The 57671-nt window shown below is 69.8% G+C and carries 51 protein-coding genes (2 of these 51 only partly in view); 32 read left to right on the forward strand and 19 right to left on the reverse strand.

Annotated features, from left to right (window positions below; all coding sequences use genetic code 11):
• Window positions 1-72 carry the 5' end (the start) of a DUF4282 domain-containing protein gene (locus WFI52_RS05220; protein WP_336625785.1) on the reverse strand. It extends 420 nt beyond the left edge of the window, so only the first 72 of its 492 coding nucleotides appear in the window; it begins with the start codon at window positions 70-72; the stop codon falls past the left edge of the window.
• Between the two features lie 167 nt (window positions 73-239).
• Here WFI52_RS05220 and WFI52_RS05225 point away from each other — a divergent pair, with 167 nt between their 5' ends.
• From WFI52_RS05225 to WFI52_RS05245, 5 genes are all read left to right on the forward strand, one after another.
• Window positions 240-956 carry a large exoprotein gene (locus WFI52_RS05225; RefSeq protein ID WP_336625784.1) on the forward strand — a complete coding sequence of 239 codons (717 nt, stop codon included), beginning with the start codon at window positions 240-242 and terminating at the stop codon, window positions 954-956.
• A gap of 148 nt (window positions 957-1104) precedes the next feature.
• Window positions 1105-2838 carry an ABC transporter ATP-binding protein gene (locus WFI52_RS05230; protein WP_336625783.1) on the forward strand — a complete coding sequence of 578 codons (1734 nt, stop codon included), beginning with the start codon at window positions 1105-1107 and terminating at the stop codon, window positions 2836-2838.
• Window positions 2835-4817: an ABC transporter ATP-binding protein gene (locus WFI52_RS05235; protein WP_336625782.1), complete on the forward strand. Its 1983-nt coding sequence runs from the start codon at window positions 2835-2837 to the stop codon at window positions 4815-4817. The genes WFI52_RS05230 and WFI52_RS05235 overlap by 4 nt, the downstream gene beginning before the upstream one ends.
• Window positions 4818-4819: 2 nt before the next feature.
• The gene (locus WFI52_RS05240; protein ID WP_336625781.1) at window positions 4820-5647 is read left to right on the forward strand and encodes a PP2C family protein-serine/threonine phosphatase; all 828 of its coding nucleotides are present in this window, start codon (window positions 4820-4822) and stop codon (window positions 5645-5647) included.
• Window positions 5648-5714: 67 nt separating this feature from the next.
• Window positions 5715-8507 carry an FtsK/SpoIIIE domain-containing protein gene (locus WFI52_RS05245; protein ID WP_336625780.1) on the forward strand — a complete coding sequence of 931 codons (2793 nt, stop codon included), beginning with the start codon at window positions 5715-5717 and terminating at the stop codon, window positions 8505-8507.
• A gap of 12 nt (window positions 8508-8519) precedes the next feature.
• Here the strand turns inward: WFI52_RS05245 and WFI52_RS05250 are convergent, their stop codons facing one another.
• Window positions 8520-9509, reverse strand: a complete 990-nt coding sequence (locus tag WFI52_RS05250) for an asparaginase (protein ID WP_336625779.1) — start codon at window positions 9507-9509, stop codon at window positions 8520-8522.
• A 39-nt stretch (window positions 9510-9548) separates the two neighbouring features.
• Between WFI52_RS05250 and WFI52_RS05255 the strand changes: the two genes are divergently transcribed.
• On the forward strand, window positions 9549-10049 hold the full coding sequence (locus WFI52_RS05255) for an OsmC family protein (protein ID WP_336625778.1): 501 nt from the start codon (window positions 9549-9551) through the stop codon (window positions 10047-10049).
• On the opposite strand, the gene WFI52_RS05260 is transcribed toward WFI52_RS05255, so the two are convergent.
• The gene (locus tag WFI52_RS05260; protein WP_336625777.1) at window positions 10018-10809 is read right to left on the reverse strand and encodes a lysophospholipid acyltransferase family protein; all 792 of its coding nucleotides are present in this window, start codon (window positions 10807-10809) and stop codon (window positions 10018-10020) included. The genes WFI52_RS05255 and WFI52_RS05260 overlap by 32 nt on opposite strands.
• A gap of 126 nt (window positions 10810-10935) precedes the next feature.
• Between WFI52_RS05260 and WFI52_RS05265 the strand changes: the two genes are divergently transcribed.
• Both WFI52_RS05265 and dxr read left to right on the forward strand, forming a co-directional pair.
• On the forward strand, window positions 10936-11901 hold the full coding sequence (locus WFI52_RS05265; protein ID WP_336625776.1) for an FKBP-type peptidyl-prolyl cis-trans isomerase: 966 nt from the start codon (window positions 10936-10938) through the stop codon (window positions 11899-11901).
• Window positions 11902-11927: 26 nt separating this feature from the next.
• Window positions 11928-13016, forward strand: a complete 1089-nt coding sequence (gene dxr / locus WFI52_RS05270; protein ID WP_336625775.1) for a 1-deoxy-D-xylulose-5-phosphate reductoisomerase — start codon at window positions 11928-11930, stop codon at window positions 13014-13016.
• A 5-nt stretch (window positions 13017-13021) separates the two neighbouring features.
• Here the strand turns inward: dxr and pflA are convergent, their stop codons facing one another.
• From pflA to WFI52_RS05290, 4 genes are all read right to left on the reverse strand, one after another.
• The gene (gene pflA, locus WFI52_RS05275; RefSeq protein WP_336625774.1) at window positions 13022-13870 is read right to left on the reverse strand and encodes a pyruvate formate-lyase-activating protein; all 849 of its coding nucleotides are present in this window, start codon (window positions 13868-13870) and stop codon (window positions 13022-13024) included.
• A 48-nt stretch (window positions 13871-13918) separates the two neighbouring features.
• Window positions 13919-16180, reverse strand: a complete 2262-nt coding sequence (gene pflB, locus WFI52_RS05280) for a formate C-acetyltransferase (RefSeq protein ID WP_336625773.1) — start codon at window positions 16178-16180, stop codon at window positions 13919-13921.
• Between the two features lie 218 nt (window positions 16181-16398).
• Window positions 16399-17103: a DUF1775 domain-containing protein gene (locus WFI52_RS05285; RefSeq protein WP_336625772.1), complete on the reverse strand. Its 705-nt coding sequence runs from the start codon at window positions 17101-17103 to the stop codon at window positions 16399-16401.
• Window positions 17104-17178: 75 nt separating this feature from the next.
• A complete protein-coding gene (locus tag WFI52_RS05290; protein ID WP_336625771.1) occupies window positions 17179-17793 on the reverse strand; it encodes a hypothetical protein in 615 nt (204 codons plus the stop codon).
• A gap of 51 nt (window positions 17794-17844) precedes the next feature.
• On the opposite strand from WFI52_RS05290, the gene WFI52_RS05295 reads away from it, so the two are divergent.
• Entirely contained in the window at window positions 17845-19155 is a 1311-nt protein-coding gene (locus WFI52_RS05295) for a M50 family metallopeptidase (RefSeq protein WP_336625770.1), read from the forward strand.
• A gap of 16 nt (window positions 19156-19171) precedes the next feature.
• Here the strand turns inward: WFI52_RS05295 and WFI52_RS05300 are convergent, their stop codons facing one another.
• Window positions 19172-21082: an anthranilate synthase family protein gene (locus tag WFI52_RS05300; protein WP_336625769.1), complete on the reverse strand. Its 1911-nt coding sequence runs from the start codon at window positions 21080-21082 to the stop codon at window positions 19172-19174.
• Window positions 21083-21307: 225 nt separating this feature from the next.
• Here WFI52_RS05300 and ispG point away from each other — a divergent pair, with 225 nt between their 5' ends.
• Window positions 21308-22459, forward strand: coding sequence for a flavodoxin-dependent (E)-4-hydroxy-3-methylbut-2-enyl-diphosphate synthase (gene ispG / locus WFI52_RS05305; RefSeq protein ID WP_336625768.1), 1152 nt, complete (start codon window positions 21308-21310; stop codon window positions 22457-22459).
• Window positions 22460-22492: 33 nt separating this feature from the next.
• Here the strand turns inward: ispG and WFI52_RS05310 are convergent, their stop codons facing one another.
• The 4 genes from WFI52_RS05310 to WFI52_RS05325 all read right to left on the reverse strand — a co-directional run bounded on the left by WFI52_RS05310 (window position 22493) and on the right by WFI52_RS05325 (window position 27489).
• Window positions 22493-23521, reverse strand: coding sequence for a 1-aminocyclopropane-1-carboxylate deaminase (locus WFI52_RS05310; protein WP_336625767.1), 1029 nt, complete (start codon window positions 23519-23521; stop codon window positions 22493-22495).
• The gene (locus tag WFI52_RS05315; protein ID WP_336625766.1) at window positions 23518-24204 is read right to left on the reverse strand and encodes a GntR family transcriptional regulator; all 687 of its coding nucleotides are present in this window, start codon (window positions 24202-24204) and stop codon (window positions 23518-23520) included. The genes WFI52_RS05310 and WFI52_RS05315 overlap by 4 nt, the downstream gene beginning before the upstream one ends.
• A gap of 99 nt (window positions 24205-24303) precedes the next feature.
• Window positions 24304-25896 (reverse strand): isocitrate lyase, encoded by a 1593-nt coding sequence (locus tag WFI52_RS05320; RefSeq protein ID WP_336625765.1) that lies wholly within the window; start codon window positions 25894-25896, stop codon window positions 24304-24306.
• A 111-nt stretch (window positions 25897-26007) separates the two neighbouring features.
• Complete coding sequence (locus tag WFI52_RS05325; RefSeq protein WP_336625764.1) at window positions 26008-27489, reverse strand: RNB domain-containing ribonuclease; 1482 nt, start codon at window positions 27487-27489, stop codon at window positions 26008-26010.
• Window positions 27490-27573: 84 nt separating this feature from the next.
• On the opposite strand from WFI52_RS05325, the gene WFI52_RS05330 reads away from it, so the two are divergent.
• From WFI52_RS05330 to WFI52_RS05340, 3 genes are read left to right on the forward strand one after another with little or no spacing between them, the layout of a single operon-like run.
• Window positions 27574-28620 (forward strand): hypothetical protein, encoded by a 1047-nt coding sequence (locus tag WFI52_RS05330; RefSeq protein WP_336625763.1) that lies wholly within the window; start codon window positions 27574-27576, stop codon window positions 28618-28620.
• An 11-nt stretch (window positions 28621-28631) separates the two neighbouring features.
• Window positions 28632-30398 (forward strand): proline--tRNA ligase, encoded by a 1767-nt coding sequence (locus WFI52_RS05335; protein ID WP_336625762.1) that lies wholly within the window; start codon window positions 28632-28634, stop codon window positions 30396-30398.
• Window positions 30399-30458: 60 nt separating this feature from the next.
• Window positions 30459-30872, forward strand: coding sequence for a DUF1622 domain-containing protein (locus tag WFI52_RS05340; RefSeq protein WP_336625761.1), 414 nt, complete (start codon window positions 30459-30461; stop codon window positions 30870-30872).
• A 35-nt stretch (window positions 30873-30907) separates the two neighbouring features.
• On the opposite strand, the gene WFI52_RS05345 is transcribed toward WFI52_RS05340, so the two are convergent.
• Window positions 30908-31411, reverse strand: coding sequence for a pyridoxamine 5'-phosphate oxidase family protein (locus WFI52_RS05345; RefSeq protein WP_336625760.1), 504 nt, complete (start codon window positions 31409-31411; stop codon window positions 30908-30910).
• A 100-nt stretch (window positions 31412-31511) separates the two neighbouring features.
• On the opposite strand from WFI52_RS05345, the gene WFI52_RS05350 reads away from it, so the two are divergent.
• Window positions 31512-32594 carry a TIGR00730 family Rossman fold protein gene (locus WFI52_RS05350; protein WP_336625759.1) on the forward strand — a complete coding sequence of 361 codons (1083 nt, stop codon included), beginning with the start codon at window positions 31512-31514 and terminating at the stop codon, window positions 32592-32594.
• Between the two features lie 17 nt (window positions 32595-32611).
• On the opposite strand, the gene WFI52_RS05355 is transcribed toward WFI52_RS05350, so the two are convergent.
• On the reverse strand, window positions 32612-33430 hold the full coding sequence (locus tag WFI52_RS05355) for a DUF1206 domain-containing protein (protein WP_336626080.1): 819 nt from the start codon (window positions 33428-33430) through the stop codon (window positions 32612-32614).
• Window positions 33430-34047: an acetate uptake transporter family protein gene (locus tag WFI52_RS05360; protein WP_336625758.1), complete on the reverse strand. Its 618-nt coding sequence runs from the start codon at window positions 34045-34047 to the stop codon at window positions 33430-33432. The genes WFI52_RS05355 and WFI52_RS05360 overlap by 1 nt, the downstream gene beginning before the upstream one ends.
• A 136-nt stretch (window positions 34048-34183) precedes the next feature.
• Here WFI52_RS05360 and nusA point away from each other — a divergent pair, with 136 nt between their 5' ends.
• The 4 genes from nusA (at window position 34184) to rbfA (ending at window position 38794) form a co-directional block, all read left to right on the forward strand.
• Window positions 34184-35173, forward strand: coding sequence for a transcription termination factor NusA (gene nusA, locus WFI52_RS05365; RefSeq protein WP_336625757.1), 990 nt, complete (start codon window positions 34184-34186; stop codon window positions 35171-35173).
• Window positions 35174-35217: 44 nt separating this feature from the next.
• Window positions 35218-35451 (forward strand): YlxR family protein, encoded by a 234-nt coding sequence (locus tag WFI52_RS05370; RefSeq protein WP_442927697.1) that lies wholly within the window; start codon window positions 35218-35220, stop codon window positions 35449-35451.
• A gap of 91 nt (window positions 35452-35542) precedes the next feature.
• Window positions 35543-38287 (forward strand): translation initiation factor IF-2, encoded by a 2745-nt coding sequence (infB, locus tag WFI52_RS05375; protein ID WP_336625755.1) that lies wholly within the window; start codon window positions 35543-35545, stop codon window positions 38285-38287.
• Between the two features lie 72 nt (window positions 38288-38359).
• Window positions 38360-38794 carry a 30S ribosome-binding factor RbfA gene (rbfA, locus tag WFI52_RS05380; RefSeq protein ID WP_336625754.1) on the forward strand — a complete coding sequence of 145 codons (435 nt, stop codon included), beginning with the start codon at window positions 38360-38362 and terminating at the stop codon, window positions 38792-38794.
• Here the strand turns inward: rbfA and WFI52_RS05385 are convergent.
• Window positions 38758-39675: an A/G-specific adenine glycosylase gene (locus WFI52_RS05385; protein WP_336625753.1), complete on the reverse strand. Its 918-nt coding sequence runs from the start codon at window positions 39673-39675 to the stop codon at window positions 38758-38760. The genes rbfA and WFI52_RS05385 overlap by 37 nt on opposite strands.
• A gap of 69 nt (window positions 39676-39744) precedes the next feature.
• On the opposite strand from WFI52_RS05385, the gene truB reads away from it, so the two are divergent.
• From truB to WFI52_RS05405, 4 genes are read left to right on the forward strand one after another with little or no spacing between them, the layout of a single operon-like run.
• Entirely contained in the window at window positions 39745-40662 is a 918-nt protein-coding gene (truB, locus tag WFI52_RS05390) for a tRNA pseudouridine(55) synthase TruB (RefSeq protein ID WP_336625752.1), read from the forward strand.
• Window positions 40659-41027 carry a hypothetical protein gene (locus WFI52_RS05395; protein ID WP_336625751.1) on the forward strand — a complete coding sequence of 123 codons (369 nt, stop codon included), beginning with the start codon at window positions 40659-40661 and terminating at the stop codon, window positions 41025-41027. The genes truB and WFI52_RS05395 overlap by 4 nt, the downstream gene beginning before the upstream one ends.
• A 24-nt stretch (window positions 41028-41051) precedes the next feature.
• Window positions 41052-41507 carry a hypothetical protein gene (locus WFI52_RS05400; protein WP_336625750.1) on the forward strand — a complete coding sequence of 152 codons (456 nt, stop codon included), beginning with the start codon at window positions 41052-41054 and terminating at the stop codon, window positions 41505-41507.
• A complete protein-coding gene (locus WFI52_RS05405; protein ID WP_336625749.1) occupies window positions 41504-42472 on the forward strand; it encodes a bifunctional riboflavin kinase/FAD synthetase in 969 nt (322 codons plus the stop codon). Before WFI52_RS05400 ends, WFI52_RS05405 begins: the two co-directional genes overlap by 4 nt.
• A 24-nt stretch (window positions 42473-42496) precedes the next feature.
• Here WFI52_RS05405 and deoC read toward each other — a convergent pair whose 3' ends face one another.
• Window positions 42497-43213, reverse strand: coding sequence for a deoxyribose-phosphate aldolase (deoC, locus tag WFI52_RS05410; RefSeq protein ID WP_336625748.1), 717 nt, complete (start codon window positions 43211-43213; stop codon window positions 42497-42499).
• A 95-nt stretch (window positions 43214-43308) separates the two neighbouring features.
• Here deoC and WFI52_RS05415 point away from each other — a divergent pair, with 95 nt between their 5' ends.
• The 4 genes from WFI52_RS05415 (at window position 43309) to WFI52_RS05430 (ending at window position 49287) form a co-directional block, all read left to right on the forward strand.
• A complete protein-coding gene (locus tag WFI52_RS05415; protein WP_336625747.1) occupies window positions 43309-43521 on the forward strand; it encodes a heavy-metal-associated domain-containing protein in 213 nt (70 codons plus the stop codon).
• Window positions 43518-45773 carry a heavy metal translocating P-type ATPase gene (locus tag WFI52_RS05420; protein ID WP_336625746.1) on the forward strand — a complete coding sequence of 752 codons (2256 nt, stop codon included), beginning with the start codon at window positions 43518-43520 and terminating at the stop codon, window positions 45771-45773. The genes WFI52_RS05415 and WFI52_RS05420 overlap by 4 nt, the downstream gene beginning before the upstream one ends.
• Before the next feature lie 202 nt (window positions 45774-45975).
• The gene (locus WFI52_RS05425; protein WP_336625745.1) at window positions 45976-48147 is read left to right on the forward strand and encodes a DEAD/DEAH box helicase; all 2172 of its coding nucleotides are present in this window, start codon (window positions 45976-45978) and stop codon (window positions 48145-48147) included.
• A gap of 111 nt (window positions 48148-48258) precedes the next feature.
• A complete protein-coding gene (locus WFI52_RS05430; protein ID WP_336625744.1) occupies window positions 48259-49287 on the forward strand; it encodes a 6-phosphofructokinase in 1029 nt (342 codons plus the stop codon).
• A gap of 91 nt (window positions 49288-49378) precedes the next feature.
• Here the strand turns inward: WFI52_RS05430 and WFI52_RS05435 are convergent, their stop codons facing one another.
• Both WFI52_RS05435 and WFI52_RS05440 read right to left on the reverse strand, forming a co-directional pair.
• Window positions 49379-50230 carry a DUF559 domain-containing protein gene (locus WFI52_RS05435; RefSeq protein ID WP_336625743.1) on the reverse strand — a complete coding sequence of 284 codons (852 nt, stop codon included), beginning with the start codon at window positions 50228-50230 and terminating at the stop codon, window positions 49379-49381.
• Between the two features lie 222 nt (window positions 50231-50452).
• Window positions 50453-52567: a S9 family peptidase gene (locus WFI52_RS05440; protein WP_336637398.1), complete on the reverse strand. Its 2115-nt coding sequence runs from the start codon at window positions 52565-52567 to the stop codon at window positions 50453-50455.
• Between the two features lie 151 nt (window positions 52568-52718).
• Here WFI52_RS05440 and WFI52_RS05445 point away from each other — a divergent pair, with 151 nt between their 5' ends.
• From WFI52_RS05445 to WFI52_RS05470, 6 genes are all read left to right on the forward strand, one after another.
• The gene (locus WFI52_RS05445) at window positions 52719-54062 is read left to right on the forward strand and encodes an inorganic phosphate transporter (protein WP_336625742.1); all 1344 of its coding nucleotides are present in this window, start codon (window positions 52719-52721) and stop codon (window positions 54060-54062) included.
• Window positions 54059-54391, forward strand: a complete 333-nt coding sequence (locus WFI52_RS05450) for a peptidase (RefSeq protein ID WP_336625741.1) — start codon at window positions 54059-54061, stop codon at window positions 54389-54391. The genes WFI52_RS05445 and WFI52_RS05450 overlap by 4 nt, the downstream gene beginning before the upstream one ends.
• Before the next feature lie 32 nt (window positions 54392-54423).
• Complete coding sequence (locus WFI52_RS05455) at window positions 54424-55323, forward strand: phosphodiesterase (protein ID WP_336625740.1); 900 nt, start codon at window positions 54424-54426, stop codon at window positions 55321-55323.
• Window positions 55324-55379: 56 nt separating this feature from the next.
• Window positions 55380-55763 carry a MerR family transcriptional regulator gene (locus tag WFI52_RS05460; protein ID WP_336625739.1) on the forward strand — a complete coding sequence of 128 codons (384 nt, stop codon included), beginning with the start codon at window positions 55380-55382 and terminating at the stop codon, window positions 55761-55763.
• Complete coding sequence (locus WFI52_RS05465; protein ID WP_336625738.1) at window positions 55760-56743, forward strand: aldo/keto reductase; 984 nt, start codon at window positions 55760-55762, stop codon at window positions 56741-56743. The genes WFI52_RS05460 and WFI52_RS05465 overlap by 4 nt, the downstream gene beginning before the upstream one ends.
• A 123-nt stretch (window positions 56744-56866) precedes the next feature.
• Window positions 56867-57671, forward strand: the 5' portion of a protein-coding gene (locus tag WFI52_RS05470) for an aspartate ammonia-lyase (protein ID WP_336625737.1). Its footprint extends 653 nt past the window's final position; only the first 805 of its 1458 coding nucleotides appear in the window; its start codon is at window positions 56867-56869; its stop codon lies beyond the right edge, outside the window.

Raw genomic sequence — 57671 nt, forward strand, 5'->3', positions numbered from 1 at the left:
GGCATCCGCTGCAGCGTCGGCGGCGGTGCGGTCCGGCAGCGGCGGGGGCGTGGGCGTCGACGGGTCGGTCATGGCGGTCCTCTCGGCGGATGTTTCTCGCCAGGCTAGCGACAGGGCCGCCCGACACGCGAGTGTCGCAGTCTGGTCGTCGGGCACGGCGCACCCCTACGATGTGTCCTGACGGGACCGTGTGCCCGTGCGCCGCAACGGCGCAGCTCCTTCAGACTGGAAGGCAAACGATGGACAGTTCCTATTCCGACACCGGATCCCTCGCCATTCTCGCCGCTCTCGGGTTCTTCTTCTTCCTCATCGCCGTCGCGTTCTACGTCATCGGCTCGTGGTTCCTGATGAAGGTCTTCGACAAGGCGGGGGTACAGGGCCGCTGGCGTGCGTGGGTGCCGGTGTACAACCTGCTCGTGTTCGCCAAGCTCGGCGACTTGAGCCCGTGGGTCATGCTGATCGCGATCGCCGCTGGCGCTCTGCTGAGCGGCATCCCCGTGCTCGGGGTCATCATCGGCCTCGTGCCGCTGGCCGCGGGCGCGATGGCCGCCTGGCGCGTGGGCCAGAAGCTGCAGAAGGAGACCCCGTGGGTCATCCTCTACATCTTCCTGTCGCTCATCTGGCTCGGCATCAACGCCTTCGATAAGTCGCGCTGGAACCCGAACATCGCTCCCGCCCCGTGGGCGTCGAACGGATTCTTCGCCGACCGCACCGTGTGGCAGGGCATCCCGGTGCAGCCGACCGCGGCCGCGGCCCCGCCCGCCGGTTATCAGCCTCCGGCCGGCTACCAGCCTCCGGCCGGCTACCAGCCGCCTGCTGCGCCCACGGGCTACGCGCCGCCTGCCGCCCCACCCACCTATCAGCCTCCGGCGGCCCCGCCCGCGCCGCCCGTGGCTCCGGCGACGACCGAACCGCCGGCGCCGCCGGCGGCAGACGGCGACACGCCGAAGGCCTGAGAAGCGCTGACGAGGCGGGAGGGGTGGCGATCACCCCTCCCGCCTCGTCGTTCGCCGACAGCGCACGACCGGGCTTGCCGGGGGTGCGCGCGCGGGCGTAGCGTCGATGCGCGCCCGGGCCGGGAACCGTGCGCGGAGAGGCGGGCGCATGCTCGGCAAGATCCTCGTACGCTATCTGACGCCCGCCTGGCCGCTCCTCGTGCTCGTCGTGGTGTTCCAGCTCGGCGGGTCGATCGCCTCGCTCGCCCTGCCGACTCTCAACGCCGACATCATCGACAACGGTGTCATCACCGGCGACATCGGTTACATCTGGCGCACGGGCGCCGTGATGCTCGGCGTGAGTCTCCTCCAGGTGGTCTGCTCGCTCATCGCCGTGTACTTCGGGTCGCGACTGGCGATGGACGCGGGCAAGCGGCTGCGCGGTGACATCTTCCATCGGGTCGTCGCGTTCTCGCAGCGCGAAGTGGGCCAGTTCGGTGCGCCCTCGTTGATCACGCGCAACACCAACGACGTCCAGCAGGTGCAGATGCTCGTTCAGATGTCGGCGACCGTCATGGTGTCGGCGCCGATCCTGGCGATCGGCGGCATCATCATGGCGGTGCGTCAGGATGCCGGGCTGTCCTGGCTCATGCTCGTGGCGATCCCCGTCCTCCTCGTCGCGGTCTCGCTGATCGTCGTGCGCATGGTGCCGGCGTTCACCCGCATGCAGGCCCGCATCGACCGACTCAACCAGATCCTGCGCGAGCAGCTCACCGGCATCCGGGTCATCCGGGCCTTCGTGCGAGAGCGCGAGGAGCGCGCGCGCTTCGCGGTTGCCAGCGCAGACGTCATGGACACGGCGCTGCGCGCGGGCAACCTCATGGCGCTGATGTTCCCCGTCGTGATGCTCGTGATGAATCTCTCCTCCGCCGCGGTGATCTGGTTCGGCGCCGATCAGGTGCAGAACCACGGCGTGCAGATCGGCACCCTGTTCGCCTTCCTCAACTACCTCATGCAGATCCTCATGGGCGTCATGATGGCGACCTTCATGTTCGTCATGATCCCGCGCGCCGCGGTGTGCGCCGATCGCATCGGCGCGGTCCTGGACACCGAGCCCTCGGTCGACGCGCCGAGCGACGCGGCGAACGTCCCGCGCGGCGCGGGACGCGTGGAGTTCGATCACGTGTCCTTCACCTACCCGGGCGCCGACGACGCCGTGCTCCAGGACATCACCTTCACGGCGGAGCCCGGCACGACGACCGCGATCATCGGATCGACCGGGTCGGGCAAGACGACGCTCGTCGGTCTCGTCGCGCGCCTGTTCGACGTCACAGGCGGGGCGGTCCGCGTCGACGGCGTGGATGTGCGCCGGATGGATCCGGACGATCTCTGGGCTCGGGTGGGTCTCGTGCCGCAGCGCGCCTTCCTGTTCGCCGGCACCGTGGCATCCAACCTCCGCTACGGCGATCGCGATGCGAGCGATGAAGACCTCTGGCGCGCGCTCGAGCTCGCCCAGGCGAAGGACTTCGTCGAGAGCCTCGACGGCGGCCTCGAGGCGGCGATCGCGCAGGGCGGCACGAACGTGTCGGGCGGCCAGCGACAACGCCTCGCGATCGCGCGCGCCCTCGTGAAGAAACCCGAGATCTACGTCTTCGACGACTCGTTCTCCGCGCTGGATCTGAAGACGGATGCCGCGCTCCGCCGCGCCCTCGACCGGAACATCCCCGATGCGACGCGGATCGTCGTGGCGCAGCGGGTCTCGACGATCCAGCACGCCGACCAGATCATCGTGGTCGACCATGGACGCATGGTCGGCATCGGCACGCACGACGCACTGCTGGAGACGTCGGAGACGTACCGAGAGATCGTCGATTCCCAGCTCTCCGCGAAGGAAGCGGCATGAGCGGCGGGCACGGACCCGGCGGCGGTCGTGGCCCGGGAGGGGCGGGTGGGCCCTTCGGCCGCGGCATGGCGCCCGCAGGAAAGGCGCAGAACTTCGGCCCGAGCGCGAAGCGTCTGCTCGGAACGCTGCGCGTGGACACGCCGAAGCTCGCCGGGGTCCTCGTTCTCGGCATCCTGTCCGTCGCGCTGAGCGTCGCAGGGCCGAAGATCCTCGGAGAGGGCACCAACATCATCTTCGCGGGCTTCATCTCGATGCAGGTGCCGGCGGGGACGACCAAGCAGCAGGTCATCGACCAGCTCGTCGCGAGCGGCAACCAGCAGCAGGCCGACATGCTCTCGGCGATGGACTTCACCCCGGGAGCCGGAATCGACTTCGCGCATCTCGGTGCGGTCATCGTCGCCGTCATCGCCGTGTACGTGCTCGCTGCCGTCTTCGGCTGGCTGCAGGCGCGGCTGCTGAACGGCATCGTGCAGCGTGCGATGAACCGACTGCGCGTGCGGGTCGAGGACAAGATCCACCGCCTGCCGCTGTCCTACTTCGACCGGGTCCAGCGGGGCGAATTGCTCAGCCGCGTGACGAACGACGTCGACAACATCGGCCAGTCCATGCAGCAGACGCTGTCGCAGGTCGTCGTGTCGCTCCTCACCGTCGTCGGCGTGCTCGTCATGATGTTCCTCATCTCGCCGCTCCTCGCCGTCATCGCCCTCGTCACGATTCCGCTCACGATCGCCATCACGATGCTCGTCGCGAAGCGGTCGCAGAAGCTGTTCGTCCTGCAGTGGAAAGCCACCGGCATCCTCAACGCTCGCGTCGAGGAGACCTTCTCGGGCCACAACGTGGTCAAGGTGTTCGGACACCAGCGCGAGGTCGAGACCGACTTCGCCGCGGAGAACGAGGAGGTGTACCGGGCAAGCTTCGGCGCCCAGTTCCTCTCCGGCATCATCATGCCGGCCATGATGTTCATCGGGAACCTCGTGTACGTCGCGATCGCGGTCGTCGGCGGGCTGCAGGTCGCCGGCGGACTGATGTCGATCGGTGATGTCCAGGCGTTCATCCAGTACTCGCGGCAGTTCACCCAGCCGCTCAGCCAGCTCGGATCGATGGCGAATCTTCTGCAGTCGGGCGTTGCGAGCGCGGAGCGCGTGTTCGAACTGCTGGACGAGGAGGAGCAGACGCCCGACGCCGACCCCGCCGAGACAGTGCCCGGGAGCGCCGCCGACCTCGCATTCCGGGAGGTCGGGTTCCGCTACGCGCCCGAGAACCCGCTCATCGAGAACCTCTCGCTGCATGCCGACCCCGGGTCCACCGTCGCGATCGTCGGCCCGACGGGTGCGGGCAAGACGACGCTCGTGAACCTCATCATGAGGTTCTACGACGTGGATGCCGGTGTCATCTCCCTCGGGGGCCTCGATACGCGTCTCATGACGCGCGACGACCTGCGTGGGCGTACGGGCATGGTGCTGCAGGATACCTGGCTGTTCGCGGGCACGATCCGTGAGAACATCGCCTACGGCCGCCCCGACGCGAGCGAGGAGGAGATCGTCGCCGCCGCGACCGCCGCGTACGTCGACCGATTCGTGCACGCGCTGCCGGACGGCTACGACACCGTTCTGGACGACGAGGCCACCAACCTGTCCGTGGGTGAGCGTCAGCTCGTGACGATCGCCCGGGCGTTCCTGTCCGATCCGCGGATCCTCATCCTCGACGAAGCGACCAGCTCGGTCGACACGCGGACCGAGCTGCTCATCCAGCGCGCGATGTCGCGGCTGCGCCGCGACCGCACCTCGTTCGTCATCGCGCATCGGCTCTCGACCATCCGCGACGCCGACCTCATTCTCGTCATGGAGGCGGGTGCGATCGTGGAACAGGGCAGCCACGATGAGCTCTTGCGTGCGCGCGGGGCGTACTGGCGTCTGTACAACGCGCAGTTCGATGAGCCCGTCGCCCAGGAGGCGGGGGAGGCGTCTACTAGAGTGTGAGCGTGACCGAAGCCGCGACCCAGTCGCGCACCGTCCCCCTCGAAGACGGTGCGCTCGAGCTGACCTGGTCCGCGCTGACCCATCGGGGACGCCGGCGCGACGCCAATCAAGACGCCGTTCTGGCGGAGTACCCGCTCTTCGTCGTCGCCGACGGCATGGGGGGGCACATCGGTGGGGAGATCGCGAGTGCCTCGACCGTCGATCGGCTGCGAGCCGTCGCGGCGAAGGGCGACGTCGCTCCCAAAACCATCGAGAAGGCTCTCGCGCGCGCCGTGAACGACATCGCGGCGCACCCCGAGACGACCGACGAGGGCACCGGGACGACCGTCACGGGCGTCTACCTCGACCTCACCGGAGATGAGCCGACGTGGGTGACTCTGAACGTCGGTGACTCGCGCGTGTATCTCTTCCGTGACGGCGGTCTCGCCCAGGTGACGACCGACCACTCCGTCGTGCAGGAGCTCATCGCGGCGGGTCGCCTCACCCCCGAAGAAGCCGAGAACCACCCGTACGGCAATGTCATCACGCGCGCGATCGGGCCTTCTGACGGCGTCGCGCCCGACTACGTGCGTCTCGAGGTCGTCGACGGTGACCGCTTCGTCATCTGCAGCGACGGACTCACGAAGGAACTCACCGACTACGGCATCCTGCACTTCCTCCTGCAGCACGACGATCCTACCGAGGCCGCCGACGACATGCTCGAGGCGGCACTCGAGAACGGCGGCCGTGACAACGTGACGATCATCGTGCTCAACGCGCACCGCACGACCTCGGCTGCCACCCGGTCGGATGCCTCGGCATCCATCGACTCCTCCACAACCGGACTCTGACGCAATCCCTCCACCGATCCGGGCCTGCGCGCCCGGCGCGCCCCCGCGGCCCGCTTGACTGTCGCGCATGCACGACGTCATTGATGAGCCGCTGCGACTCCCGCCCGCGCCGGCCCCTGCCGTGCGGCCGTCGATTCCGGTCGCGGCCGCCCTCGTCCCCGTCATCGGCGCCGTCGTGCTGTGGCAGGTGACGGGCTCGACGTTCGCGCTGTGGTTCGCCGCGCTCGGGCCGCTCATGGCCGTCGCGGGATTCGCGGACGGGGTGCGCACGGCACGCCGCGCCCGTCGGCGTGCGCACCGGGAGGGCGCAGCGGTTCTCGTCGCGCTCGCCGCCGAGGTCGAGGCCCGGCACGACATCGAACGTGCGCGCGCGTGGCGCCGCACCCCCGACGTCGCAGGCTACGCGTCCGACACCGACGAGATCTGGCGGGTGGTTCCCGGTCGAGGAGACGTGGTGGTCGTCGGTCGGGGGCTCGGGGCGAGCGCGGTCCGCGTCGAGGGCGCCACCGGGTCTGACGCCGGGGACGACGGCCGACATGCGAGCGCAGTGCGAGATCTGCGTCGACGGGCCCAGCGCATCGACGGCGTACCGGTCACGGTGCCGTTCGCGGCGGGCATCGCGGTCTGCGGGCCGCCCGTCGCATCGGCGGCGGTCGTGCGTGCACTCGCGCTGCAAGTGTGCCTCGCGCATCCACCGGGGAGCGTGCGCCTCGTCGGCGACGAGGCGTGCGCCGTGGAGATGCCGCACCGTGAGGCGACGCGCGGCCTCGTCGTCTTCGTCGGCACAGCGGATCAGCCGGTCCCCGAAGACGCCGACCTTCCGATCGTCCGCGTCGCCGAGGGTGCTCCGCCGCCGCCCCGTTGCGCCGCTGTCCTGACCATCGAGCCCGCGGGGCGAGCGCGTCTCGATCACGACGGATCCTCACGCGATGTGGTCGTCGAGGCGGTGTCGCGTGCGCAGGCTCAGCGCGCCGCAGCCCTACTCGCAGCACGCGCGGCGACGCTCGGGCAGCGGGTCGACGGGACCACTCTCCTCGACGACCTCACGCCGCGCGTGGGCGGACGCACGACCCTTGCCGCCGCGATCGGGGTGAGTGCCGGTGAGCCGGTCGTCGTAGACCTCGTTGCGGACGGGCCGCACGCCGTCGTCGTGGGCGTGACCGGGTCGGGCAAGAGCGAGCTGCTGACGACGTGGATGGTCGCGATGTGCCGTACGCGCACGCCACAGGAGCTCGCTCTGCTTCTCGTCGACTTCAAAGGCGGGCGCACGTTCGACGCGCTCGCCGGGCTGCCGCACGTGACGGGCGTCCTCACCGACCTCGACGAGACACGGGCGCTCCGGGCCGTCGAGAGCCTGCGCGCAGAGATCCGCCATCGCGAACGTGTGCTCGCCCGGGAAGGAGCGCGCGACATCGATGAGGCCGGCGCGGATCTCGCGCGGCTCGTGATCGTCGTCGACGAGTACGCCGCCCTCGTCGCCGCACGACCCGAACTGCACGACCTCTTCGCCGACATCGCTGCCCGCGGGCGCGCGCTCGGCATGCACCTCGTCCTGGCCTCGCAGCGCGCCGCGGGCGCATTCCGCGACGGTGTGCTCGCCAACGCTCCGCTGCGCATCGCCTTCCGGGTGACGGATGCCGCCGACTCGCGGGCGGTCCTTGGGCACGACGACGCCGTACGTCTGGCGGGGACGGCGGCGGCGCGAGGCATCGCGCTCATCCGCCGCGCGGCGGACACCGAGCCGCGACGCCTGCGCGTCGCGCTGTGCCCGCCCGAAACCATCGGCGCCGTGCGTGCCGAGACGTCGGGTCTGCAGCCCGCGCGGCAGCCGTGGCTTCCGCCGCTGCCGGATGTGATCGATCTCGCGGCCGCGCGTGCGCTGACGGCGGCATCCGCTGCGGAGATCCTCGTCGGCGTGGGCGACGAACCCGAGCAACAGCGGCAGTCCGCGGTGATTCTTCCCGCTGGTGCGGTGGGGCTCGTCGTCGTCGGCGGCCCGGGCAGCGGGCGCACGACCGTGCTTCGGACGATCGGCGCCCAGGCCCGAGCCGCGATCCGGGTGCCGGCCGATCCGGAGGGAGCATGGGACACCGTCATGAACCTCGAGAGTGCGCCGCGTGGATCCGTCGTGCTGATCGATAACGCCGACAGCCTGGTGGCCCGTCTGGGCGCCGAACACGGCGTCGCATGGCTCGCTGCACTCGAACGCGCGTGCCGCGAGGCGCGGGCGCGCGAGGTGAGGATCGTCATTGCGGTGTCCAGACTCGCGGGCGCACTCGGGCGCGTGCTCGACCTGGTGCCGCAGCGGCTGATACTGCCCCTCGCTACGCGCGCGGATCACGTCGCCGCCGGCGGTGAGGCCGCCGACTTCGCGCCGGATGCCCGCGCTGGGCGGGGCCGATGGGGGCGAACGCTGGTCCAGGTCGCCGTGGTCGAGGATGGTACGGGTGCGGATGCCGGCGCGACGCAGCGGGTCGAGGCTCCGTGGGCCGCGCACGCACCGGGTCGGCTGCTCGCCCTCGTCCTGCCGCCGGGGGCGCACGCCGAGGCCGTTCGCGCCGCGTGGGCCCGGAACGGCGTGCGCGTGCGCGAGATCTCGGACATCGTGGACGGTCGCGTCACAGGCGATGACAGCGCCGACATCGTCGTCGGGACCCCCGAGGCGTGGCTCGCGCAGTGGCGGCTGCTCGCCCTCGCGCGCGAGCGTGGAACGATCGTCGTCGATGCGGCGTGCGCGGCGGAGTTCCGAGCCGTCACTGGGTCGCGCGAGCTCCCTCCGTTCGCCGCCTCCGGAGCCGGCCGCGCGTGGCTGGTCGAGCCGGGGACCCCCGCTCGTCGCGTACGGTTGCCCGGTGCCTGAGCGCGGCGCGGATCAGACGGTCGCCCTGATCGTGCCGACGTCGCGTCCGCCGCCGAGGACCTCGAGCGGAAGGTGCGCGAGCGTCTGCGCGACATCGCCGGCCGCGAGCGCGCCCACGCGCTCGAGCAGGGCGATCGCGATCGCCGTAGCCGCGCGGCCCGACCCGTCGAGCACCTTGAGGGCGACCGTCGTGCCGTTCGGCGCGACCATGATCATGATCCCCTCGGCGCCGCCCTTCGCGAACACCCCCAGGCGCTCGATCGCGATCGTGTCCTGTCGGCCAGGGCCGTCGATCGCCCACGGATTCTCGCGCACCGCGCGCACCAGGGCGCCCGCGGTGCGATGCAGGGCGAAGGGCGACCGCTCCGACGACGTACCGATGCGGTGCGTCGCGCGAGCGAGCGCCGAAAGACTCATCGCGTGCACGGGTGCCCCGCAGCCGTCGATCGCCGTCACGGAGATCTTCGCGCCCGTCAGGCGCTCGATCACCTCGCGGATGTGCAGCTGGAGCGGATGCGCCGGATCGAGATAGGTCTCCGTGTCCCAGCCGCTCGCACGGCAGGCGAGGAGCATCGCCGCATGCTTTCCGGAGCAGTTCATGCGGATGCGCTCGGGCTGCCCCAGTTCGCGCACGAGCTCGTCACGGGTCGCGGTGTCGCTCGGCCACGCCGCGGGGCAGCCGAGGTCCGACTCGGAGAGCCCGCCCGCCGTGAGCATCTCCCGCACGACGGCGACGTGGCGGTCGGTGCCGGTGTGGCTCGCCGTGGCAAGGGCCAGGCGCTCGCCGTCCAGGACGGCGCCCGCCGTCAGTGAGCCGAGCGCCTGCAGCGGCTTCAGGCTCGAGCGCGGCAGGATCGGCGTCTCGACGTCGCCGAGCGTCAGAAGCGGCACGCCCTCCGCGTCCAGCACGATGGCAGAGCCTGCGTGTCGGGACTCGACGAAGCCGCTGCGTTCGACGACGGCGAGCTCGACGGATGCGGGAACGGTGATGGTCTCGGGCACCGGGACAGCCTACCGCCGGGGTGGTGGCAGACTGGCGCCATGACCGGTTCCACGTTCGGCGAGCACCGCTACCTCCTGCGCAGCGAGTGGACCGGCAATCGCGGTTCCGGAACGAGCGGATATCGCGACTACGACCGCTCGGTGTCGCTCCTCGTCGACGGAAAGGATCCGATCGTGGCATCCGCCGACCGACCCTTCCGCGGCGACCGTGCGAAATGGAACCCCGAAGACCTTCTGCTGGGTGCGCTTTCGGAGTGCCACCTACTGTCGTACCTCCACGCGTGCGTCGTGGCGGGCGTGACCGTCCTCGAGTACACGGATGAGGCCACGGGGGTCATGGTCGAGGACGGCCGCGGTGGGGGAGCGTTCCACGAGGTCGTGCTCCATCCCCGCGTCGTCGTGGCCGAGGCCGGCATGATCTCCGCCGCCGAAGCCGCGCACGCGCAGGCGCACGAGTGGTGCTTCATCGCGAACTCGGTGAACTTCCCGGTCCGCCACGAGGCAACCGTCAGCGCCGCTCGTGCGGAAGGACCTGCTTGAGGCGTTCGACCGGGTTGGAAGCGGGCGCCTCGTTATAGGTTCCCGCGAGCTCTTGACCGGAGAGGGCGTGAATGGCCGCCATGATCTCGTCGGTCGCCTGCCGCCGCGCGCGCCCGCTGTTGGCCGCCCCGAGATGGGACAGGTCGATCGGCTCGCCGTAGCGCACCGTCACGCGAGGATGCCGCTTGGGGAATTTCGCTCCGACGGGCATCGCTTCGTTCGTGCCGATGAGTCCGACGGGCACGACTTGCGCACCCTCTTCCAACGCGAGGAATGCCACGCCGGTGCGTCCCTTGTAGAGTCGGCCATCGAGCGAGCGTGTGCCCTCGGGGTAGAGCGCGATCGCCCGCCCCGAGTGCAGGATGCGCCGCTGCTGATCGAGTGCGTCGAGCGCCGCCTGTCCGGCGCCGCGTTGGACGGGCGTGGCACCGATGGCCGTGAAGAATTGACGGCTCACCCATCCCTTGAAGCCCTTGCCGTCGAAGTACGACGACTTCGCGAGAAAATACACCGGGCGCGGGGAGAACATGGGGATGATGAGCGAGTCGATGAACGACAGGTGGTTGCTCGCGAAGATCACCTTGCCGGTGCGCGGGATGTTGCCGCGCCCTTCGATGCGCGGCCGGTAGAGCAGCCGTGCGAGGGGGACGAGTACGCCGCGTCCGACGTAGTACGTGAACCCGACCGGGGCGACGTCGGCGTCCGCCTGCGGGGCATGGGGCTGTTGCGCGTCCGGTGCGCCGGCCTGCTCTTCTGCCACCCGTCGAGGGTACTCCCGATTCCATGCCGCTTCGCGTATGGCCTCGTGCTGCACGTTCCATGCCGCGGTTCTCAGCGGGCGCAGAACAAAGTGCGACATGATGGGGCGTCCCTTCATCCCATCTCTGTGAGGTTCTCCGTGCGCCTGCGCCCGATCGCCGCTTTGTCCGCCACCGTTGCGTCGGTGCTCCTGCTGGCCGGGTGCGCCGGAGGCGGCGCGCCCGCGCCCTCGGCATCCCCCAGCGCGAGCGCGGCCGTCGACCTGTGCGACGCGCGCGCGGCCTCGGGTGATGCCTCCAGCGCCGTCCAGGTGACCGGCGATGTCGGCACCGCGTCGACGGCGACCTTCTCCGCTCCGCTCGACATCCCCGAGCTGCAGGCGACGGTGATCTCCGAAGGCACCGGCACGCCGCTCAAGGCCGGCGATTTCGTCACGTACGCGATGAGCGCCTTCGACGCCACGACCGGGGAGAAGATCGGTGACGTCGGGTACAACCCCGCCGAGCTCATGCCGCAGCAGATTTCCGCGGACGCCCCGCTCGGCCAGATCTTCGGCTGCGGTGCGCCCGGTGAGCGGGTCGTCGCGACGTTCCCCGCGACGGAGTCGGCGTCGGGTCAGGTGTACGTCATCGATCTGCTCTCCATCGTCCCGACCGCCGCATGGGGCGAGCCGCAGCCCACGACCGAGGGCCTGCCGACCGTCGCGCTCGCTGACAACGGTGCGCCGACCATCACGCTGCCCGGCGGCGATGCGCCTACCGAGACGACGCTCGAAACGCTCAAGAAGGGCGACGGCTACACCGTCCAGAGCGGCGACACCGTGCTCGTGCAGTACACGGGCGTCCGCTGGTCGGACGGCAAGACCTTCGATTCCACGTGGGACAAGGGCGGCGTGCCGACCAGCTTCTCCACAACCGGCGTCGTCGCGGGCTTCCAGAAGGCCCTCGAAGGGCAGACCGTCGGGTCTCAGGTGCTCGTCGTCATCCCGCCGAAGGACGGATACGGCGAGGGCGACATCAACGCCAACGATCTGAAGGGCGAGACGCTCGTCTTCGTCGTGGACATCATCGGTGCGCAGAAGGCCCAGGGCTGATCGGCGCGCGCGGGTAGGCTGAGCGCATGCGGCGCGTCCTGATCCTCGGCTCCACCGGCTCGATCGGGACGCAGGCCCTCGACGTCATCCGCGAGCGCCGCGACCAGTTCGAGGTCGTGGGTCTCGCCGCGGGGCGCGACGCGGAGTCCCTCGCGGCGCAGGCCGTCGAGTTCGAGGTCGCGCACGAGGCGACGGCGTTGGGAGCGGATGCCGCCGAGCAGCTCGTCCGCGATGTCGAGGCCGACGTCGTGCTCAACGGCATCACGGGTTCGGTCGGGCTGGGCCCGACCCTCGCGGCGCTTGAGACGGGGCGCACACTCGCGCTCGCGAACAAGGAGTCACTCATCGTGGGGGGCGATCTCGTCACGGCGCTCGCCGCGCCCGGGCAGATCGTGCCCGTCGACTCGGAGCACTCCGCGATCGCGCAGGCGCTCCGCAGTGGCACGGCGGGCGAGGTGCGTCGGCTCGTTTTGACGGCATCCGGCGGTCCCTTCCGTGGGCGCACGCGGGAGTCGCTGCAGGAAGTCACCCCCGCCGAGGCGCTCGCGCACCCGACGTGGAACATGGGACGTGTCGTCACGACGAACTCGGCGACGCTCGTCAACAAGGGCCTCGAGGTCATCGAGGCGCATCTGTTGTTCGGCGTCGATTACGACGACATCGATGTCGCGGTGCACCCTCAGTCGATCGTCCACTCGATGGTCGAGTTCGTCGACGGGTCGACGATCGCCCAGGCATCCCCGCCGGACATGCGATTGCCGATCTCGCTCGGCCTCGACTGGCCGCACCGGGTCGCTGGCGTCGGCGTGCCTCTCGACTGGACGACGGCGCAGACATGGACCTTCGAGCCTTTGGATGCCGAGGCGTTCCCCGCGGTCGAGCTCGCCAAGCACGTGGGGCGCGCCGGCGGTACGTACCCCGCCGTCTTCAATGCGGCGAACGAGCAGGCGGTGGATGCCTTCCACGAGGGTGCGCTGCCGTTCCTCGGCATCCTGGACACCGTTCGTCGCGTCGTCGACGCGCACATCGCGCCGGCGACGCTCGACCGGGGCTCACTCGCCGAGGCCGAGGTATGGGCGCGCGATGCGGCCGATCGGCTCATCTCCGCCGGCTGAGGGCCTCAGTACGTCGTGAGGCCGTGCGCGCGGAACTGGGCGCGCACGCGTTCGGTGAGCTCGGGCGTGGGCGGCTCGGTGTCGGCGAGGGCGTAGTCGCGGCCGAGTGCAGCCCACTTGTCGCGGCCCATCTGGTGGAAGGGCAGTACCTCGACGCGTGTGACGGTGCCGGGCATGATCTCGTTGAGGGAGGCCGCGTAGGCGGCCACCCGCTCGACGTTCCGGGCGTCGTCGGTAAGTCCGGGAACGAGTACGAAACGGATCCAGACCTCGGGTCCGTGCGGCATCTCCGCGAGGCGCCGCCCGAAGTCGAGGGTCGGTTCGAGCTCGCGCCCCGTCACCCGCCGGTAGGTGTCGGGGTCACCGCTCTTCACATCCAGAAGGACGAGGTCGACATCGGCGAGCATGTCGTCCGTCGCCGCGGCGCCGAGGAAGCCCGACGTGTCGAGGGCGGTGTGGATGCCGAGTTCCTTCGCTCCGCGCAGAATGCGAGCGGCGAACGCGGGCTGCATGAGCACTTCACCGCCCGAGAGCGTGATGCCGCCACCGGTGGCGCGGAAGATTCCGGCGTACCGCGCGATGCGGCGCAGGAGCTCGTCGCTCGTGACAGGGTGCCCGTCCTTCATCTGCAGCGTGTCGGGGTTGTGGCAGTACAGACACTGCAGAGGGCAGCCGGACAGGAACGTAGTGAGCCGTGTGCCCGGTCCATCGACGGCAGTCACGAGCTCCCACGAGTGCACCGACCCGAGCCGGCCCTCGCGCATCGCGGCGAGGCGCTCGTGACGGTCGACGTCCGCGACCGCAAGACCCCCGAGGGGGGCCTCGATCGCGGTGCCGATGAGTGTGGCGACCATGATTTCTGCTCCTCTCGGGGGTCTGCTGGGGTGGGGGTGGGGGTGGGGTTACATCGAGCCGTGGAACGTGCGCGACAGGACGTCGAGCTGCTGCTCGCGCGTCAGCCGCACGAAGTTCACGGCGTAGCCCGACACGCGGATCGTCAGCTGCGGGTAGTTCTCGGGGTGTTCCATGGCGTCCTCGAGCGTCTCGCGGTTCAACACGTTGACGTTCATGTGGTACCCCTCCGACCCGACGTACGCGTCCAACAGCCCCGCCAGGTTCGCCACCTGCTCATCCTTCGTGCGGCCGAGACCGGCAGGGACCACGGTGTTGGTCAGCGAGATGCCGTCCTGGGACTCGGAATAGGGGAGCTTGGCCACCGATAGCGCCGAAGCGAGCATGCCATGCGTGTCGCGTCCGTTCATCGGGTTGGCTCCCGGGGCGAACGGCTCGCCGGCACGGCGGCCGTCGGGGGTGTTGCCCGTCGCCTTGCCGTACACGACGTTGGACGTGATCGTCAGCACCGACTGGGTCGGCAGGGCGTTCCGATACATCGGGTGGCGGCGGATCTTCGCCATGAAGCGTTCGACGAGGTCGACCGCGATGTCGTCGGCGCGGTCGTCATCGTTGCCGTACGTCGGGAACTCGCCCGAAATCGTGTAGTCGACGACGATCCCGCGCTCGTCGAAGACCGGCGTGACCGTCGCGTACTTGATCGCCGACAGCGAGTCGGTCGTGACCGAGAGGCCCGCGATCCCGCAGGCCATCGTCCGCAGCACGTCCTTGTCGTGCAGGGCCATTTCGAGCCGCTCGTAGGCGTACTTGTCGTGCGACCAGTGGATGCAGTTGAGCGCCTCGACGTAGGTCTCGGCGAGCCAGTCCATCGTCTTGTCGAACCGGGCCATCACGTCGTCGTAGTCGAGCGCGCCCTCGCCGACGGGGGCGGCGACGGGGGAGACCTGCTTGCCGGAGACCTCGTCGCGGCCGCCGTTGATGGCGTAGAGGAGCGTTTTCGCGAGGTTGACGCGCGCTCCGAAGAACTGCATCTGCTTGCCGACGCGCATCGGGCTCACGCAGCAGGCGATCGCGGCGTCGTCGCCCCAGGCCGGGCGGATGATCTCGTCGGATTCGTACTGCACGGCCGACGTGTCGATCGACACCTGAGCGCAGAAGTCCTTGAAGCCCTGGGGCAGGTCGGGGCTCCAGAACACCGTCATGTTGGGCTCGGGGGCGGGGCCCAGGTTGTAGAGCGTCTGCAGGTAGCGGAACGAGTTCTTGGTAACGAGCGGGCGCCCGTCCTCTCCCATGCCGCCGATCGTCTCGGTGACCCACGTGGGGTCGCCGGAGAACAGCGCGTCGTATTCGGGTGTTCGGAGGAACCGCACGATCCGCAGTTTGATCACGAAGTCGTCGATGATCTCCTGCGCCTCGGTCTCGGTGAGCGTGCCCGCCTCGAGGTCGCGCTGAATGAAGACGTCGAGGAAGGTGGACGTGCGGCCGAGGGACATCGCCGCGCCGTTCTGCTCCTTGACCGCGCCGAGGTACGCGAAGTACAGCCACTGGACCGCTTCTTTCGCCGTCGTCGCGGGGCCCGAGATGTCGATGCCGTACGAGGCGGCCATCTGCTTCAGCTCCTGCAGGGCGCGGATCTGCTCGGCGTGCTCCTCGCGCTCGCGGGCGATCTGCTCGGTGAACGGCGTGGTGTCAAGACCCAGCTTGTCGATCTTCTTCGCGGCGATGAGCTGGTCGACGCCGTAGAGCGCGACACGGCGGTAATCGCCGATGATCCGGCCGCGGCCGTACGCGTCGGGGAGCCCCGTGATGATGTGCGACGAGCGCGCGGCACGCACATTCGGCGGGTAGACGTCGAAGACGCCCTGGTTGTGGGTCTTGCGATAGTCGCTGAAGACGGTTTTGAGGGTCTGGTCGACTTCGTATCCGTAGGTCTCGAGGGCGCCCTCGACCATGCGCCAGCCGCCGTTGGGCATGATGGCGCGTTTGAGGGGGGCATCCGTCTGCAGACCCACGATGATCTCGTCGCCCTCGCGGATGTAGCCCGGGCCGTGCGCTGTGATGCCCGCCGGAGTGTGCGGGTCGACGTCGTAGATCCCTTTTGCGCGCTCCTCGGGGAACATTCCGGACAGGGTGTCCCAGATGCGCGTCGTGCGCGCGGTCGGCCCCGCGAGGAAGGCGGCGTCGCCCGTGTAGGGCGTGTAGTTGCGCTGGATGAAGTCGCGCACGTCGATCTGATCCTGCCAGGGGCCGGCCTTGAAGCCGCTCCATGCGGCGGGCTGCGCGTCTTGAGCTGCGGGGGTGACGGTGGTCATGATTCGCTTCCTCAGTCGTCGGGGGTCTGCGCCTGTTCGCGCGAGGCCGTGACTCCAGAATAGATCTGTGGTCAGACCACAATCAGATCGTGCACGATTCCTTCTGGAGGACACGCGGAACGCCCCCGCGGATTGTGGACTGACCACAACGCATGGGGGCGTCTCGCGAACTGCGTCGGGACCGGCTTGAGGAGGTGCGCGACGCTCGTCCTCCCGGGTCAGCTGCTGCGGCGGCGTCCGAACACGGCCACGCCGAGCGCGGCGAGCGCGGCGACGAGCGCCCCGCCGCTCAGCCAGCGGGCGACCGGATCCGCGTCGGTCGTCGCGGCGGCGTCGCTGTGACCGGGCGACGCGGCATCCGTCGCCTCCGCCTCGTCGTGGTCGTCGCTGTGCCCGTGTCCGCCGTCGGTGACAACATCGCCGACGGCGACGACGGGAGCGGGCGCCTCGAGGTCGTCTTCGGTCTGTCCTTCGGTGGCGACCTGCGACCAATCGGTCTCGCCGCTGACGCACTTCTGCAGGACGGGGAACGCGACGGAGGTCCCCGACGCGGAAGAGGCGAAGATGACGTCGAGCGACACAGTGGCCGACACGCCCGACTCGATCGGATTCACGGCGGTGTAGGTGACAGCGGTGGGGATGCCGTCCGAGCCGAGGGTGCGCTGGATGGTCCAGGCGCCGTCGAGCACCGGGGTGACTCCGTCGATCCCTTCCGGGATCGTGAAGACGAGCGCGGTCGTGGGGGAGTCCTCGCAACCGTGGCTGAGGGAGAAGGACAGGCGGGTCGTCCCGCCGGCCGTCGATTCCTCGGGGGTGACGTGGACGTGGGCGGAGGCCGCGAGCGGAGCAGCGATCACCAGGGCGGACCCGGCGATCACGCCGGCGAGGACACGCGCACGCGCGCGCGAAGGAGTGCGGGTCATGAGGGGTCTCTCTGTGCAGGGTCGTCTGACTGCGGCAGGATGCCGCGCTGGAAGCACCGCCGCCGGAGAGTCCGGTCAAGCGATGCGAGGGAGCGCGTGGCGCAGCGGCGGGCCGCGCCGGCGTGCGCAGTGCACGAGGCGAGAGGTCAGGTGCGGCGCGCGGTGCCCGGTCGGGGGCACCGTGGCCGAACGGGCGCGGTGCGTTGGGGCGGTGCGGCTGAGCAACCGGCGGACGCCGCGAGCGATGACCGCCGCGAGACGCTCGCCCCACGCGAGGGCGACGAAGGTGAAGAGGGCGGCGACGACGTGGCCGGCGAGCATCGTGGCGGTCACGGTGGCGCCCGGCTCCCCGCCGGTGACGAGAGCACTCAGGTCGATCGCGTGGTGGTGCCCCGCACGCGCGCCCGCGGGGCCCTGGCCGCCGACGGCGGCGAAAGCGGTGTGGAGCGCCAGCTGTGCCACGGCGACGGCGAGACCCAGACGAGGAAGGGCGTGCGTGCGACGGGTGTGGGAACCGACCAGTGCGACGCACACGGGCGCCGCGAGGATCGTCACCGCGAAGGTGAGCCAGAACGGGGGCGCGTCGCCGCCGGAGAGAGTGTGCGCGGTGGAGGCGATGAGGACGGCGATCGCGGCGGCGGCGGAACCGCGGAGTGCCCGCAGTCCTCTGCCCGATCCGCCGTGTGCCACACGAGGAGCCTAACGGCAAACGCAAAGCGGCCCGCGGTAACGTCGCTTGCTGTGACCGTCATCGCCTTCATCATCGGGGTCCTGCTGCTGGTCGTCGGCCTCGCGGTCTCCATCGGTCTGCACGAGATCGGGCACCTCGTCCCGGCAAAGCTCTTCGGCGTCCGTGTCGGGAAATACATGATCGGGTTCGGGCCCACGCTGTGGTCGCGCCGTATCGGCGAAACGGAGTACGGGATCAAGGCGCTCCCGCTCGGCGGCTACATCTCGATGGCAGGCATGTATCCGCGCTCTCCCGACGCCGGGGACGCGGCGACGGCGAGGGAACGCACGCCCGGACGTTTCTTCTCCGCGATGGTCCAGGATGCGCGCGCCGCGAACGACGAGACCCTGGGCGGGAGCGACGACGGGACCTTCTCCGCCCTGCCGGTCTACAAACGCATCGTCATCATGCTCGGCGGGCCGATCATGAACTTCGTGCTCGCGATCGTGCTCTTCGGCATCGTCTTCAGCGGAATCGGCCTACAGACCGCGACGACGACGATCGCCTCGGTCAACGAGTGCGTGCTGCCCGCCGGTTCCACCCAGACGACGTGCGGCGCGGACGATCCGCGCTCGCCGGCGGCGGCGGCGGGGATCCTTCCCGGTGACCAGATCGTGTCCGTCGACGGCACCGCGGTATCGACGTTCGCCGAGGCATCCGCCATCATTCAGGCCTCGCCGAACCGGACCCTCTCCGTCGTCGTCGAACGCGCGGGGGAGCGCCAGACGCTGCAGGTGACTCCGATGCTCGCGGAACGCCAGGTGCAGGCAGAGGACGGCACGGTCACGACCGCAGAGGTCGGGTTCGTCGGAATGACGGCGACCGTCGAGTACGTTCCGCAGCCCATCTGGGACGGGCCACAGGCCGCGCTCGCGCAGACCGGTCAGGTGTTCGGGATCATCTGGCAGCTTCCCGTCCGCGTCTGGGACACCGCGGTCGACCTCGTCACCGGTCAGCAGCGCGACCCGAACAGCCCGCTGTCGGTCGTCGGCGCCGGGCGGCTCGCGGGGGAGGTCGCCGCGACCGACACACCGATACTCAACCGGGTGTCGAGCCTTCTCGGCATCCTCGGGGCGCTGAACATCGCGCTGTTCGTCTTCAACCTGATCCCGCTGCTGCCCCTCGACGGCGGTCACGTCGTCGTCGCGCTGTGGGACGGTCTCAAGCGAGCATGGGCGAAACTCTTCCGACGCCCGCCGCCGCGGCCCGTCGACGCGACGGGGCTCGTGCCCGTGACCTTCGTCGTCGTGATCGCGCTCGCCGTGATGGGCGGCGTGCTGATCCTCGCCGACATCGTCAATCCGGTGCAGCTGCTGGGCTGAGCCGCTCCGGCTCCCGTCAGGATGCGGTCGGCGCGAACGCGTGCAGGATGAGACGCTCGAGCGTCTCCAGTCCGTCGCGGGACAGGATCGACTCGAGGTGCCCCTGCACCGAGGCGTAGGCGGGTCCGCGCAGTGCATAGACGTCGCCGGATGCCGGGTCGGCGGCGATCTCGGTGTCGCCGAGCTGTGTCGTCCCGGGCGACACGCGCGCCGTGAACGTGTTGTAGAACCCGATCGAGGCGGGCTGCCCGAACACGTCGACGCTCTTCTGCAGACCCTGGTGGGGTGAGGCGAGAGGCGCGAGCGCGACGCCGAGCGCGTCCGCGAGGATCTGGTGGCTGAGGCACACCGCCAGCAGTGGTCGGCCGGACGTCAGCCGACGCGCGACGACGTCTCGCATGCGTGCGATGCGCGGGTTCGCATCGTCGCGGGGATCGCCGGGCCCGGGGCCCGCCACGACGACGTCGGCGGCGTCGATCGCGGCATCCTGCACGACGTCCCACGGGGCGATCTCGACCGCGAAACCGAGGTGGCGCAGCTGATGCGCGAGCATCGTGGTGAAGCGGTCCTCGGCGTCCACCACGAGCGCCGTGCGCCCGGCGCCCGGCGCGAGGGCGACGTCATCGTCAGCGCGCGTGTTCTGCGGGTTGAGCCAGAACGGCGCGAGCCGTTCGTTTCGAGCAGCCAGCAGGGTCGCCACTGCGGGATCGTCGGCGAGCGACGCCTTCGGGAGCGCCGGCGCATCCTCGTCGAGCGCCGCCCGCTCGGCAGCCTCGTCACGGGCGATCGCCCCGATCGCGCCAAGGACGCCCGCCGCCTTGCCGTGGGTCTCGCCCACTTCGCCGTCGGGGTCGGAGTGCCGCACCAGCGTCGCGCCGACCGGCACGCGCAGGCGACCGTCCTCGAGGTATGCCGTGCGGATGAGGATCGGTGCATCGAGGTCGTGCGTATCGCCCGCAGCGGGGGTGAACAGTGCCGCGACGCCGGAGTAATAGCCGCGCGGCGTCTTCTCGTGCCGTCGGATGACGGTGCAGGCGTTCTGCATCGGCGACCCGGTGACCGTGGGCGCGAACATCGTCTCACGCAGGATGTCGCGAGGGTCCATCATGCTGTGGCCGCGCAACATGTACTCGGTGTGCGTGAGGCGAGACATCTCTTTGAGGTGCGGCCCGGTGATCCGGCCGCCGTCGCTGCAGACGGCGCTCATCATCTTGAGCTCCTCGTCGACGACCATGAAGAGCTCCTCGGTCTCCTTCGTCGACGAGAGGAACTCGGTGAGGCTCGCGGCCGTCGCGCCGCCGGCGGGGTGGCGGAAGGTGCCCGAGATGGGGTTCATCGTGACGACCCCTGCCTGCGCGCTCACGTGCGCCTCGGGGCTCGCGCCGACCGTGAGGTGGCCCGGCGTCGAGACGAGGAAGGTCCAGTAGGCGCCGCGTTCATGCTCGAGGAGAGCGCGGAACCACGTGAGCCCCGCGGTCAGCGCGTCACCATCGACGGATGCCGTGTAGTCGCGCCGGATCACGAAGTTCGCGCCCTCGCCACGGCCGATCTCGTCGGCGATGACGGTCCGCACGATGTCGGCGTAGTCGGCATCGGTGATGTCGAACTCGGCATCGTCGAGCGGGATCGGAGCGTCCGGGAGTGCCGCGATCGCGGCATCCCGCGCGAGGCGCTCGTGCGTGTCGATCACGAGGCAGCGCAGCGGAGCCTCGTCATCGTGGCAGGCGAAGCCGCGCTCGACGATCTGGCGGTACGGCACGAGGGCGAGGACTTCGCGCGGGTTACCGCTCGCGTCGTGCAGTGGGATGTCGGCGAGGAGGGCGACGTCGGTGACATCTCCGGTCAGAACCTCGACGGTCTCGCCGTCACGGGCCAGGAGGGCGAAGGGGCGACCGGAGGAGATCGCGTCGTCGAGGGCGTCGGGCATGCCGGGCCTTTCTGTCGTTCAGGCGGGCTGCCTCATCGCGAAACGAGAAGACCGCCCGGTAGAGTGCGGGGCGGTCTGTGTCAGGGTTGCGAGCACACCGCCTCAGCGGGTGGGCCACCAGGAGGTGCTCGCGAACATGCCGTCACGATATCAGAACCGTGGAGCCCCCACCTTCCCCGCGGCATCCTCAGCCTTCGCGCCCCCGGTGCGGCGTAGGCTGATCTCGTGCCAGCAGTGAACCTCGGGATGCCCCGCGTGCCGGAAGTCCTCGCCCCCCGCCGCAAGACCCGTCAGATCAAGGTCGGTTCGGTCGGAGTCGGCAGCGACTCGCCCGTGAGCGTCCAGTCGATGACGACGACACCCACGCACAACATCAACGCGACGCTGCAGCAGATCGCCGAGCTCACGGCGTCTGGCTGCGAGATCGTCCGCGTCGCCGTGCCCCGGCCCGAAGACGCCGATGTGCTCCACATCATCGCGAAGAAGAGCCAGATCCCGGTCATCGCCGACATCCACTTCCAGCCGAAGTACATCTATCAGGCGATCGACGCCGGGTGCGGCGCCGTGCGCGTGAACCCCGGCAACATCCGCGAGTTCGACGGCAACGTCGGCGCCATCGCGAAGGCGGCGAAGGATGCCGGCGTGTCCCTCCGCATCGGTGTGAACGCCGGATCCCTCGACAAGCGCCTGCTCGAGAAGTACGGCAAGGCGACGCCGGAGGCGCTCGTCGAGAGCGCCGTCTGGGAGGCCTCCCTCTTCGAGGAGCACGACTTCCACGACTTCAAGATCTCGGTCAAGCACAACGACCCCGTCGTCATGGTGAAGGCGTATCGCCTCCTCGCCGAACGCGGCGACTGGCCGCTCCACCTCGGAGTCACCGAGGCGGGGCCGGCCTTCCAGGGCACGATCAAGAGCGCGACCGCGTTCGGCATCCTGCTGTCGGAGGGCATCGGCGACACGATCCGCGTCTCGCTCTCCGCGCCGCCCGCCGAAGAGGTCAAGGTCGGGCACCAGATCCTGCAGTCGCTGAACCTGCGCGAGCGCAAGCTCGAGATCGTCTCGTGCCCGTCGTGCGGGCGCGCGCAGGTCGATGTCTACACGCTCGCCGACAACGTGACCGAGGGCCTCAAGGACATGACCGTGCCGCTGCGCGTCGCCGTCATGGGGTGCGTCGTGAACGGCCCCGGTGAAGCCCGCGAGGCAGACCTCGGCGTGGCATCCGGCAACGGCAAAGGTCAGATCTTCGTGAAGGGCGAGGTCATCAAGACCGTGCCCGAGGCCGAGATCGTCGCGACGCTCATCGAAGAGGCAAACCGCCTCGCCGCCGAGATGGGCCCCGACGCGCCGCTCGGCACCGCGCAGGTCGTCACGGCCTGACGCGGCCTCCGAGGCGGACCCTACTCCGCGCGATCACGCCGACGGGTCCCACAGGGAGTGGTACGCGTTGATCGCGGGCTGCCCGCCGAGGTGCGCGTAGAGGACTGTGGAATCTTTCGAGATGTCGCCGGAGCGCACGAGATCGATGAGTCCCGCGAGCGACTTGCCTTCGTACACGGGGTCGGTGATCATCGCCTCCAGCTGAGCGCCGAGCGCCATCGCCTCCATCGTCGAGTCCACCGGGATGCCGTAGAGCTCGCCCGCCCAGCCCTCGAGCACCTGGATCTCGTCGTCGCGCAGATCGCGTCCGAGCTCGATGAGCTCGGACGTGTGCCGGGCGATGCGGGCCACCTGGTCTCGGGTCTTCTCGAGAGTGGCCGACGCGTCGATTCCGAGGACCCGACGCTTGATGCCGGTGAGCTCCTCGAGCGCCGCGAAACCGGCGATCATGCCGGCATGGGTCGATCCCGTGACGGTGCACACGACGATCGTGTCGAAGAAGACGCCCAGTTGCTTCTCCTGCTCGGCCAGCTCGAACGCCCAGTTCGCGAAGCCGAGTCCGCCGAGGCGGTGCTCGCTCGCCCCGGCCGGGATCGGGTACGGGGTACCGCCCGCCGCTTCGACCTCTTCCAGAGCCTGCTTCCACGAGTCGCGGATGCCGATGTCGAATCCGGCGTCGTCGAGGCGCGAGTCGGCGCCCATCATGCGCGAGAGCAGGATGTTGCCGACCTTGTCATTCGTGGGGTCATCCCACGGCACCCACTTCTCCTGCACGAGGCGGGCCTTGAGGCCGAGGTGGGCGGCGACGGCGGCGACCTGGCGCGTGTGGTTGGACTGGTATCCGCCGATCGAGACGATCGTGTCGGCGCCCGATGCGAGGACGTCCGGGACGATGTACTCGAGCTTTCGCACCTTGTTGCCCCCGAAGGCGAGACCGCTGTTGACGTCTTCGCGCTTGGCCCAGATGCGCGCTCCGCCGAGGTGGTCGGAGAGGCGGTCGAGCCGCTGCAGCGGGCTCGGGCCGAACGTCAGCGGGTAGCGGGCGAACTCGTGCAGTTTCATGGAAGGTCCTGTTCGGAGAGGGCGGAGGGGGGTGCGGGGGTGGGGCTCGCGGACGGCAGGGTCTGCCAGATCTCGGCAGCCAGCGCGGCGGCGCCTTCGGTGTCGCCGTCGGCGCACAGGTCGATGAGACGCTCATGCCGCTCGGCCGATGCGGCGCCTTCGTGCGAGGCGAAGCGCAGCCTCTCCGCGCGCTGAAGAACCGGTTCGTACTGCGCCAGCACACCGGCTGCCGCGGTGTTGCCCGATCGCGCGACGGGTACCGCGTGGAAGCGGGCGTCGGCATCCATCGCTCCGTCGAGGTCGCCGCGCCGCTGTGCGGCGGCGAAGTCCGCGTTCGCAGCGCGCATCTCGTCGAGATCGGATGCCGTCAGGTGCGGTACCGCCAGCCGGACGGCAAGGGCGTGCATTGCGGCCACCACGGCCTGCGCGTCGCGGACGGCTGCCGGGTCGATCGGTGCGACGACCGTGGAGCGGCCGGGGACGGCGCGGACGAGTCCTGCCCGCGCGAGTTCGAGCAGCGCCTCGCGAACGGGCGTGCGGCTGACGCCGAGGCGCGCGGCGAGGTCTCCGTCGCGAAGCTGCTCGCCGGGGGCAAGGGTGCCGTCGACGATGGCGTTCTTCAGCTGCGCGTGGACGTCCTCGCGCAGCAGATTGCGCGGGAGCGGGTTTGGAGGCAGGGGCACAGTATGCAATATATCGCACGCTTATCCGGTTGGCTGAACAACGAGAAGGGCCCCGCCGCAGCGGGGCCCTTCTGTGATGTGTAAGGCGCGGGGTGCGCGTCAGAACTGGTTCATCGTGTTGTGCGCGCCGCCGGCCTTCAGGGCGGCATCCCCGGCGAAGTACTCCTTGTGGTTGTCGCCGATGTCGCTGCCGGCCATGTTCTGGTGCTTCACGGTCGCAATCCCCTCGCGGATCTCGCGGCGCTGCACGCCCTTGACGTAAGCCAGCATGCCCTCGTCGCCGAAGTAGCCCTTCGCCAGGTCGTCCGTCGACAGGGCGGCCGTGTGATAGGTCGGCAGGGTGATGAGGTGGTGGAAGATGCCCGCACGGGCCGAGCCGTCCTTCTGGAACGAGCGGATCTTCTCGTCGGCGAGGCGGGCGAGCTCGGTGTCGTCGTACGACACGTTCATGAGGTCTGCGCGGTCGTAGGCGGAGACGTCCGCGCCCTGCTCCACGAGGGCGTCGTACGCCTGCTGGCGGAAGTTCAGCGTCCAGTTGAACGACGGGCTGTTGTTGTAGACGAGCTTCGCGTTCGGGATCACCTTGCGGATCTCGTCGACCATCGCGGCGATCTGCGCGACGTGCGGCTTCTCGGTCTCGATCCAGAGGAGGTCGGCGCCGTTCTGCAGCGACGTGATGCAGTCGAGCACGCAGCGGGCCTCGCCCGTACCGGAGCGGAACTGGTAGAGGTTCGACGCTAGGCGCTTGGGTCGCAGGAGCTTGCCCTCGCGGCGGATCACGACGTCGCCGTCGCTCAGCGCGTCGGCCGAGATCTCCTCGACGTCGAGGAAGGCGTTGTACTGGTCGCCGAGGTCGCCCGGCGTCTGCGAGACGGCGATCTTCTGCGTGAGGCCGGCACCCAGCGAGTCGGTGCGGGCGACGATCACGCCGTTGTCGATGCCGAGCTCGAGAAAGGCGTACCGCACGGCGTTGATCTTCGCGAGGAAGTCCTCGTGCGGCACGGTGACCTTGCCGTCCTGGTGGCCGCACTGCTTCTCGTCCGAGACCTGATTCTCGATCTGGATGGCGCACGCGCCCGCCTCGATCATCTTCTTGGCGAGCAGGTAGGTCGCCTCGGGGTTGCCGAAGCCGGCGTCGATGTCGGCGATGATCGGAACGACGTGGGTCTCGTGGTTGTCGATCTGCGACTGGATGAACTCCACGGCGGTCTCATCGCCCGCGGCGCGCGCGTCATCGAGCTTCGTGAAGAGCAGGTCGAGCTCGCGCGTGTCGGCCTGGCGGAGGAAGGTGTACAGCTCGGCGATGAGGGCCGGAACCGCTGTCTTCTCGTGCATCGACTGGTCGGGGAGCGGGCCGAACTCGCTCCGCAGGGCCGCGACCATCCAGCCGGAGAGGTACAGGTAGCGTTTGTTCGTCGACTTCAAGTGCTTCTTGATCGAGATCAGCTTCTGCTGCCCGATGAAGCCGTGCCATACGCCGAGCGACTGCGTGTAGACCGACGAGTCGGCGTCGTACTCGGCCATGTCGCGACGCATGATGTCGGCGGTGTACTGAGCGATCTCGAGGCCCGTCTTGAACCGGTTCTGGAGGCGCATGCGGGCGACGTACTCGGGGTTGATGGCGTCCCAGGCCGGTCCGTTCTGTTCCTTCAGAGCCGTGATCGCCTCGATGGCGTCGGTGTAGGCAGTCATTGTCTGTCCTTCGTCGTGGTCGTCCGCTCTCGCGTCTGCGGTGAAGCGGTGGGCGTTGACACCACTGTGCGCCAAGAACCGATGCTCTTCCGACGATCCGGCGTGTGAAGTTCAGTGAACTTTCTGTTCTGAGGAAGACTCTGCCGCGATTGGCGCGAAAGCGACGGTGCCGTCGGCGATGGATGCCGCGACCAGCCGAAGCCGCACGGTGCTCCCCGGCGCGGCATCCGCACCGGGCACCTTCGCCTCCACCGGCGGATCGGCGATCTGCACGCGCGCACCGTCTCCGCGCTGGGCGAGCACCACACCGGTGAAGACCTCGCCCTCGCGGCCCCGCAGCAGGGCCGCTTCGACGCGATCGAGCGCGCCGGCATCCAGCTGCGCGGCCTTCTGGGACGAGCGGGACATGAGGGCGGGAAGCTCCGGCAGCGACGAGCGCGCCCAGTCCGGCACCTCCCGACCGTTCGCGAGCGCTTCGCAGACGATGAGCGCCCAGCGGTCGACGAGGCGCCGGAGCGGCGCCGTCGCATGCGCGTACGGGGCGCCGATCGCCGCCTGCGCGCGTTCGACGGGCACCTCGCCGTCGAACGCGACGTAGCCGGCGCCGCGGAACAGACCGGCGGCGTACTCCTTGACGGCCCGCGCCGCGGGGGAGCGGTCGAGACCGCGCAGATAGTCGCCGTAGGCGACGTCCGCGTGCCACGGGATGCCGAGGGCGACCGTCTGCGCGCGGAAGGCGGCGACGTCATCGGGGTCGGCGGGCGGCATCGTGCGGAGGATCCCCACGCCGCCGGCGATCATGATGTCGGCCGCGGCCATGCCGGTGAGAAGTGACACGTGCGCGTTCCAGTCCTCCAGCGGAACGCCGTAGCTGCGCTCGATCGTGTAGCCGTCACCCTCGGCAGTGCTGACCGCCAGGATTCGGGCCTCGGGGATGTTGAGACTCGCCCCGCCGCGTTCGCGTTCTCGCGACGCGCGCTCGGCGCCGAACCATGGCATGGCGAGGAGACTCCCCGGCGCGTCGCCGGCCTCGATCGCGCGCTGCGCGTCGTCGTATGACCACTGTGCGCGCGAGCGCACGATCGCCCGCGTCACTGTCACCCGCGTGGGCCGTGCGCCATCGTCGAGCTCGAACCGCCAGACGAATGCACGCCGGTCGACACCGGGCAGAAGCGATGCCGCACCCTCACTGAGAACCGGCGGATGCAGGGGAATTCGCGTGTCGGGGGCATACATCGTCTGACCGCGACGCCGCGTCTCGGCATCCAACGGTCCGCCCGGCGAGACGTACGCGGGCACGTCGGCGATCGCGTAATGCAGGACGGCACCCGTCGCGGTGCGTTCGAGATGCAGCGCCTGATCGAGGTCGGTGGAACCGGCCGGGTCGATCGTGAGGAAGTCGATGTCGCGCAGATCGGGGAGCGCAGCGGCGCCCGGATCGACGGGGATGTCACGCGCGGCGGCGTCCGCTTCGGCCTGCGCGTCCGCGGGGTAGGCGTCGGGAAGATCGAGTGATCTCCGCAGCTCGATGAGCGAGGCGGCGAGTGCGCCGCGCGCCGGCGTAGGAACGATGCGAGGGCGACGGTGCGACACGGGGTCAGTGTAGGTCGCACCCGCCACGGCCCGTCGCTGTCCGCGCACATCGCGGGCACAGATTCGGCCCGTTAGCATTCTGCGGTGAGCGTTACGAGGTCGAAGTCCGCGTCCGTCCCGGTGGCACTGGCCTCGCTGATCCTCCTCACCGGCATTCTCGCCGGGTGCACAGGCGCCGCAGAGGCAGATCCCGCGTCGCCGTCGGCCACTCCCACGGCCTCGCCCACCCCGTCGCCGTCCGGAACGCCTGCGCCGCTCACGCCCACGTCTCCCGTCGCCGGCGGCTGCGCGGCGCTCGGGGCCGCTCCGGCCGTCACAGCGGCCGCGGGTGAGATCCAGCGCGCCACGACGCTCGACGAGATGTGGCACATCGGGATCGACACGGCGGGGGGCCTGGCGTGCTCGCTGCTCACGCCGCGCCTGGCGGTGGATGTCTACGTCCTGCCCGCCGCGACCGTCGTGGGCGACGTCGCGACCCTCGCAGGGAGCGCGGCGTGCGATCGCGGCACGGGGTCCATGGAGTGCCACGCGTCGGCTCCGGGAGCGGGGCAGACAGTGCTCGCCGCGGCATCCTTCCCGACCTCTGTCGACGACCCGTCCGCGCTCGCCGAGCTGACCGCCATCGCCACCGCCGTCGCACAATCGGCGACCGAGGGGCAGCCCGCCAAGTCGCGTCCGACGACCTGGAGCAATCCGCTCGACTGCACCGCGATCGCCGAGACGATCGGCGTGACGTCGCTGCTCGGATCGGACGAGGCGCGCACGGCGCTCGCTCCGCCCGCGGCATCCTCGGTCGACACCCGGCTTTCGATCGCGTCGTCGACGATCGCGCGGTGCGACTGGGCACGCACGCCGACGCAGGACGGCGACCGCGGCTCCGACTTCAGCGTCATTGCCGTGCCGAACGGCGCCTGGGCGTGGAAGACCCTCGCCGCGAGCATCCCCGACTCGGTCGACGCCACGGTCGGCGGTCACCCGGCGCGGGTGACGTCGAAGGGCGAGGTGTATCTCTCCGACGGCGTGAACATCCTTCACCTGCAGGGCCAGCGCCTCGCGGGGGTGAGCGTCGTCGACACCGCACTGGGCGTCCTGTCCGTCATCGCCGGAAAGGACGCCGCGGCGCGCGGCTAAGCTTGACCCTCGTGGTCACCCGTCTGTCGAACTTCTTCCTCCGCACGCTCCGCGAAGACCCGGCTCAGGCCGAGGTCGCGAGCCACAAGCTGCTGATCCGCGCCGGGTACATCCGGCCGCAGGCGGCGGGGATCTTCGCGTGGCTGCCGCTGGGCCTGCGCGTCAAGGCGCGGATCGAGAAGGTCGTGCGTGAGGAGATGGCCGCCGCCGGTGCGCAGGAGGTTCACTTCCCCGCGCTGATGCCGCGGGAGGCATACGAGGCCACGGGGCGCTGGGAGGAGTACGGCGATCTGCTGTTCCGCCTCCAAGACCGCAAGACCGGCGACTACCTGCTCGCCCCCACGCACGAAGAGGCTTTCACGCTCCTCGTGAAGGACCTGTACTCCTCGTACAAGGACCTGCCGGTCACGCTTTACCAGATCCAGGACAAGTACCGCGACGAGGCTCGTCCCCGCGCGGGGCTTCTGCGCGGCCGCGAATTCACGATGAAGGACGCGTACTCCTTCGACGCCTCCGACGCGGGGCTCGATGCTTCGTACCAAGCGCAGCGCGATGCCTACGAGCGCATCTTCCAGCGTCTCGGTCTCGAATACGTCATCGTCCAGGCAGACGCCGGGGCGATGGGCGGCTCGAAGTCGGAGGAGTTCCTGCACCCGACCCCCGTCGGCGAGGACACCTTCGTGCGTTCGGCGGGCGGGTATGCCGCGAACGTCGAGGCGTACTCGACTCCCGTCCCCGACGCGGTGCCCTTCGACGACGCGGTGCAGCCCGTGATCTTCGATTCCCCGAACACCCCCACGATCGCGACGCTCGTGACGCACACGAACGCCGTGCTCGACACGTCGGCGGGGGAGTACACGGCCGCCGACACTCTGAAGAACGTCGTCCTGGCGCTGACGCATCTCGACGGGACGCGCGAGCTCGTGATCGTCGGCATCCCTGGCGATCGCGACGTCGATGACAAGCGCGCTGAGGTCGCGTTCGCTCCCGCCGACGTCCAGCCCGCCACCGCCGACGACTTCGAGAAGAACCCGCTGCTCGTCAAGGGGTACATCGGACCGTGGTCCCCGGAGGGCGCGATCCTCGGGGAGGAGTCGGCGACCGGCATCCGCTATCTTCTCGACCCGCGCGTCGTGGACGGCACCGCGTGGATCACCGGCGCCAACATCGACCAGAAGCACGTGCACTCGCTCGTCGCCGGGCGCGACTTCTTCGGCGACGGGGTCGTCGAGATCGCGACCGTCCGCGAGGGCGACCCGGCGCCCGACGGCTCGGGCCCCGTGACCCTCGCGCGCGGCATGGAGATCGGCCACGTCTTCCAGCTCGGACGCAAGTACGCCGAGGCCCTCGGGCTCAAGGTGCTCGATGAGAACGGCAAGCTCGTCACGGTCACGATGGGGTCGTACGGAATCGGTGTGACGCGGATCCTCGCGATCATCGCGGAGCTCAACAACGACGAGAAGGGCCTCATCTGGCCGGCATCGGTCGCCCCGTTCGATGTGCAGGTCGTGGCGACGGGCCGTGACGAGGCCGCGTTCGCGCTGTCGGCGTCGCTGTCGGACGAGCTGGATGCTGCCGGCTTCGACGTGCTGTACGACGACCGTCCGAAGGTGTCGCCCGGCGTGAAGTTCGGCGACGCCGAGCTCGTGGGCGTGCCGCAGATCGTGATCGTCGGTCGCGGCGCTGCCGACGGCGAGGTCGAACTCTGGGATCGCCGCTCGGGCGAGCGCGAGGTCGTGCCGGCATCCGAGGTCGTGGAGCGGCTCCGCGCGCGCTGACGCCGGAATGCCCGCTGTTCCGTCCGGCTCGCAACGCGCCCGCGGGCCTAGGCTGGGGGCATGCACATCGAGCCGGTGTTCACGACCGTCGCTGTCGTGTTCGAGGTGATCGGCGCGTTCGCGATGTGCGTCGGGTTCGTTGTCGCCGTCGTCCTCGGCGTCCGATCGCTGCGGCGCGGCGATGGCGGGCAGGCGGCCTTCCAGACGCTCCGCACCACGCTCGGCGCGGCGATCCTGCTGGGGCTCGAGGTGCTCGTCGCGGCCGATCTCATCCGAACGATCACCTCCAAACCGTCGCTCGAAGATGCCGTGATCCTCGGCCTCATCGTGCTGATACGGACGGTACTGTCGATGTCGATCCAGATCGAGATCGACGGGGTCCTGCCGTGGCGGCGGGCGCTCCTGACGAGCGGCGGTCAGGTGCTCGGAGAGCAGATCGCGCGCGACCGCGCGGCGTCCCGCGACGCGCGCTGAGGTCGAATCCCTCGTCGTGCGGGTGGGCGCCGACTTCAGCAGCTGATCTTGTCGTGATTCATGATGTCGTCGTCGGGCGTGTCCTTCGACACGAGCGCCTTCAGCATGCCCGCAGCCATCGCGATCTTGCCCTTGGACGGCTCCCAGAACTCGGTCACCTTCGGCGTCACCTTGAGCAGGACGATCCCGGGCGTCTCGAGCCCGTCCTCGAACCAGACATCCAGCGAGGGGGAGTAGAGCTCGGCCATCTTCCCCTTGTCGTGGACGATCGAGGCCGTCCCGGCCACCGAGACGTAGCGCATGCCCTTCGCGTCGCAGTACGACAGTCCCACATCGCGATGCGTGCGGGCCTCGTCGACCTTCTCCGTGTCCTCCGATGTGAAGAACCAGATGTCGCCCGCGGCATCCATCTCCCTCGTCGACATCGGACGGCTCACGAGGTGCCCGTCGTCGTCCTCGGTCGTGAGCATCGTGAAGTCGATGTCCTCGACGAGTTCCTTGACACGGGCGAGGGCTTCGGGTCCGGTGATCTCGGTCATGCGTCGACACTCTCAGCCCAGGACCGTCGCGGGCACGGGATTGACAAGCGGCGATCCGCGCGTGCACGCGCTGTTCACCCGAGCGTGACAGGGTGGGCGTATGACCCCGAGCTCCACCCCGGTCCCTTCCGACGTCACCGCTGACCTGCGTCGCATCCTCGAGGATGCCGGTATCGAGACCGACCGTGATCTGGTCGCGCGCATCCTCGCGACCGGTGTGGGCCTCGGCCTCGACGACACCGACCGGCTCGACCTCAAGATCACCTCCGCGGCGCTCAGCGAGATGCGCGCGGCCTTCGGACTGTTCGCACCGTACCGGGGCGTGCCGAAGGTCACGATCTTCGGATCCGCTCGCACACGACCCGACGACGAGTTGTACCGTGCGGCGTCGGCGGCGGCCCGGGCGCTCGCCGAACGCGGCTGGATGGTCGTGACCGGCGCCGGCCCCGGCATCATGCAGGCAGCGGCGGAGGGCGCCGGGCCGGAGCACTCGCTCGGCGTGAGCATCCGGCTGCCCTTCGAGGAGAAGCCGAACGCGGTCATCGCGAAGAACTCGCGTTCGGTCGCGATGAAGTACTTCTTCACACGGAAACTTATGCTCGTGAAGGAGTCTCGCGCGTTCATCTGCGTGCCCGGCGGGTTCGGAACGCTCGACGAGATGTTCGAGCTGCTCACCCTGCAGCAGACGGGAAAAGCCGATCCGACGCCGATCGTGCTCCTGGACCGCCCTGGCGGCACCTTCTGGGCCGGCTTGATACGCTTCGCGACCGAGCAGCTCATCCCGACCGGCGTGATCTCGCCGGACGACCTCGATCGCGTGCTCGTGACCGACTCGGTGGATGCCGCCGTCGCCGAGATCACGGGGTTCTACCGGAACTACGACTCGCTCCGCTGGGTCAAGGGGAGGCTCGTGCTGCGTCTGCGGCACGAGCCGACCGCGTCCGAGATCGCCGAGCTCAACGAGCGCTTCGGCGACCTCGTCCTCCCCGGCGACGACGGCTCCGGGCGCATCACGACGACCGCGCCCCTCCCCGCCGAGCGCCGCGACGGCGACCGACTCGACCTCCCGCGGATCATGCTGCAGATGAATCAATTCCGTGTGGGTGGGCTGCACCGCCTCATCCGAGCCCTGAACGCGCTGGCATCGGCGCAGACGGCGCCCGTCTCGGCGCCGTCCGCCTGATCGGTGGCCGACGCGCGTCAGAGACGTGCGTAGCGCGCGCGGAAGAAGAGGAACACTCCGTACGCGACGAACCCCACGCCGACGGCGGCGACGATCACGGGCCCCAGGGTGACGGCGTGCAAGGCATCGAAGGCGGCATCCAGGCCACCCGCCTGCGACGGGTCGGCGGTCACCGCGGCGATCACGAGCAGCACCCCCACGATCGTCAGGGCCACTCCCTTTGCCAGGTAGCCCACCACACCGAGACCTTTCACGAACGGTCCGAGACCGTCGCGGGGGATCGTCTTCTTCTTCTCGAAGGATCGCAGCATGCCCATCACCCCGAACGCGACCCCGCCGCCCGCCACGCCGAGGCCCACGGCGCCGAGGAGAACCGGTCCACCCGGCAACGACAGGACGCCGCGGCTCGCCGCCTTGGCGGTTTCGTTCCCGTTCAGGTGCGCGCCGAGTGCCGCCGACGCTGCGACCGCTCCCAGGGCGCCGAAGATCACCCCTTGGCCCAGTTCCGACAACCGTCGCCCCCACGCCTTCGCGCTCCCCTTCGCGCCGGGCCCGCTCCTCAGCACAACTCCCTCGACGAGGTGGTACAGGGCGAGGGCTCCGAGGACGACCGCGATGACCCAGAGGGCGAGAAGGCCGAGCGGTGCGCCCGCGATCGCCCTCAGGGCACCGGACTGGTCGGCCTCACCCGATCCGCCGAACGCGAGCGAAAGCACGAGAAGGCCGATCAGCACGTGGACGACCCCGCTCGCGGCGTACCCTCCGCGCGCGAGCGCGCGCACCAACGGACTCGCCTGCACGTCGCGCGCCGCTTGCCGCGCGGCATCCGTCATCATCACGACTCGGGATCCTCATTGCCGTCCACCGTGCGGATCCAAGGGCGACCGAGAGGAACGACCCGGCGAGCCATCGTGCGCCAAAAGAACTTCTCGATGAGCATGTATGTCGCCAGCGCCGAGGCGCCGACGAGGAACCAGGCGCCGACGATCCCGAACGCCGGCAGGCCGGCGAAGGCGCCGATCGCTTCGAGCCCCAATCCCACGCCGACGCACAGGAGCGTCGAGGGCAGCACGGAGTTGTGTGTCGCGCCGGCGACGGCGAAGCCGAAGGCGAGCAGCGAGAAGATGAGCATGAACAACGGCTTCGCCGGCCCCGAGACCTCGAAAAAGCCCAGCTGGCCGCCCAGCAGGAACCCGGGCATGCAGATCCAGTACCACCCGAAGGCGTTGTAGACGAGGAAATGGAAGTCATCGCCGATGAAGTAGGACAGCATGCCCGCGGTCACCTGGACGATCCCGCCGAACGCGGCACCGACCCAGAACACCGCGCTCTCGTCCTGCACGCCCAGGTGCGCGAGCTGTGCCGTGAGGGTCGCGATGACGAAGCCGAGGAGTCCGATGAGTCCGGGGTCGGCCGTCCGCGGGCGCGGCCGGGCGACGTGCTGCGTGTCCATCGCCTCAGTATCGCGGGGGCAGAGGGGGTCGCACCACCGGTGGGGCCGTGCGGCGTCCCTTTCCGGGCCATCCGGTATCCTCGAAGGATGCTGCGTGCGCGAGCGCCGCGGTGAGAGCTGAATAGGGGAGGAACCTGTGGACATCGATCTGGGACTGCTGCGGACGGTCGAGCGCGAGAGGGAGATCCCCTTCGATGAGCTCGTGCGGATCATCGAGCAGGCGATCCTCACCGCCTACGCCAAGCACACCTCGCCAGACGGTGAGCTGCCCGACGGCGCCCGCGCGGAGCTCGACCGCAAGACCGGTCACGTGGCGGTGTTCATCCCGCTCACCGATGAGACCGGAGCGGTCATCGGCGAGGAGGAGTCGACCCCCGAGGACTTCGGACGGATCGCCGCGTTCGCCGCAAAGCAGGTCATCAGCCAGCGTCTGCGCGACATCGCCGACGACCAGGTGCTCGGCGAGTTCCGCGGCAAGGAGGGCGACATCGTCGCCGGCGTCATCCAGCAGGGACCGAACCCCCGCATGGTGCACGTCGACCTCGGCACCGTCGAGGCGATCCTGCCTCCCGAGGAGCAGGTGGCGGGGGAGGAGTACCCGCACGGCGCGCGACTGCGCGTGTACGTGACGTCGGTGTCGAAGGGACTCAAAGGCCCGCAGATCACCGTCTCGCGCACGCACCCCGGACTCGTCCGCAAGCTCTTCGCGCTCGAGGTTCCCGAGATCGCTTCGGGACTCGTGGAGATCACCTCCCTCGCCCGCGAAGCGGGACACCGCACGAAGATCGCCGTGATCGCCAAGGATCCCGCGATCAACGCGAAGGGCGCATGCATCGGCGAGATGGGGCGTCGCGTGCGCGCGGTGACCGAAGAGCTCGGTGGCGAGAAGATCGACATCGTCGACTTCGATCCGGAACTCGCGAAGTTCGTCGCGAACGCGCTGTCGCCCGCGAAGGTGACCTCCAGCTACGTGCTCGACGCGAATACGAAGGCCGTGCGTGCGCTCGTGCCCGATTACCAGTTGTCTCTCGCGATCGGCAAGGAGGGCCAGAACGCCCGCCTCGCCGCTAAGCTCACGGGCGCGAAGATCGACATCCAGCCCGACTCGATTCTCGAGGACGCCTGACCGGGGGTAGGATGGAAGCTGTTCGAACGTGCGTGGGATGCCGCGTGCGTGCCCCGCGATCCGCCTTGCTGCGGGTCGTCCAGCGGGACGGTGTGCTCGTCGCAGACGAGAAGGCCGTCCTTCCGGGTCGGGGCGCGTGGGTGCATGACACGGACGCGTGCGTGGCGGCTGCCCTACGTCGCCGGGCCTTCGGACGAGCACTGCGCGTGACCGGAGCCCTCGACACGACGGCCTGGGATGCGCAGACCCTTCCTCACAACCACCAGCGAAAAGGCTGAACGGCTATGGACGCAAAGTGAACGGCTCGAAATGAGACCCGTCCGCAAGTAGCGGTCCACCCTGTCCGGGTGGACCCCAGACAGGAGAAATGTGGCAAACCCACGTGTGCACGAGATCGCTTCCGAGCTCGGCGTCGACTCGAAAGTCGCCCTCGCGAAGCTGAAGGAGCTCGGCGAGTACGTCAAGAGCCCCTCATCGACGATCGCGCCCCCGGTGGCGCGAAAGCTCCGGACCGCCCTCGAGGCGGACGGCGCCGGTAAGAGCGCGGCCGCGCCCGCGCCGGCATCCCCCGCAACTCCCGCGTCGTCGGCACGCCCGACGACGGGCGCCCGTCCCGGACCCGCGAAGCCCGCAGCCCCGGTGCCGGGTCCTGCGACTCCGGCCGCCCCCGCGGCGGCCGAGGCCACGGCGACCCCTGCTGCTCCCGCGACGTCCGAGGCGCCGGCCACGCCCGGCGGCGGTGCGCCTGCGCCCACACCCGGCCCGGCGGCCCCGTCGGCGCCGCGCCCCGGTGGCGCTCCCCGTCCCGGCAACAACCCGTTCGCCTCGAGCCAGGGCATGGGCCAGCGTCCGGCCGGTCCGCGCCCGGGCAACAACCCGTTCGCGTCGGCGCAGGGCATGGGCCAGCGTCCGACTCCCGGCAACATCCCGCGTCCGCAGGCGCCGCGTCCGGGTGCTCCGCGCCCCGGAGCCCCGCGTCCCGGCGGTGCGGGTCGTCCCGGTGGTGCCGGCCGTCCCGGCGCGCCCTTTCAGCAGCGTCCCGGCGGCCCCGGTCGTCCCGGCGGCGCGGGCGGCTTCCAGCGTCCCGGTGCGCCCGGCGGAGCTCCCGGCGGGTTCGCCGGTCGGCCCGGCGGCGGCGGGGGGCGCGGTCGTGGTCCCGGTGGTGGCACCGCGGGTGCGTTCGGCAAGGGCGGCGGCAAGAGCAAGCAGCGCAAGTCGCGTCGGGCGAAGCGGCAAGAATTCGAGATGAGGGATGCCCCGGTCGTCGGCGGCGTCAACGTCTCGAAGGGCAACGGCGAGATCATCCGCCTTCGTCGCGGTGCGTCGATCGCCGACTTCGCGGACAAGCTCGAGGCGATCCGCGGCTACACCGTGCAGCCCGGCACGCTCGTGACGATCCTCTTCAACCTGGGCGAGATGGCCACGGCCACCGAGTCGCTCGACGAGGCGACCTTCGAGGTCCTGGGCGAGGAGCTCGGCTACAAGATCCAGATGGTCTCGCCCGAGGACGAAGACAAGGAGCTCCTCGAGGGCTTCGGTCTCGACCTCGAGAAGGAGCTGGAGGAGGAGAGCGAGGACGACCTCGAGATCCGTCCGCCGGTCGTCACCGTCATGGGTCACGTCGACCACGGTAAGACGCGCCTTCTCGACGCGATCCGTCAGACGAACGTGGTCGCGGGTGAGGCCGGTGGCATCACCCAGCACATCGGTGCCTACCAGGTGTGGACCGAGCACGAGGGCATCGAGCGCGCCATCACGTTCATCGACACCCCCGGTCACGAGGCGTTCACCGCGATGCGTGCCCGAGGCGCGCAGGTGACCGACATCGCGATCCTCGTTGTCGCCGCCGACGACGGCATCATGCCGCAGACGGTGGAGGCGCTCAACCACGCCCAGGCCGCGAACGTGCCGATCGTGGTCGCGGTCAACAAGGTGGACAAGCCCGACGCCAACCCGGCCAAGGTGCGCCAGCAGCTCACCGAGTACGGCCTCGTCGCCGAGGAGTACGGCGGCGACGTCATGTTCGTCGACGTCTCGGCGCGTGCAGGCACCGGCATCCAGGACCTCCTCGACGCCGTCCTCCTCACCGCTGACGCGGGCCTGGACCTCACGGCCAACCCGAACAAGGCGGCGCGCGGTGTCGCGATCGAAGCGAAGCTCGACAAGGGCCGCGGTTCGGTGGCGACGGTGCTCATCCAGTCCGGAACGCTGCGCGTCGGCGATGCGATCGTCGCGGGAACGGCCTACGGCCGCGTCCGCGCGATGATCGACGAGAACGGCGACGCTGTCGAGGAGGCTTACCCCTCGCGTCCGGTCCAGGTGCAGGGTCTGAACTCGGTCCCGCGCGCCGGCGACACCTTCATCGTCACCGACGAGGACCGCATGGCTCGTCAGATCGCCGAGAAGCGTGAAGCCGCCGCGCGCAACGCCCAGCTGGCGAAGGCTCGCAAGCGCATTTCGCTCGAGGACTTCACCCGGGCGCTCGAAGAGGGCAAGGTGGAGTCGCTCAACCTCATCATCAAGGGTGACGTCTCCGGTGCCGTCGAGGCGCTCGAGGAGTCGCTCCTCAAGATCGAGGTCGACGATTCGGTGCAGCTACGGATCATCCACCGCGGCGTCGGTGCGATCACCGAGTCGGACATCAACCTGGCCACGATCGACAACGCGATCGTGATCGGCTTCAACGTCCGGCCCGACACGAAGGCGCGCGAGCGCGCCTCCCGCGAGGGCGTGGACGTGCGGTTCTACTCGGTCATCTACAACGCGATCGACGACGTCGAGCAGTCGCTCAAGGGCCTGCTCAAGCCGGAGTTCGAAGAGAAGCAGTCGGGTGTCGCCGAGATCCGAGAGGTGTTCCGCTCCTCGAAGTTCGGCAACATCGCCGGTGTCATCGTCCGCTCGGGCACGATCACGCGCAACGCCAAGGCGCGCGTCATCCGCGACGGCGTCGTCATCGCCGATGGTCTCGCCATCGAGTCGCTGCGTCGCTTCAAGGATGACGTCACCGAGGTCCGCACGGACTTCGAGGCCGGTATCGGACTCGGCAAGTACAACGACATCCAGGTCGGCGATGAGATCGAGACGACCGAGATGGTGGAGAAGCCCCGCGGCTGATCGCATCACGACGAGGATGCCGCGCCCGGATGATCCGGGTGCGGCATCCTCCGTCCATCCCAAGGAGGAACCATGTCGAACGAACGACAGGCGAGGCTCGCCGACCGTATCCGCGTGCTCATCGCAGAGCGGCTCGAGAAGGGGCTGCGCGATCCGCGGCTCGGGTTCGTGACGATCACCGACGTGCGCGTCACGGGCGATTTGCAGCATGCGTCGGTGTTCTACACCGTCTACGGCGACGACAAGGCCCGTGCGGACACGGCCGCCGCGCTGAAGGCTGCGACCGGAATGCTACGCAGCGAAGTCGGCAAGCAGCTCGGCGTGCGGCTGACGCCGTCGCTCGAGTTCATCCCCGACGCGTTGCCCGAGAACGCCGGGCACATCGCGGACCTGCTGCGCGAGGCGCAGGAGCGGGATGCCGCCGTCGCCGGCCTCGCCGCCGGCGCCGCCTACGCGGGCGAGGCCGACCCTTACATCAAGCCGCGCGACGAGGCCGACGAGGACTGATCCGCGGGGGCATCCCCCATGGGCAGGCGCAGGGCGCCGTCGGATGCCTCGACGAGGCCGTCGGCGATGAGCGAGTCGATCGCGCGGTCGCGCTGCACGGCATCCGGCCAGTCCGGGGCTACGGCATCCTGTGCGATCTCGTGCGTGGGGGCCGCGCGCAGTGCGCGCAGGATCGCCCCGCGGGCCTGCCGGTCGCTGCCCTCGTACCGGGCCTGTCTACGGCGGTCGTCGCCCGTGTCGGGGTAGCCGGCCGCGCGCCACGCGCACGCATGCGCGAGCGGGCATGCGTCGCATCGGGCGGTGCGCGCCGTGCAGACGACGGCCCCGAGCTCCATCGCCGCGGCGTTGACGATCGCGGCATCCGCATCGTCGTCGGGCAGGATCGCCGCCATCGCAGCGAGGTCGCCCTTGCTCGGAGGGCCGGGCTGCGCGCGTCCGCCGATCGCCCGCGCGAGGACGCGGCGCGTGTTGGTGTCGACGACGGGATGCCGGTCGCCGTAGGCGAACACGGCGACGGCCCGGGCGGTGTAGTCGCCGATCCCGGTCAGGGCCAGCAGATCGTCGACATCGCGCGGAACGACGCCGTCGTGGCGACTATGGATCTCGACGGCCGCGCGGTGGAGCCACAGCGCGCGACGCGGGTAGCCGAGGTTCGCCCATTGCGTGACCGCCGCGGCGGGAGGGTCGGCGGCCAACGCGGAGGGCGTCGGCCATCGGGCGAGCCACGCCTCGAGGTGGGGGATGACGCGCGTGACGGGCGTCTGCTGCAGCATGAACTCGCTCACGAGCGTGCCCCACGCCCCGAACCCGGGGCGGCGCCACGGCAGATCGCGCGCGGCCCCGCGATACCACGCGATGAGCGGCGTTGCGAGGTCGGGCACGACGCCAGCCTACGTCGGGCTGAGCACCCCGCGACACGCGCGCGAGGACGCGCCGCTTAGGCTGGGAGGATGCCTCAGTCGCACCCCGACAGCGCCCCGAACGGCATTCTGCTGGTCGACAAACCCGACGGCGTCACGAGCCACGACGTCGTCGCCCGTGCGCGGCGCGCGCTGAACACGCGCAAGATCGGCCACGCCGGCACGCTCGACCCGATGGCGACGGGGCTCCTGATCCTCGGGGTGGGCCCTGCGACGCGCCTGCTGACGTTCATCGTGGGGCTCGACAAGACCTACGAGGCCACGATCCGTCTGGGCGCGTCGACCGACTCCGACGACGCCGACGGCACGGAGATCGCGCGGGCGGATGCCGCCGTTCTCGCTGCAGTCACACCCGACGCCGTTTCTGCAGGTATCGCCGCGCTCACGGGTCGGATTCAGCAGGTGCCCAGCACGGTGTCGGCCATCAAGGTGGGCGGCAAGCGGGCCTACGACCTCGCTCGCGCGGGCGAGCAGGTGGAACTCAAGGCGCGCGAGGTCACGGTCAGCCGGTTCGCGGTGACGCGCATGCGCACCGCCGCCGAGGGGATCGACCTCGACGTCGTCGTCGACTGCTCGAGCGGCACGTACATCCGTGCGCTCGCCCGCGATCTCGGTGCGGATCTCGGTGTCGGCGGTCATCTGACGGCGCTGCGCCGAACGCGCATCGGCCCGTTCGACGTCGCGGCCGCGGTCGACGTCGCACCGGATGCCGCGCTCGCCCCTCCCGCCGAGGTCGCGGCGGCCGTCCTGGGGGCGCTGCCGGTCACGGCGGAGGAGGCTCGTGACCTCCGCCACGGCAAGCGCCTCGTGGGCGCTGCCGCACGGCTCGAGGGGCTGGCGAGCGCGACCCCCGCCGCGATCGACCCGGGAGGACGACTCGTCGGGATCGTCGAGCGCCGCGGCGGCGACCTCAAGAGCGCGATGAACATGGCGGAGGAATCGGCATGATCTGGTGGTTCGCGATCGCGCAGGTGATCGTCGCCGTCGTCGTCGGCCTCGTCGCCGTCGTCGCGGGCCTCGCGGGGCGACGGCCGGGCGACGTCACGGTGGGCGGGATGGCGCTCATCCTGCTCCTCCTCGTCGCGCAGGTGGTCATCGCGATCGTCGCGGCGCTCGCGGGCAACCCTCCGCTCGGCAGCACGCTGGAGTTCTGGGTGTACCTCGTATCCGCCGTCCTTCTCCCGCCCGCCGCCGTGTTCTGGGCCCTCCTGGAACGCAGCCGCTGGAGCACCGTCATCATGGGCGTCGCCGCACTCGCCGTCGCTGTCATGGTGTGGCGCATGGAGGTCATCTGGACGACGCCGGCCCTCTGACGCCCCGCCTATCATTGAGAGGTCATGTCGCCCACGTCCCGCACCCGCATGACCGGCATCGGCCGGGTCCTCGTGGTCGTCTACGCGATCATGGCGCTCGCGGCGACGGGCCGCTCGCTCGTGCAGATCGTCGAGGATTACGCGAACGCGCCGCTGGCGTACACGCTGTCGGCGGCATCCGCCCTCGTGTACGTCCTCGCGACCGTCGCGCTCATCCTTGCGGGCCGCGCGGGATGGTACGTCGTCGCGTGGATAGCGATCTCGTTCGAGCTCGTCGGTGTGCTCGTCGTGGGCACGCTCAGCCTGACGCATCCCGCGCTGTTCGCGCACGACGCGACGGTGTGGTCGGGCTTCGGCTACGGATACTTCTGGGTGCCGCTCGTGCTGCCGTTCATCGGTGTGTGGTGGCTCGTGCGCCATCGGCACGGCATCCCCGAGCCTGAGGTGCCTCAGGCCGTCATCGAAGGGTCCCACTGGTGATCGTCTTCCGCGAACCGGGCGAGGTTCCCGCGCACTTCGGGCCGAGCGTCGTCGTGATCGGCAAGTTCGACGGCGTGCACTCGGGTCACCGCGCCGTCATCGACCGCGCCCGCGTCACTGCCGCCGATGCGGGGGCGCGCGTCGTGGCGGTGACTTTCGACCGCAATCCGCTGAGTCTGCTGCGTCCGGAACTCTGCCCGGATCCGTTGTCGAGCGTCGATCAGAAGCTCACTCAGCTCGCCGACGCCGGTGTCGACGCGACCCTCGTGCTGCGATTCGACGAGAGCCTCGCGAGCCTGGAGCCGCGCGCCTTCGTCGAGCACATGCTCGTCGAAGCGCTGGGTGTCGTGACCGTCATGGTCGGCGACGACTTCCGCTTCGGTCGCGGGGGAGCGGGGACGCCCGCACTCCTCGAAGACCTCGGCGCGGAGTACGGCTTCGCGGTCGATGTCGTGAGCGATGTGCAGGGCGGTGGCCGCCGCGTCTCGTCGACGTGGGTGCGCGATCTGCTGTCGGCGGGCGATGTCGAGGGGGCTGCACGACTCCTGGGCCGACCGCACTCCGTCCAGGGGGAGGTCGTCCATGGCCTCAAGCGCGGCCGCGAGCTCGGATTCCCCACGGCGAATCTCGAACCGGATGCCGAGGGCTTCATCCCGGCCGACGGCGTGTACGGAGGGTGGCTGATCGACCTCGGCGCGACCGCAGGCGAGGCGGATGCCGCTGCCGCCGTGACGAGATACCCGGCGGCGATCTCGGTGGGGACGAACCCGACCTTCGACGACGTCGAACGGCGCCAGGTCGAGGCCTACGTTCTCGATGAGACGGGCCTCGACCTCTACGGCCATCGTGTCCAGATCCAGTTCACGCATCGCATCCGCGGCATGGTCGCCTTCGAAGGCATCGAGAAGCTCATCGCCCAGATGACCGACGACGTCGCGCGTGTACGCACGGCGTTGCGCGCCTGACGCGCGGCTCCGGCCCTGCCGCCGTCAGTACGAGGACGCGTCGACGGCGCCGGTGGATTCCTCCCCGGCATCCACGCGCCGCGCCTCGCCGAGGATCACGGCGCTGCCGCTCGTGCCCAGGCGCGTTGCGCCGGCGTCCAGCATCGCGAGCGCGTCGGCGTAGCTGCGTACGCCCCCCGAGGCCTTGACCTGCACGCCCTCGCCGACGTTGTCGCGCATGAGGCGCACGTGCTCGGCGGTCGCGCCGCCTCCGGCGAAGCCCGTCGAGGTCTTCACGAAGTCGGCGCCGCCGCGTTCGGTGAGGCGGCTGCCCCGGGCGATCTGCTCGTCGTCGAGGAGCGCGGTCTCCAGGATCACCTTCGTGACGCGGCCGGATGCCGCCTCGACGACGGCGGCGATGTCGGCGGCGACCGCGTCGTCGAATCCGGAGCGGAGGGCGCCGATGTTGATCACCATGTCGAACTCGGACGCGCCGTCTGCGAGCGCTTGGCGAACTTCCGCCACCTTCGCCGCCGTCGATGTCGTGCCGTGGGGGAATCCGATCACGGTGCCGACGGCGACACCGCTGCCCGCGAGTCGCTCCACGGCGTGCGGGATGTCGCTCGGGCGCACGCACACGCTGAACACCTTCCACTCCGCGGCGATGTCGAGTTCGGCGTCGACCTCGGTGCGGGTGAGCTCGGGCTTGAGGATCGCGTGGTCGATGGTCGCCGCGAGGGCGCGTTCGGTGATCGTGGGCATGATGCCAGACTACGCTCGGGAATACCCCATGGGGGTATTATGGTTGCCGTCAGTGGACGCCGCGTCGAACGCGAAGCGGCGGGCGAGGAGACGACATGATCGAGCAGACGTACACCGTGCAGGGCATGACCTGCGGCCACTGCGCACAGGCGGTGACCCGCGAGGTGGGTGCGCTCGACGGTGTGGAAGAGGTGGCAGTCGACATCGCGACGGGAGCGGTCACGGTGACATCCGCGGGGCCGCTGGCGACGGTCGCGGTCTCCTCCGCCGTCGAGGAGGCCGGCTACACGCTCGTCGCCGGACGATGAGCGAACTCGAGCGCCACGCGCGCGAAGGCACCGCGCCGCGCGCGGAGGCCGTCCTCGACATCACGGGGATGACGTGCGCGAGCTGCGTCGCCCGCGTCGAGAAGCGCCTGCAGAGGGTCGACGGCGTGACGGCGGCCGTGAACCTCGCGACCGAATCGGCGCGGGTGGAGTACCCCGCTGATCTCGCACCGGCGCGACTGGTCGCTGCCGTCCGCGAGGCCGGCTACGACGCGGTGGTCCGCCGCGCGCCCGAGACGGAACCGTCGGATGCGGGCGCACACGGACCGGGGGACGGCGCCGCGCTCACGACCCGACTCGCGGTGAGCTCCGTGCTCGCAGCCCCTGTCGTGGCCCTCGGGATGGTCCCCGCGTGGCAGTTCCCCGGGTGGCAGTGGGTGTCGCTCGCGCTTGCGACTCCCGTCGTGCTGTGGGGCGGATGGCCCTTCCACCGCGCGACGTTCGCGAGCGCCCGGCACGGGGCGATGACGATGGACACCCTCATCACGCTCGGCACGGGCGCCGCATACCTGTGGAGCGTCTGGGCGCTCGTGTTCGGCAGTGCGGGCCGCATCGGGATGACGCACACGGGCGGCCTGTTCGAGCCTGTCCACGATCCGTCGGCGCTCGTGTACTTCGAAGTCGCGGCCGCCGTCACGGTCTTCCTTCTCCTCGGCCGTGTGATCGAAGAGCGTTCGAAGCGCCGCGCGGGGGCTGCCGTGCGTGCGCTCCTCGACCTCGCCGCTCGCGACGTCGAGCTCGAGGACGGCACGCGCATGGGAGTCGAGCAGCTGCGCGTGGGAGACCGCTTCCTCGTGCGGCCCGGCGAGAAGGTCGCCACCGACGGCGTCGTCGTCTCGGGCCACGCGTCGCTCGACGAGAGCATGATCACCGGCGAGGCAGCGCCCGTCGAGGCATCCGCCGGCGACCCCGTCACGGGCGGCACACTCGCTGCCGACGGCAGGCTCGTCGTGCGGGCGACCTCCGTCGGCGACGATACGCGCCTGGCGCACCTCGCGCGCCTCGTCGAGAACGCTCAGGCTGGCAAGAGCCGTGTGCAGCGGCTCGCCGACCGCATCTCCGCCGTCTTCGTGCCGATCGTCATCGCTTTGTCGGTCCTCACGCTTCTCGCGTGGATGCTCGTCGGCGGCTTCAGTGGTGCGTCGATCGCGTCGGGCTTCACCGCGGCGGTCGCGGTGCTCATCATCGCGTGCCCGTGTGCGCTCGGGCTCGCGACACCGATCGCGATCCTCGTCGGCACCGGGCGCGGCGCGCAGCTGGGCGTGCTCATCACCGGCCCGGAGGCGCTCGAGGCGGCCGAGCGCATCGACACGGTCGTCCTCGACAAGACGGGCACGTTGACGACAGGCGAGATGACGGTCTCCGCCCTCACTCCGATCGGTGGGGCGGATACCGCGGAGATCACCCGTCTCGTCGGCGCGCTCGAGCACGCCTCCGAGCATCCGATCGCCCGCGCGATCGCCGCCTACTCGGCGAGCGGCACCCTCATCGAGGTCGAGGATTTCGCGGGGCTTGCCGGTCGCGGGGTCAGTGGCAGGGTCGACGGCCGCGTGGTGTTCGCCGGTCGCCCCGACTTCGCCGCGGAGATCGTCGGCGTGCTGCCGGCCTCCGTGCAGTCCGCGGTCGACGAGGCGCAGGATGCCGGGGCCACGGCGATCGTCGCGGGCTGGGACGGCACACTGCGCGCGGTGATCGCGGTGTCGGACCGGGTGCGCTCCGACGCTGCGACGACGGTCGCGCAACTGCACGCGCTCGGTCTCGATGTCGTCCTCCTCACGGGAGACAACGTCGGCGCCGCGGAGGCTGCGGCATCCGCCGCCGGCATCGACCGAGTGACCGCCGGGGTCCTTCCCGAGGGCAAGGTCGCCGAGATCGGGCGTCTGCAGGCCGCGGGTCACCGTGTCGCGATGGTCGGCGACGGCGTCAACGACGCCGCGGCGCTCGCGACCGCCGACCTCGGCATCGCGATGGGCGGAGGGACGGATGCCGCGATGCACGCGAGCGATATCGCGCTCACCGGCAGCGGCCTCGAGCCGGTCATGACCGCGCTCTCACTCAGTCGACGCACGATGCGCATCATCCGCGGCAACCTGTTCTGGGCGTTCGCGTACAACGTCGCGGCGCTGCCGGCGGCGGCGCTGGGTCTGCTCAATCCCATGATCGCCGGAGCCGCGATGGCATTCTCGAGCGTGTTCGTGGTGCTCAACAGCCTGCGACTGCGAACTGCGCGCTGACCGCGCTAGAATGGATGCCGAGACCGCGCACCCGCGTCGCCGCAGCTCGCAGAAGCGAGTACCCGCAGCCCGAGGAGCACGGATCACGCATTCCCCCGCGGCAGCCGCCGCGGACTCCGAACGGTCGGCCCGAGTATCCGCGTAGGCGCATTCGGGTCGGCGTCCCGCCGGTCACATCCGGCTCTTCACGCTCAGGAGGAGCATGCCGCCCACGGCATCCACCGCCACCGCCCGCCGCCGCGGGCAGTCCCGCGGGTCGTCCGCGCGTCGCGATGACGACGCGCCCCTCATCCCGATCCTCGCCCGCAAGGTGCGCGAGGTCGAGGCCAAGTCGCAGCGCGGCAAGCTCGGACCGACCAATCGCGTCAAGTTCCAGGTGATCGCCTTCCTCGTGCGCGAGGAGCGCGCGCGGGTGAAGGCCGACGAGGCCGTGCCGACCGCCGCGCGGGCCGAACTGCTCAAGCGCCTCGACGGCGTCGCGACGATCCTCGCGAAGACAGCGGCCCGCGACACCTCGCTCATCCAGCTGCTCGAGGTCGACCAGGCGACGTCGCCCGTCGCCAAGCGCATGCGCCGCGACTGGCTGCTCGAGTCGGGCGCCGAGCTCGCCGAGGACGAGCTGATCATCACCGACGCGGCCCCCGTCCAGGCCTCCGTCGTCCCCGCCGCCCTTGCCGAGCGGCAGGTCACCCCTCCGCAGATCGAGGCCCGCCGCGAGGCGAACCCGTTCCTCGCGCCCGACGTGACGCTGCGCACTCCGGCATCCACTGCCCGGCGACGTCTCGACGGCTGGGAGCTCATGGGCCCCCTGTACAAGGCGTTCGAGACCGGCGCCGGGGGAGCGGCCGCCTCGATGGAGCTGCCGCCCGTGCCGGAGTTCGACCGCCTCTCGCCCAAGGGCCTCGACGTCATGCCGCACCAGTCGCGGTTCCTCGAGTCGGTGCGCTCGGGCCACCGATCGTTCCTGCTCGCCGATGAGCCGGGTCTCGGCAAGACGGCGCAGTCGGTGCTCGCGGCATCCGTCGCGAACGCCTACCCGCTCTTGGCCGTCGTCCCGAACGTCGTCAAGATGAACTGGGCGCGCGAAGTCGAGCGGTGGACGCCGCAGCGCCGCGCGACGGTCATCCACGGTGACGGCGGCCAGGTGGACGCCTTCGCCGATGTCTTCATCGTCAACTACGAAGTGCTCGACCGGCACCTCTCCTGGCTGGGTTCCCTCGGCCTTCGGGGCATGGTCGTCGACGAGGCCCACTTCATCAAGAACCTCACCTCGCAGCGCTCCCAGAACGTGCTCGCCCTCGGCGCGCGCATTCGCGAGCAGGTGCGCAACCCGCTCATGCTCGCCCTGACGGGTACCCCGCTCATCAACGACGTCGAGGACTTCGACGCGATCTGGCGATTCCTCGGTTGGACCAACGGGGAGAAGCCCGGGCCCGAGCTCATGGAGAAGCTGGATGCCACCGGCTTCACCCCGGCCGACAAGGCCTTCTACCCCGAGGCGCGGGACGCCGTCATCTCGATGGGCATCGTCCGCCGCAAGAAGAAGGATGTCGCCGCGGATCTTCCCGACAAGCTGATCGCCGACCTGCCGGTCGAGCTCGACGACGAGTACGGCCGGTCGATCCGCGCCGCCGAGCGTGAGCTCGGCGAGCGACTCGCCGCCAAGTACCGCCGCATCATCGAAGCCCGCGGCGACAAGGTGCTCTACGGCGAGGTCGACGAGGACATCGTCCGCCTCGTCGCGCACGGCGAGCTCGAGGAGTCGAAGGCCCAAGGCGCCGGTGCGCAGGGCGCGGGCGCCGACAACGTCTTCACGATGGTTCGCAAGATCGGCCAGGCGAAGGCCCTGCTCGCGGCGGACTACGCCGTGCAGCTGCAGCGCTCGGTCGGCAAGGTCGTCTTCTTCGCGAAGCACATCGACGTCATGGATGCCGCGGAGGCCCACTTCGCTCAGGCGGGCCTGCGCACGGTGTCGATCCGCGGCGACCAGACGACGCCCGCGCGGCAGCAGGCGATCGACGCGTTCAACGAGGACCCGGGCGTCGCGATCGCGGTGTGCTCCCTGACCGCCGCCGGCGTCGGACTGAACATGCAGGCGGCATCCAACGTCGTCCTCGCCGAGCTCAGTTGGACCGCAGCCGAGCAGACGCAGGCGATCGACCGCGTGCACCGTATCGGTCAGGACGAGCCGGTCACCGCGTGGCGGATCATCGCGGCGCACACGATCGACACGAAGATCGCCGAGCTCATCGACTCGAAGCAGTCGCTTGCGGCGCGGGCGCTCGACGGGGCGCAGATCGATGCGACCTCGAGCGATTCGGTGCAGCAGTCGGCGCTCATGCACCTGCTGCGGCAGGCGCTCGGCGCCGCCTGAGCGGCGGGCGGGTTATCGACGGCGACGCCGGTGGCAGGGCCGCGGCATCCGGCGATAGTGTCGTTCGTGGCAGTGACGCCGTAACAACTCCCCGAACTTAAGGATCCCCACATGAAGATCGGCATCCTCACCTCAGGCGGCGACTGCCCCGGACTGAACGCGGTCATCCGCGGCGTCGTCCTCAAGGGCACGACGAACTACAACATCGAGTTCGTCGGCATCCGCGACGGGTGGCGAGGCGTCGTCGACGGCGACTTCTTCCCCCTGACCCGCCACGAGGTGAAGGGCCTGTCGAAGGTGGGCGGCACGATCCTCGGCACGTCGCGCACGAACCCCTATGAGGGTCCCCGCGGCGGCGCCGACAACATCAAGGCGACGCTGTACGGCCACCGCATCGACGGGATCATCGCGATCGGCGGCGAGGGCACGCTCGCCGCCGCGAACCGCCTGTACAACGACGGCATCAACGTCATGGGCGTGCCGAAGACGATCGACAACGACCTGCGCGCGACCGACTACTCCTTCGGCTTCGACACCGCCGTCAACATCGCGACGGATGCCATGGACCGCCTCCGCACGACCGGCGACTCGCACCAGCGCTGCATGGTCGCCGAGGTCATGGGCCGCCACGTCGGCTGGATCGCGCTGCACTCGGGCATCGCCGCGGGCGCGCACGTCATCTGCATCCCCGAGGTGCCGATGTCGATCGACGAGATCACGGCGCAGGTGCAGAAGGCGCACGACCGCGGGCGCGCACCGCTCGTCGTCGTCTCCGAGGGCTTCACCCTCACCGGCATGGACGAGGCCTACAGCGACAAGGGACTCGACGCGTTCAACCGCCCGCGCCTCGGCGGCATCAGCGAGGTGCTCGCCCCCGAGATCGAGCGGATCACCGGAATCGAGACGCGCGCTACGGTGCTCGGCCACATCCAGCGCGGCGGTTCGCCGTCGGCGTTCGACCGCGTGCTCGCAACCCGTCTGGGCCTGCACGCCGCCGATGCGGTCGCGGAAGAGGCGTGGGGTCAGATGGTCTCGATGAAGGGCACCGACATCGTGCGTGTGCCGTTCGAGGAGGCCCTCGGCGAGCTCAACACCGTGCCGATCTACCGCTACGAAGAGGCCGCCGCGCTCTTCGGCTGAGTGCGGCGCGCTTCTTCGGCCTGGGCAGGCGATCTGCCGGAGCGAGGCAGCTTTCTGCGGCATCCGCCTTCGTTCGGCAGATCGCCTGCGTTCAGCGCCGATGCGGGGGAGCGAGATGGAGGCCTTGTGCGATCGCGGTCAGAACGGTGTCGATGACGTAGGCGGGATCGAACAGCACCTGGTAGTAGTCGAACCGCAGGATCGTGTACCCGCGCAGCGCAAGGCGCGCGTCGGCACGGAGATCGCGTCGGCGGTCGGATGCCTGGTGAAAGGCGAGTCCGTCTACCTGCACACCGAGGCGCTCGCCGATCACGCCGTCGAGTGGGTGCCCGTCTACCCAGACTTGCTGGCGCACGGTCACACCGGCGCGGCGCATGAGGGAGACGAACGCCGTCTCAATTCCGGAGTCGGACAGTGAGCCGGCCACTGCAGCGAGCTCGCGCGCCGCGGTGCACCGCCACTGCACCCGATCGAGCACATCGCTCCGCACGATGCCGCGCTTGAGTGCCGATTCCCACACCGCGAGCGCCTGTGCGCGCTGAAGACAGCGCGCGATATGGAACAGGACGTTGATCGGGTGTTCATTCGGCTCTGTTCGCGGGAGGGGAACGGGTCCGGTGGCCCAATGCCATGTGGCCTCGACATGGGTGGAGCGTGCCGCCGAGTGCGGTAGCGAGATGTGTGGCAGAACGGGGAGCTCGGGCACCCACAGTCCCATCCGGGCGGCGGCGCTCACGCAGCTCAACCGTCCTCCCGCGCGCGCGGCCGCCCGGCGGTCGGGGCCGCACGTGGGCGTGACGAGCCACGACCGTCGTACGCGGTCGACGCTTCGGTCTGCGACGGCGGCCGCGATGTGATGCTTCGAGTAGCCTGCCGCTCGGGCGCTCGACGTATGGGCGACCTCTCCGACCGATGCCACCCAGGCGTCCAACGTGATCTGCACGGGCCCAGCATCCGCCGCGGCGTGCCTCACGGGTCCTGCAGCGATGGATCTGTGGACAGATCGAGGGAACCGGGGCGCTGTGGAGGAGGCGATGCACCATCGTCAGGCATCCGCAGCCCAGGCGATCGGCCGGCGAAAGGCGGATGCGCCGCAGACCTGCCTTCGCTCGGCAGATCGCCTGCCCGCGGCAGGCGGCGCGCCCGAACCCGAGCCCGCCCGGGCCTATGCGTCGGCAAGGCCCACCACGTCGAGGAGCCACGCGATCTCGAAGGCGCGCTGGTGCCACGCGTTGTACCGGCCGGAGACACCGCCGTGGCCGGCGACCATCTCGCACTTGAGCAGGGCGTCCGCGCCGACGGCGCGCAGGCGCGCGACCCACTTGGCCGGCTCGACGTAGTACACACGTGTGTCGTTGAGCGAGGTCACCGCGAGGATCCGCGGGTACTCCACCCCCTCGCGGACGTTCTCGTACGGCGTGTACGACTTCATGTACTCGTACACGGACGCATCGTGCAACGGGTCGCCCCACTCGTCCCACTCGATCACGGTGAGCGGCAGTGAGGGGTCGAGGATCGTCGTCAGGGCGTCGACGAACGGCACATCGGCGAGGATGCCGGCGAACAGCTCCGGAGCGAGATTGGCGACGGCGCCCATGAGGAGCCCTCCCGCCGACCCCCCCTCGGCGACCATCAGCGCGGGGGTCGTGACCCCGGCGTCCACGAGGTGGCGTGCGACCGCGACGAAGTCGGTGAACGTGTTGCGCTTGTGCTGGAGCTTGCCGTCCTCATACCACTGCCGCCCCATTTCGCCCCCGCCGCGCACGTGCGCGATCGCGAAGACGACGCCCCGGTCGAGGAGCGAGAGGCGGGCGACCGAGAAGCCCGGTTCGATCGAGTGCTCGTACGAGCCGTAGCCGTAGAGGTGCACGGGTCGGGTGTCGCCGGCGCCGGGATCGCCGAAGGACCGCTTCCACACGAGCGACACCGGTACGCGCGTCCCGTCGTCGGCGATCGCCCAGTCGCGCCGCTGCCCGTACTCGTCGGGGGAGTAGCCGCCGAGCACACTCTGACGCTTGCGCAGCAGGAACTCGCCCGTCTCGACGACGTAGTCGTAGACCGTGCCGGGCGTCACGAACGATCCGTAGCCGAGACGGATGACGGGTGGTGCCCACTCGGGGTTCCCGCCGGCGCCTGCGGCGTAGAGCTCCTCGCCGAACGACAGTTCGCGGACATCGCCGCTCTCGTAGGAGAGGATTCCCATGCGCGCGAGGCCGTCGCGGCGATAGGACACGACTGCCCAATCGCGGAATGCCGAGACATCCAGCAGCCTCCGGCCGGCGACGTGCGGCAGGACGATCTCGCGCGCGCCGGTCGGGTCGGCTCCCGCGACGCGCACCAGCTCGAAGTCGAGTGCGCCGTCGTTGTGCAGCACGTACAGGACGTCTTCGCCGCCGACGATCGCGTGGGTCGCCGAGTACTCGACTCCCTCGCGGCGTGGCCAGATCGAGCGGGGCTCGGCGCGGAGGTCGGATGCCGGGACGAGGAACTCCTCGCTCGTGATCGACGAGCCGACTTCGATCACGAGGTATCGCTCGCTGCGCGTGAAGCCGGCACCGACCCAGTACCGCTCGTCGGGCTCGTGGAACAGCTGCGCATCGCTTGCGGCATCCGCGCCGACCTCGTGCAGCCATACGGTGTCGGGGCGCCATGCGTCGTCCATCGTCGTATACACGACGAAGCGTCCGTCCGGCGAGAAACAGGCCCCCGCCGAGGTGTCGGGGATGACGTCGGTGAGGTCTTCGCCCGTCTCGAGGTCGCGGATGCGCAGCGTGTAGCGCTCGTCGCCCTCGTTGTCGATGCCGTAGAGGAGCCGCGCTCCGTCGGACGAGACGTCGAAAGTGCCGAGCGAGAAGAACTCGTGACCGTCGGCCTCGACGTTGCCGTCGAGCAGCACGACCTCTCCCGGCACATCGACGCCGGGAGTGAGGGTCGGCGGCGTCCAGTCGTCATCGGCGGCAAGCGGTGCACGGCAGTGGATGCCGTATTGCTTGCCCTCGACCGTCCGGCCGTAATACCACCACGCACCCTGCCGCGTCGGCACCGACAGATCCGTTTCGAGCGTGCGCCCCTTGATCTCCTCGAAGATCCGCTGGCGCAGCGGTGCGAGATGCTCCGTCCGCTCGTCGGTGTACGCGTTCTCGGCCTCGAGGTGGGCGATGACGTCCGGATCGTCCTTCGCGCGCAGCCATTCGTAGTCGTCGACGACGTCGTCGCCGTGGTGGGAGCGGATGGTGGGACGGGCGACGGTCCGGGGACCGGGAGTGCGCGCGGTGGTCACCGTTCCACGGTAGTCGAGCGCACCGCGCGCCCCGCGTGATGTGCGAGGATTTGTCTGGTCCGGTTGCCGGACATTGAACCCACGGTGAACTTTTCGTTCGCACCGCCGATCGCCTCGGCACCTTCCCACTCCGACCCGACGAAAGCGAACTGTGGAAACCGCTGCCCTCATCGTCGTCCTCGTGATCGCGCTCGCGCTGTTCTTCGACTTCACCAATGGCTTCCATGACACGGCCAACGCGATGGCGACGCCGATCGCGACGGGCGCGCTGAAGCCCAAGGTCGCCGTCCTCCTCGCTGCGAGCCTGAACCTCGTCGGCGCGTTCCTGTCGACCGAGGTGTCGAAGACGATCTCGCACGGCATCATCCGCGAAGACCAGATCACGCCGCTCGACTTCCTCCCGATCATCTTCGCGGGGCTCATCGGCGCCATCACCTGGAACATGCTGACGTGGCTGCTCGGGCTCCCCTCGAGCTCCTCGCACGCCCTGTTCGGGGGGCTCATCGGTGCCACCCTCGTCGGCGCGAGCACACAGGCGATCGACTTCGGCATGGTCCTGAGCAAAGTCGTGCTGCCTGCCCTCATCGCCCCGTTCACCGCGGGTGTGATCGCCTTCCTCGTGACGCGGCTCGCCTACGCGATCACGCGGCGTTACGACAACAAGCCCGACGGACGCGACGGCTTCCGCTGGGGGCAGATCTTCACGTCGTCTCTCGTCGCCCTCGCGCACGGCACGAACGACGCGCAGAAGACGATGGGCGTCATCACCCTCGCCCTCATCATGGTCGGCTGGCAGAACGCGGACCAGGCCGACCCGCACCTGTGGGTCATCATCGCCTGCGCCTTCGCGATCGCCCTCGGCACCTACATGGGCGGCTGGCGCATCATCCGCACCCTCGGCAAGGGCCTCACCGACGTCAAGCCCGCGCAGGGGTTCTCAGCCGAGACCTCGACGGCGGCGACCATCCTCGCTTCGAGTGCTCTCGGGTTCGCTCTGTCCACGACACAGGTCGCCTCCGGGTCGGTCATCGGCTCGGGGCTCGGCCGCCGCGGATCGAAGGTGCGCTGGGGCACCGTCGGGCGCATCGCGATCGGGTGGGTGCTGACGTTGCCGGCATCCGCCGCCGTCGGCGCGTTCGCGGCGCTCCTCGTCGTGTGGTTCGGCAATTGGGGCATCCTCGTCGACGCGATCCTCGCGGTCGCGGTCATCGTGGGGCTCTTCCTGCGCTCGCGGAAGAACACGGTCGACTCTTCGAACGCGATGAGCGAGGTCGCCGACTCGGGTCTCGCCGTCAAGGTTCCGCGCAAGGCCCCGCCGACTCGTCGCCAGCGGGCGATCATGCGCGAGGAGGCGCGGCTCAAGGCCGAGGCGCAGGCGCGTGAGAAGGCGGCGCGCAAGCACGCGGCCAAGGAGGATGCCAAGGCCAAGGCCAAAGCGAAGGCCGACGCGAACGCCAGATCGGATGCCGAGAAGACGAAGGGGTCGAAGAGATGAGCATCGAAATCGACTGGCTCGCCTTCGTCGAGGTCTTCGCGGCGGCTCTCATCGGTGCGCTCCTCGTCGTGGGGTTCTACGCGATCGGATTGCGCCTTCTGGTGCGCGCGGGCCGAGCACCCGTCGTCGCCCCCGCCGAGTTCACCGACGCGATCACGGTCATCAGCGAGAAGGAGGCGCGGCGCGCAGCGAAGGCCGCCGCGAAGGCGGCCAAGAAGAGCCCGCTCACCGACGGTCAGAAGCAGATCGCGCTGGTCGGTGCGTACGGCTCGTTCGCGCTGTGCGCGCTCGCCGTGCTGGGCGGGCTGTACCTCATCGTCGTCCGCTGACGGGCGTCCGCACCCCGGCTTAGGCTGAACGCATGGCCCAGGTCTCGTTCGGTCAGTACCCACCCGCCGCGCGCACGATCGTGCACGTGAGTGATACGCATCTGCTCGCCGGCAATCGCCCCCTCGGCGGCCGCTTCGACACCGCGGCGAACCTGCACGCGACCCTCTCCGCCGTGGAGCGTACGGGCGTGCGACCCGACGCGATCGTGTTCACGGGTGATCTCACCGACCTCGGCGAACCCGAGGCGTACGCCGCGTTGCGGCAGTCCGTCGAGCCCGTCGCCGAGCGGCTCGGTGCTCCCGTCGTCTGGGTCGCCGGCAACCACGACGAACGACCGGCCCTCCGGGCGGGGCTCTTCGACGCAGAACCCACTCAGGACCCCGTTACCGGCGTGCACGACCTCGGGGGACTTCGACTGATCGCGCTGGACTCCACCGTGCCGGGGTGGCATCACGGCGACATCGATGCCGCCCAGCTCGAGTGGTTGCGGGCCGTTCTCGCCGAGCCCGCTCCGCTGGGAACGATCCTCGCCCTGCACCACCCACCGCTGCCGAGCCACATCCCGTTCTTCGACATCCTCGAGCTGCGCCATCAGCGCGAACTGGCCGACGTCGTCGCCGGCAGCGATGTCCGCGCGATCCTCGCGGGTCATCTGCACTACTCGACGTCGGGCACCTTCGCGGGAGTGCCGGTGAGCGTGGCATCCGCCACGTGCTACACGATGAACCTGCAGCGCCCGGCGGCGGAGGTGAACGGCATGGATGCCGGGCAGTCGTTCCATCTCGTGCACGTCTACGAAGACACCATCACGCACGCCGTCGTGCCGGTGTCGGCGGCCGAGACGGCGGACTTCTTCACCGCCGAATGGCTCGAGCGGATGGCGGAGTTGAGCCCGGAGGAGCGCCTGGAGGCCTTCTCGCGCAAGCGCTGAGGTCTCGCGGCCGCCGGGCTTGACTTCGAGCGCACTCGAAGTTCTACCGTGGGCTCATGACCCTCATCCACGACGGACTGTCGATCGCCGAGGCGTCCGCGGCAACCGGTGTCTCGACGCACACGCTGCGCTACTACGAACGCGCCGGTCTCATGCTGCGGCCCGTCGATCGTGCGTCCTCGACTCACCGGCGCTACTCGGACGGCGACATCGGGTGGGTGCGCTTTCTCACGCGTCTGCGCTGGACCGGCATGCCGATCTCCGTGATCCGGCGCTACACCGAGCTCGCACGAGAGGGCGACGCGACGATCGCCGAGCGGCGGGAGCTGCTCGTGCAGCACCGCGAGGCTGTCCGCGAGCAGCTCGCCGAGATCACGGCGAGCCTCGCCGCCATCGACCACAAGATCGACATCTACGACAAGGAGATCGCTTCATCATGAAGACCATCGCACTCGGAAGCACCGGACTGCAGGTCAGCCCGATCGGCCTCGGCCTCATGGGCATCAGCGCCTTCTACACCGGGGCGGGCGCCGACGATGCGGGCGGTGCCCGCACCATCCTCGGGGCTCTCGACCTCGGCGTCACCTTCCTCGACACGGCGGAGATGTACGGGCCGTACACGAACGAAGAGCTTCTCGGGAAGACGCTCGCCGACGCCGGCCGGCGCGATGAGGCGGTCATCGCGACGAAGTTCGGCACGATCCGGCATCGTGTGAGCGGTGAGCGCGGTCTCGATGGATCGCCCGAGAATATCCGGCTCGCCGTCGAGGGGTCGCTGCGCCGACTGCGAACCGATCGGATCGACCTCTACTACCAGCACCGGATGGACCCCGCGACGCCGATCGAGGAGACGGTGGGCGAGCTCGCGGCGCTCGTCGCCGAAGGCAAGATCCTCGGCTACGGGCTGTCCGAGGCCGCTCCCGCGACGATCCGTCGCGCGCACGCCGTGCACCCGGTGACCGCCGTGCAGACCGAGTACTCGCTGTGGTCGCGCGAGCCGGAGGCTGAGCTCCTCCCGACCCTCCGGGAGCTCGGAATCGGGTTCGTTCCTTATTCGCCGCTCGGGCGCGGTTTCCTCACCGGAGCGATCCGCACAGTCGACGCGCTCGACGACACCGACTTCCGCCGCACCAATCCGCGGTTCGCGGACGGAGCGCTCGAACAGAACCTGAGGATCGTCGACGTCGTCGAGGAGGTCGCCGCGGATGCCGGGGCGACGCCCGCGCAGGTCGCCCTCGCGTGGATCCTCGCGCAGGGCGATGGTATCGCCCCGATTCCGGGGACACGTCGGCTCGAACGCGTGGAGGAGAACGTCGGCGCCGTGGACATCACTCTCAGCGCCGAGCAGCGGGATCGCCTCAGCGCCCTCACTCCCGCGGTGGGTGCACGCTACGCCGACATGTCCGGCGTCGATCGGTGAGCGCGCCAGCGCCCTGACGGCGGATCCGGCGCCCCCGATGTACGTGGTGTACAGCGGGGGCGCCGGCGCGCGGGGTTAGGCTCGGAGGACCACCCGAGGCTACGACCCACAAGGACCGCACTCATGGCACTGGACGCGAAGATGCGCACCGAATCCGACTCGCTGGGATCGATGGAGATCCCCGCCGATGCCTACTGGGGCATCCACACCGCACGCGCGCTGGAGAACTTCCCGATCTCCATGCGTCCGATCTCGGTGTATCGCGACCTCGTCGTCGCGCTCGCGATGGTCAAGCAGGCCTCCGCGCGAGCGAACCGCGACATCGGAGTGCTGGATGCCGAGCGCGCGAGCCTCATCGACCGTGCCGCCCAGCGCGTGATCGACGGCGAGTTCCACGACCAGTTCGTCGTGGGCGTCGTGCAGGGCGGCGCCGGCACCTCCACGAACATGAACGCGAACGAGGTCATCACCAACATCGCGCTCGAGATGGCCGGCCGCGAGAAGGGGGACTACGCGTTCCTCTCGCCGATCGACCACACGAACCGCTCGCAGTCGACCAACGATGTCTACCCGACGGCGGTGAAGATCGGGCTGAGCCTCGACCTGGTCACCCTCCTCGAAGAGCTCGAACTGCTGAAGCAGTCGTTCATGAACAAGGCTGTCGAGTTCTACGACATCCTGAAGATCGGCCGCACCCAGCTGCAGGACGCCGTCCCGATGACGCTCGGCCAGGAGTTCCACGGCTTCGCCACGACGCTCGGCTACGACCATCAGCGTCTCACCGAGAACCGGTATCTCCTCTTCGAGATCAACATGGGCGCGACCGCGATCGGCACGGGCATCACGACGCACCCGGGCTACGCGCCCGCCGTGCTCGCGCACCTGCGCGAGATCACCGGACTCGATCTCGCGACCGCCGATGACCTCG

The sequence above is a fragment of the Microbacterium sp. MMO-20 genome (assembly GCF_037147735.1).
In the GTDB taxonomy this organism is placed as follows: domain Bacteria; phylum Actinomycetota; class Actinomycetes; order Actinomycetales; family Microbacteriaceae; genus Microbacterium.

Coding starts and splice junctions, on each gene's coding strand:
- WFI52_RS05225 (WP_336625784.1), top strand. CDS start 240: ATGGACAGTTCCTATTCCGACACCGGATCCCTCGCCATTCTCGCCGCT.
- WFI52_RS05230 (WP_336625783.1), top strand. CDS start 1,105: ATGCTCGGCAAGATCCTCGTACGCTATCTGACGCCCGCCTGGCCGCTC.
- WFI52_RS05235 (WP_336625782.1), top strand. CDS start 2,835: ATGAGCGGCGGGCACGGACCCGGCGGCGGTCGTGGCCCGGGAGGGGCG.
- WFI52_RS05245 (WP_336625780.1), top strand. CDS start 5,715: ATGCACGACGTCATTGATGAGCCGCTGCGACTCCCGCCCGCGCCGGCC.
- WFI52_RS05255 (WP_336625778.1), top strand. CDS start 9,549: ATGACCGGTTCCACGTTCGGCGAGCACCGCTACCTCCTGCGCAGCGAG.
- dxr (WP_336625775.1), top strand. CDS start 11,928: ATGCGGCGCGTCCTGATCCTCGGCTCCACCGGCTCGATCGGGACGCAG.
- pflA (WP_336625774.1), bottom strand. CDS start 13,870: ATGGTCGCCACACTCATCGGCACCGCGATCGAGGCCCCCCTCGGGGGT.
- pflB (WP_336625773.1), bottom strand. CDS start 16,180: ATGACCACCGTCACCCCCGCAGCTCAAGACGCGCAGCCCGCCGCATGG.
- WFI52_RS05285 (WP_336625772.1), bottom strand. CDS start 17,103: ATGACCCGCACTCCTTCGCGCGCGCGTGCGCGTGTCCTCGCCGGCGTG.
- WFI52_RS05300 (WP_336625769.1), bottom strand. CDS start 21,082: ATGCCCGACGCCCTCGACGACGCGATCTCCTCCGGTCGCCCCTTCGCC.
- WFI52_RS05310 (WP_336625767.1), bottom strand. CDS start 23,521: ATGAAACTGCACGAGTTCGCCCGCTACCCGCTGACGTTCGGCCCGAGC.
- WFI52_RS05320 (WP_336625765.1), bottom strand. CDS start 25,896: ATGACTGCCTACACCGACGCCATCGAGGCGATCACGGCTCTGAAGGAA.
- WFI52_RS05340 (WP_336625761.1), top strand. CDS start 30,459: ATGCACATCGAGCCGGTGTTCACGACCGTCGCTGTCGTGTTCGAGGTG.
- WFI52_RS05345 (WP_336625760.1), bottom strand. CDS start 31,411: ATGACCGAGATCACCGGACCCGAAGCCCTCGCCCGTGTCAAGGAACTC.
- WFI52_RS05350 (WP_336625759.1), top strand. CDS start 31,512: ATGACCCCGAGCTCCACCCCGGTCCCTTCCGACGTCACCGCTGACCTG.
- WFI52_RS05355 (WP_336626080.1), bottom strand. CDS start 33,430: ATGATGACGGATGCCGCGCGGCAAGCGGCGCGCGACGTGCAGGCGAGT.
- WFI52_RS05360 (WP_336625758.1), bottom strand. CDS start 34,047: ATGGACACGCAGCACGTCGCCCGGCCGCGCCCGCGGACGGCCGACCCC.
- rbfA (WP_336625754.1), top strand. CDS start 38,360: ATGTCGAACGAACGACAGGCGAGGCTCGCCGACCGTATCCGCGTGCTC.
- truB (WP_336625752.1), top strand. CDS start 39,745: ATGCCTCAGTCGCACCCCGACAGCGCCCCGAACGGCATTCTGCTGGTC.
- WFI52_RS05395 (WP_336625751.1), top strand. CDS start 40,659: ATGATCTGGTGGTTCGCGATCGCGCAGGTGATCGTCGCCGTCGTCGTC.
- WFI52_RS05400 (WP_336625750.1), top strand. CDS start 41,052: ATGTCGCCCACGTCCCGCACCCGCATGACCGGCATCGGCCGGGTCCTC.
- deoC (WP_336625748.1), bottom strand. CDS start 43,213: ATGCCCACGATCACCGAACGCGCCCTCGCGGCGACCATCGACCACGCG.
- WFI52_RS05415 (WP_336625747.1), top strand. CDS start 43,309: ATGATCGAGCAGACGTACACCGTGCAGGGCATGACCTGCGGCCACTGC.
- WFI52_RS05420 (WP_336625746.1), top strand. CDS start 43,518: ATGAGCGAACTCGAGCGCCACGCGCGCGAAGGCACCGCGCCGCGCGCG.
- WFI52_RS05425 (WP_336625745.1), top strand. CDS start 45,976: ATGCCGCCCACGGCATCCACCGCCACCGCCCGCCGCCGCGGGCAGTCC.
- WFI52_RS05430 (WP_336625744.1), top strand. CDS start 48,259: ATGAAGATCGGCATCCTCACCTCAGGCGGCGACTGCCCCGGACTGAAC.
- WFI52_RS05450 (WP_336625741.1), top strand. CDS start 54,059: ATGAGCATCGAAATCGACTGGCTCGCCTTCGTCGAGGTCTTCGCGGCG.
- WFI52_RS05455 (WP_336625740.1), top strand. CDS start 54,424: ATGGCCCAGGTCTCGTTCGGTCAGTACCCACCCGCCGCGCGCACGATC.
- WFI52_RS05460 (WP_336625739.1), top strand. CDS start 55,380: ATGACCCTCATCCACGACGGACTGTCGATCGCCGAGGCGTCCGCGGCA.
- WFI52_RS05465 (WP_336625738.1), top strand. CDS start 55,760: ATGAAGACCATCGCACTCGGAAGCACCGGACTGCAGGTCAGCCCGATC.